Source organism: Nocardia sp. NBC_00565 (genome assembly GCF_036345915.1).
Taxonomy (GTDB): domain Bacteria; phylum Actinomycetota; class Actinomycetes; order Mycobacteriales; family Mycobacteriaceae; genus Nocardia.
On record NZ_CP107785.1, the window covers coordinates 3031960 to 3088436 of the forward strand.

General features: G+C 66.6%; 60 protein-coding genes and 1 pseudogene (2 of these 61 only partly in view). 38 read left to right on the forward strand and 23 right to left on the reverse strand.

Annotation, left to right across the window (positions count from 1 at the left end; all coding sequences use genetic code 11):
* From OG874_RS14545 to OG874_RS14555, 3 genes are all read right to left on the reverse strand, one after another.
* Positions 1-206, reverse strand: the 5' portion of a protein-coding gene (locus tag OG874_RS14545; protein WP_330255665.1) for a PaaI family thioesterase. 562 nt of this gene lie to the left of the window's left edge; 206 of the gene's 768 nt are visible here — the first part of the coding sequence; the start codon lies at positions 204-206; its stop codon lies off the left edge, out of view.
* An 84-nt stretch (positions 207-290) separates the two neighbouring features.
* Positions 291-1187 (reverse strand): SDR family NAD(P)-dependent oxidoreductase, encoded by an 897-nt coding sequence (locus tag OG874_RS14550; RefSeq protein WP_330255666.1) that lies wholly within the window; start codon positions 1185-1187, stop codon positions 291-293.
* A 19-nt stretch (positions 1188-1206) separates the two neighbouring features.
* On the reverse strand, positions 1207-1854 hold the full coding sequence (locus OG874_RS14555; protein ID WP_330255667.1) for a TetR/AcrR family transcriptional regulator: 648 nt from the start codon (positions 1852-1854) through the stop codon (positions 1207-1209).
* Between OG874_RS14555 and OG874_RS14560 the strand changes: the two genes are divergently transcribed.
* Entirely contained in the window at positions 1783-3324 is a 1542-nt protein-coding gene (locus tag OG874_RS14560; protein WP_330255668.1) for a hypothetical protein, read from the forward strand. The two genes, OG874_RS14555 and OG874_RS14560, sit on opposite strands and share 72 nt — an antisense overlap.
* Positions 3321-4724 carry an acyl-CoA reductase gene (locus OG874_RS14565; protein ID WP_330255669.1) on the forward strand — a complete coding sequence of 468 codons (1404 nt, stop codon included), beginning with the start codon at positions 3321-3323 and terminating at the stop codon, positions 4722-4724. The genes OG874_RS14560 and OG874_RS14565 overlap by 4 nt, the downstream gene beginning before the upstream one ends.
* A 24-nt stretch (positions 4725-4748) precedes the next feature.
* Here OG874_RS14565 and meaB read toward each other — a convergent pair whose 3' ends face one another.
* Complete coding sequence (gene meaB, locus OG874_RS14570) at positions 4749-5651, reverse strand: methylmalonyl Co-A mutase-associated GTPase MeaB (RefSeq protein WP_330255670.1); 903 nt, start codon at positions 5649-5651, stop codon at positions 4749-4751.
* A 92-nt stretch (positions 5652-5743) separates the two neighbouring features.
* Here meaB and OG874_RS14575 point away from each other — a divergent pair, with 92 nt between their 5' ends.
* Positions 5744-6493, forward strand: coding sequence for an SDR family NAD(P)-dependent oxidoreductase (locus OG874_RS14575; RefSeq protein WP_330255671.1), 750 nt, complete (start codon positions 5744-5746; stop codon positions 6491-6493).
* A gap of 114 nt (positions 6494-6607) precedes the next feature.
* On the opposite strand, the gene OG874_RS14580 is transcribed toward OG874_RS14575, so the two are convergent.
* The 4 genes from OG874_RS14580 to OG874_RS14595 are packed head-to-tail and all read right to left on the reverse strand — an operon-like array spanning position 6608 to position 10738.
* On the reverse strand, positions 6608-7375 hold the full coding sequence (locus OG874_RS14580; RefSeq protein ID WP_330255672.1) for an enoyl-CoA hydratase/isomerase family protein: 768 nt from the start codon (positions 7373-7375) through the stop codon (positions 6608-6610).
* 1 nt (position 7376) lies between these two features.
* Positions 7377-8465: an acyl-CoA dehydrogenase family protein gene (locus OG874_RS14585; RefSeq protein WP_330255673.1), complete on the reverse strand. Its 1089-nt coding sequence runs from the start codon at positions 8463-8465 to the stop codon at positions 7377-7379.
* A complete protein-coding gene (locus OG874_RS14590; protein ID WP_330255674.1) occupies positions 8452-9357 on the reverse strand; it encodes an acyl-CoA dehydrogenase family protein in 906 nt (301 codons plus the stop codon). Before OG874_RS14590 ends, OG874_RS14585 begins: the two co-directional genes overlap by 14 nt.
* A complete protein-coding gene (locus tag OG874_RS14595; RefSeq protein WP_330255675.1) occupies positions 9335-10738 on the reverse strand; it encodes a class I adenylate-forming enzyme family protein in 1404 nt (467 codons plus the stop codon). Before OG874_RS14595 ends, OG874_RS14590 begins: the two co-directional genes overlap by 23 nt.
* A gap of 140 nt (positions 10739-10878) precedes the next feature.
* Here OG874_RS14595 and OG874_RS14600 point away from each other — a divergent pair, with 140 nt between their 5' ends.
* Complete coding sequence (locus tag OG874_RS14600; RefSeq protein ID WP_330255676.1) at positions 10879-11919, forward strand: ferredoxin--NADP reductase; 1041 nt, start codon at positions 10879-10881, stop codon at positions 11917-11919.
* A 22-nt stretch (positions 11920-11941) separates the two neighbouring features.
* The gene (locus OG874_RS14605) at positions 11942-12808 is read left to right on the forward strand and encodes an alpha/beta fold hydrolase (protein WP_330255677.1); all 867 of its coding nucleotides are present in this window, start codon (positions 11942-11944) and stop codon (positions 12806-12808) included.
* A gap of 56 nt (positions 12809-12864) precedes the next feature.
* Here the strand turns inward: OG874_RS14605 and OG874_RS14610 are convergent, their stop codons facing one another.
* The 4 genes from OG874_RS14610 to OG874_RS14625 all read right to left on the reverse strand — a co-directional run bounded on the left by OG874_RS14610 (position 12865) and on the right by OG874_RS14625 (position 16975).
* Entirely contained in the window at positions 12865-13887 is a 1023-nt protein-coding gene (locus OG874_RS14610) for a CaiB/BaiF CoA transferase family protein (protein ID WP_330257294.1), read from the reverse strand.
* An 89-nt stretch (positions 13888-13976) separates the two neighbouring features.
* Positions 13977-14933, reverse strand: a complete 957-nt coding sequence (locus tag OG874_RS14615) for an LLM class F420-dependent oxidoreductase (protein ID WP_330255678.1) — start codon at positions 14931-14933, stop codon at positions 13977-13979.
* Positions 14934-14999: 66 nt separating this feature from the next.
* Positions 15000-15398, reverse strand: a complete 399-nt coding sequence (locus tag OG874_RS14620) for a cobalamin B12-binding domain-containing protein (RefSeq protein ID WP_330255679.1) — start codon at positions 15396-15398, stop codon at positions 15000-15002.
* On the reverse strand, positions 15398-16975 hold the full coding sequence (locus OG874_RS14625; RefSeq protein ID WP_330255680.1) for a methylmalonyl-CoA mutase family protein: 1578 nt from the start codon (positions 16973-16975) through the stop codon (positions 15398-15400). Before OG874_RS14625 ends, OG874_RS14620 begins: the two co-directional genes overlap by 1 nt.
* 132 nt (positions 16976-17107) lie before the next feature.
* Here OG874_RS14625 and OG874_RS14630 point away from each other — a divergent pair, with 132 nt between their 5' ends.
* The 8 genes from OG874_RS14630 to OG874_RS14665 all read left to right on the forward strand — a co-directional run bounded on the left by OG874_RS14630 (position 17108) and on the right by OG874_RS14665 (position 23790).
* Positions 17108-17938 carry an SDR family oxidoreductase gene (locus OG874_RS14630; RefSeq protein WP_330255681.1) on the forward strand — a complete coding sequence of 277 codons (831 nt, stop codon included), beginning with the start codon at positions 17108-17110 and terminating at the stop codon, positions 17936-17938.
* Between the two features lie 24 nt (positions 17939-17962).
* Entirely contained in the window at positions 17963-18394 is a 432-nt protein-coding gene (locus OG874_RS14635) for a carboxymuconolactone decarboxylase family protein (protein WP_330255682.1), read from the forward strand.
* The gene (locus tag OG874_RS14640; protein WP_330255683.1) at positions 18391-19314 is read left to right on the forward strand and encodes an NAD(P)-dependent oxidoreductase; all 924 of its coding nucleotides are present in this window, start codon (positions 18391-18393) and stop codon (positions 19312-19314) included. The genes OG874_RS14635 and OG874_RS14640 overlap by 4 nt, the downstream gene beginning before the upstream one ends.
* 23 nt (positions 19315-19337) lie before the next feature.
* On the forward strand, positions 19338-19550 hold the full coding sequence (locus tag OG874_RS14645; protein WP_330255684.1) for a hypothetical protein: 213 nt from the start codon (positions 19338-19340) through the stop codon (positions 19548-19550).
* Between the two features lie 91 nt (positions 19551-19641).
* On the forward strand, positions 19642-20952 hold the full coding sequence (locus OG874_RS14650) for a TetR/AcrR family transcriptional regulator (RefSeq protein WP_330255685.1): 1311 nt from the start codon (positions 19642-19644) through the stop codon (positions 20950-20952).
* Positions 20953-21114: 162 nt separating this feature from the next.
* The gene (locus tag OG874_RS14655) at positions 21115-22206 is read left to right on the forward strand and encodes an amidohydrolase family protein (protein WP_330255686.1); all 1092 of its coding nucleotides are present in this window, start codon (positions 21115-21117) and stop codon (positions 22204-22206) included.
* A 23-nt stretch (positions 22207-22229) separates the two neighbouring features.
* Positions 22230-23381, forward strand: a complete 1152-nt coding sequence (locus tag OG874_RS14660) for an amidohydrolase family protein (RefSeq protein ID WP_330255687.1) — start codon at positions 22230-22232, stop codon at positions 23379-23381.
* Between the two features lies 1 nt (position 23382).
* On the forward strand, positions 23383-23790 hold the full coding sequence (locus OG874_RS14665) for a Rieske (2Fe-2S) protein (protein ID WP_330255688.1): 408 nt from the start codon (positions 23383-23385) through the stop codon (positions 23788-23790).
* 35 nt (positions 23791-23825) lie between these two features.
* On the opposite strand, the gene OG874_RS14670 is transcribed toward OG874_RS14665, so the two are convergent.
* Positions 23826-24299 carry a hypothetical protein gene (locus OG874_RS14670; protein ID WP_330255689.1) on the reverse strand — a complete coding sequence of 158 codons (474 nt, stop codon included), beginning with the start codon at positions 24297-24299 and terminating at the stop codon, positions 23826-23828.
* A gap of 59 nt (positions 24300-24358) precedes the next feature.
* On the opposite strand from OG874_RS14670, the pseudogene OG874_RS14675 reads away from it, so the two are divergent.
* From OG874_RS14675 to OG874_RS14685, 4 genes and pseudogenes are all read left to right on the forward strand, one after another.
* Positions 24359-25645, forward strand: a pseudogene (locus OG874_RS14675) (NADH-ubiquinone oxidoreductase-F iron-sulfur binding region domain-containing protein); the annotation flags it as partial.
* Positions 25646-25654: 9 nt separating this feature from the next.
* Positions 25655-25861 (forward strand): ferredoxin, encoded by a 207-nt coding sequence (locus OG874_RS44710; protein ID WP_442943403.1) that lies wholly within the window; start codon positions 25655-25657, stop codon positions 25859-25861.
* A 27-nt stretch (positions 25862-25888) separates the two neighbouring features.
* Complete coding sequence (locus tag OG874_RS14680) at positions 25889-26794, forward strand: acyl-CoA thioesterase (protein WP_330255691.1); 906 nt, start codon at positions 25889-25891, stop codon at positions 26792-26794.
* A gap of 26 nt (positions 26795-26820) precedes the next feature.
* Positions 26821-27237, forward strand: coding sequence for a DUF427 domain-containing protein (locus OG874_RS14685; protein WP_330255692.1), 417 nt, complete (start codon positions 26821-26823; stop codon positions 27235-27237).
* 13 nt (positions 27238-27250) lie between these two features.
* On the opposite strand, the gene OG874_RS14690 is transcribed toward OG874_RS14685, so the two are convergent.
* Positions 27251-28786 carry an AMP-binding protein gene (locus OG874_RS14690; RefSeq protein ID WP_330255693.1) on the reverse strand — a complete coding sequence of 512 codons (1536 nt, stop codon included), beginning with the start codon at positions 28784-28786 and terminating at the stop codon, positions 27251-27253.
* A gap of 143 nt (positions 28787-28929) precedes the next feature.
* On the opposite strand from OG874_RS14690, the gene OG874_RS14695 reads away from it, so the two are divergent.
* The 8 genes from OG874_RS14695 to OG874_RS14730 all read left to right on the forward strand — a co-directional run bounded on the left by OG874_RS14695 (position 28930) and on the right by OG874_RS14730 (position 36917).
* The gene (locus OG874_RS14695; RefSeq protein ID WP_330255694.1) at positions 28930-29646 is read left to right on the forward strand and encodes an enoyl-CoA hydratase/isomerase family protein; all 717 of its coding nucleotides are present in this window, start codon (positions 28930-28932) and stop codon (positions 29644-29646) included.
* Positions 29647-29734: 88 nt separating this feature from the next.
* Complete coding sequence (locus tag OG874_RS14700) at positions 29735-30928, forward strand: amidohydrolase family protein (RefSeq protein ID WP_330255695.1); 1194 nt, start codon at positions 29735-29737, stop codon at positions 30926-30928.
* Complete coding sequence (locus OG874_RS14705; RefSeq protein WP_330255696.1) at positions 30925-32352, forward strand: FadD3 family acyl-CoA ligase; 1428 nt, start codon at positions 30925-30927, stop codon at positions 32350-32352. Before OG874_RS14700 ends, OG874_RS14705 begins: the two co-directional genes overlap by 4 nt.
* A gap of 97 nt (positions 32353-32449) precedes the next feature.
* A complete protein-coding gene (locus OG874_RS14710; RefSeq protein ID WP_330255697.1) occupies positions 32450-32620 on the forward strand; it encodes a hypothetical protein in 171 nt (56 codons plus the stop codon).
* Between the two features lie 163 nt (positions 32621-32783).
* Positions 32784-34040 carry an amidohydrolase family protein gene (locus OG874_RS14715; RefSeq protein ID WP_330255698.1) on the forward strand — a complete coding sequence of 419 codons (1257 nt, stop codon included), beginning with the start codon at positions 32784-32786 and terminating at the stop codon, positions 34038-34040.
* A gap of 26 nt (positions 34041-34066) precedes the next feature.
* On the forward strand, positions 34067-34369 hold the full coding sequence (locus OG874_RS14720) for a hypothetical protein (protein WP_330255699.1): 303 nt from the start codon (positions 34067-34069) through the stop codon (positions 34367-34369).
* Between the two features lie 167 nt (positions 34370-34536).
* The gene (locus OG874_RS14725) at positions 34537-35670 is read left to right on the forward strand and encodes an acyl-CoA dehydrogenase family protein (protein ID WP_330255700.1); all 1134 of its coding nucleotides are present in this window, start codon (positions 34537-34539) and stop codon (positions 35668-35670) included.
* A complete protein-coding gene (locus OG874_RS14730) occupies positions 35667-36917 on the forward strand; it encodes an acyl-CoA dehydrogenase family protein (protein WP_330255701.1) in 1251 nt (416 codons plus the stop codon). The genes OG874_RS14725 and OG874_RS14730 overlap by 4 nt, the downstream gene beginning before the upstream one ends.
* A gap of 55 nt (positions 36918-36972) precedes the next feature.
* Here the strand turns inward: OG874_RS14730 and OG874_RS14735 are convergent, their stop codons facing one another.
* Entirely contained in the window at positions 36973-38178 is a 1206-nt protein-coding gene (locus tag OG874_RS14735) for a CaiB/BaiF CoA transferase family protein (RefSeq protein WP_330255702.1), read from the reverse strand.
* Positions 38175-39665, reverse strand: coding sequence for an aldehyde dehydrogenase family protein (locus OG874_RS14740; RefSeq protein ID WP_330255703.1), 1491 nt, complete (start codon positions 39663-39665; stop codon positions 38175-38177). The genes OG874_RS14735 and OG874_RS14740 overlap by 4 nt, the downstream gene beginning before the upstream one ends.
* Positions 39666-39898: 233 nt before the next feature.
* Here OG874_RS14740 and OG874_RS14745 point away from each other — a divergent pair, with 233 nt between their 5' ends.
* From OG874_RS14745 to OG874_RS14780, 8 genes are all read left to right on the forward strand, one after another.
* Positions 39899-40603: an SDR family NAD(P)-dependent oxidoreductase gene (locus OG874_RS14745; protein WP_330255704.1), complete on the forward strand. Its 705-nt coding sequence runs from the start codon at positions 39899-39901 to the stop codon at positions 40601-40603.
* 56 nt (positions 40604-40659) lie between these two features.
* Positions 40660-41520, forward strand: coding sequence for a mycofactocin-coupled SDR family oxidoreductase (locus tag OG874_RS14750; protein WP_330255705.1), 861 nt, complete (start codon positions 40660-40662; stop codon positions 41518-41520).
* Between the two features lie 14 nt (positions 41521-41534).
* The gene (locus OG874_RS14755; protein ID WP_330255706.1) at positions 41535-41726 is read left to right on the forward strand and encodes a ferredoxin; all 192 of its coding nucleotides are present in this window, start codon (positions 41535-41537) and stop codon (positions 41724-41726) included.
* Positions 41727-41740: 14 nt separating this feature from the next.
* Positions 41741-43105, forward strand: coding sequence for a cytochrome P450 (locus OG874_RS14760; protein WP_330255707.1), 1365 nt, complete (start codon positions 41741-41743; stop codon positions 43103-43105).
* 123 nt (positions 43106-43228) lie between these two features.
* The gene (locus OG874_RS14765) at positions 43229-44887 is read left to right on the forward strand and encodes a thiolase C-terminal domain-containing protein (protein WP_330255708.1); all 1659 of its coding nucleotides are present in this window, start codon (positions 43229-43231) and stop codon (positions 44885-44887) included.
* Between the two features lie 12 nt (positions 44888-44899).
* The gene (locus tag OG874_RS14770) at positions 44900-45403 is read left to right on the forward strand and encodes a DoxX family protein (RefSeq protein WP_330255709.1); all 504 of its coding nucleotides are present in this window, start codon (positions 44900-44902) and stop codon (positions 45401-45403) included.
* Positions 45404-45431: 28 nt separating this feature from the next.
* The gene (locus OG874_RS14775; RefSeq protein ID WP_330255710.1) at positions 45432-46244 is read left to right on the forward strand and encodes an NAD(P)-dependent oxidoreductase; all 813 of its coding nucleotides are present in this window, start codon (positions 45432-45434) and stop codon (positions 46242-46244) included.
* A 5-nt stretch (positions 46245-46249) separates the two neighbouring features.
* Positions 46250-47050 carry an NAD(P)-dependent oxidoreductase gene (locus OG874_RS14780; protein WP_330255711.1) on the forward strand — a complete coding sequence of 267 codons (801 nt, stop codon included), beginning with the start codon at positions 46250-46252 and terminating at the stop codon, positions 47048-47050.
* Positions 47051-47340: 290 nt separating this feature from the next.
* On the opposite strand, the gene OG874_RS14785 is transcribed toward OG874_RS14780, so the two are convergent.
* Entirely contained in the window at positions 47341-47955 is a 615-nt protein-coding gene (locus tag OG874_RS14785) for a TetR/AcrR family transcriptional regulator (RefSeq protein ID WP_330255712.1), read from the reverse strand.
* A gap of 137 nt (positions 47956-48092) precedes the next feature.
* On the opposite strand from OG874_RS14785, the gene OG874_RS14790 reads away from it, so the two are divergent.
* A complete protein-coding gene (locus OG874_RS14790; protein WP_330255713.1) occupies positions 48093-49130 on the forward strand; it encodes a tyrosine-protein phosphatase in 1038 nt (345 codons plus the stop codon).
* A 5-nt stretch (positions 49131-49135) separates the two neighbouring features.
* Here the strand turns inward: OG874_RS14790 and OG874_RS14795 are convergent, their stop codons facing one another.
* Both OG874_RS14795 and OG874_RS14800 read right to left on the reverse strand, forming a co-directional pair.
* Positions 49136-49957 (reverse strand): SDR family oxidoreductase, encoded by an 822-nt coding sequence (locus tag OG874_RS14795; RefSeq protein WP_330255714.1) that lies wholly within the window; start codon positions 49955-49957, stop codon positions 49136-49138.
* A 24-nt stretch (positions 49958-49981) separates the two neighbouring features.
* On the reverse strand, positions 49982-50443 hold the full coding sequence (locus tag OG874_RS14800) for a VOC family protein (RefSeq protein WP_330255715.1): 462 nt from the start codon (positions 50441-50443) through the stop codon (positions 49982-49984).
* A 91-nt stretch (positions 50444-50534) separates the two neighbouring features.
* Between OG874_RS14800 and OG874_RS14805 the strand changes: the two genes are divergently transcribed.
* From OG874_RS14805 to OG874_RS14820, 4 genes are read left to right on the forward strand one after another with little or no spacing between them, the layout of a single operon-like run.
* Positions 50535-51836, forward strand: coding sequence for an acyl-CoA dehydrogenase family protein (locus OG874_RS14805; RefSeq protein ID WP_330255716.1), 1302 nt, complete (start codon positions 50535-50537; stop codon positions 51834-51836).
* Positions 51833-52855 carry a phosphotransferase family protein gene (locus OG874_RS14810; protein WP_330255717.1) on the forward strand — a complete coding sequence of 341 codons (1023 nt, stop codon included), beginning with the start codon at positions 51833-51835 and terminating at the stop codon, positions 52853-52855. The genes OG874_RS14805 and OG874_RS14810 overlap by 4 nt, the downstream gene beginning before the upstream one ends.
* Complete coding sequence (locus tag OG874_RS14815; RefSeq protein ID WP_330255718.1) at positions 52852-53631, forward strand: enoyl-CoA hydratase-related protein; 780 nt, start codon at positions 52852-52854, stop codon at positions 53629-53631. The genes OG874_RS14810 and OG874_RS14815 overlap by 4 nt, the downstream gene beginning before the upstream one ends.
* 6 nt (positions 53632-53637) lie before the next feature.
* Positions 53638-54612: an NADPH:quinone oxidoreductase family protein gene (locus OG874_RS14820; protein ID WP_330255719.1), complete on the forward strand. Its 975-nt coding sequence runs from the start codon at positions 53638-53640 to the stop codon at positions 54610-54612.
* A 53-nt stretch (positions 54613-54665) separates the two neighbouring features.
* Here OG874_RS14820 and OG874_RS14825 read toward each other — a convergent pair whose 3' ends face one another.
* From OG874_RS14825 to OG874_RS14840, 4 genes are all read right to left on the reverse strand, one after another.
* Positions 54666-55172: a hypothetical protein gene (locus tag OG874_RS14825; RefSeq protein ID WP_330257295.1), complete on the reverse strand. Its 507-nt coding sequence runs from the start codon at positions 55170-55172 to the stop codon at positions 54666-54668.
* Positions 55169-55789, reverse strand: coding sequence for a TetR/AcrR family transcriptional regulator (locus OG874_RS14830; protein ID WP_330255720.1), 621 nt, complete (start codon positions 55787-55789; stop codon positions 55169-55171). The genes OG874_RS14825 and OG874_RS14830 overlap by 4 nt, the downstream gene beginning before the upstream one ends.
* A gap of 107 nt (positions 55790-55896) precedes the next feature.
* On the reverse strand, positions 55897-56271 hold the full coding sequence (locus OG874_RS14835) for a hypothetical protein (protein WP_330255721.1): 375 nt from the start codon (positions 56269-56271) through the stop codon (positions 55897-55899).
* On the reverse strand, positions 56271-56477 hold the end of the coding sequence (locus OG874_RS14840) for an ABC transporter ATP-binding protein (RefSeq protein ID WP_330255722.1). 498 nt of this gene lie beyond the right edge of the window; 207 of the gene's 705 nt are visible here — the last part of the coding sequence; its start codon lies beyond the right edge, outside the window; its stop codon occupies positions 56271-56273. Before OG874_RS14840 ends, OG874_RS14835 begins: the two co-directional genes overlap by 1 nt.

The window sequence follows — 56477 nt, forward strand, 5'->3', positions numbered from 1 at the left end:
GGCCCCATGACCTGCGAGGCCAGCAGACCCGCCAGCGTGTCGGCCCAGGTGGCCAGAATGGAGGTCCGCAGGTGGGCGGTGCCGGGAACGTGCATCTCCGGCGTGATCACGGCGCAGGCGTGCAGCTCGTCGCCGATCTTCCTGGTCGTCAATCCCAGCTCGAGCAGGATGTGCCGACGTTCCTCCGGCTTGTTCTCGACCTGCACCGCGGCATCTCCTCTGCTCGGCGGAACTCGGGCGAGGGCCCGGACGGCCTCGACCCCCGCCAACCGAGATTATCATTCTCGCATTTAGCGATTGTAATTCTCGTCGACGAGGTGCGCCGGATAACCGATCTCGGTCAGCAATGTTTCGCTCGCGGCCCACAGGCGGGCGGCGGCCGCATCGTCCTGTGCGGCGGGGGCGGGCGCCTCTTCAGCCTTCCGATGGAAGTAGCGCCCACCGTCGCGGCCGCCTTCGGCTTCAGTGGCCAGCCAGACCAGCGTTTCGGCCGGTTCGTCCGGCGAAACGGTATCCGCGGCGGCCATATGCGCCCGCATCGCCGCATTGCCGTGTGACGCGAAATTGCTGGCCACTACACCTGGATGCATGACCTGGGCGACTATCCCGTCCCGACCCGCACGGCGCGCCAACTCGCGAGTGAACAGGATATTGGCGAGCTTCGCCTGGCCGTAGGCGACGACGGAATCGAAATCGCGCAGGCTCTGCAGATCGTCCCAGTCGAATCCGCGGCTGATGCGATGGGCGCTGGAGGACACCGCGATCACCCGAGCGGATCCGGTCGAACTCGCCGCGAGCAGCGGCGTCAGCTCCCGCGTCAGCAGAAAGGGGGCGAGATGGTTGGCGGCGAAGGTCGCCTCCGTCCCTTCGGCGGTGACGATCCGCCGATCCCGCACGCCACCGGCGTTGTTGATGAGGACATCGATATGAGCGGTGCGGGTCCCGATCTCCGCGACGACCCGCTCGACCTCCGACATCAGCGTGAAGTCACCACGCACCATCGTGAAGCCGCCACCATCGCGCACCGCTGCCGCGATCCGCGTCGCCGCCTGGGCACTGCGTTCCGGATCGCGGCCGACGCCGATTACCCGCCAGCCGAGTTCCACCAGCTTGCGCGCGGTCGACTCGCCGATTCCGGCACTGGCTCCCGTGACGACCGCGACCGGCCGTTTCGCATCGAATCGCAAGACATTCTCTCCTCGTCGTTCAGCGTGGCCGCAGGCCATCGAGCAGCAGGTGCACGGTGAAGTGCACCTTCTGGTCCAGCTCAGCCGCCGTGGGCGTGCTGCCGCTCACTATCGCGCGCACCGTGCCGCCCACCACCATGCTCATGAAGGCCGAGGCGGCGAGGTCGACATCGGTCGGCGCGATCGCCTCTGCTGCGATCGCCCGATCGAGCAGGCCCGCGACGAATTCGATCACCGGTTTTGCGCTCTGCTCGTAGTTGGCGGTGAATATTGTTGGGAAGCGGTAGCTTTCGGTATTGATGATGCGCTGCAGACGCAGGCCGTTGGGCGTCATCACCTGGCCGATGCGCAGCCGCGCGATCGCTTCCAGCGTTTCGGCCAACTCGCCCCGGTCCAACTCTTCGAGCACGTGCCGGGGCACGATCTGCCGCTCGATGGCGCGCTGCACCGCGGCCAGAAACAGCGAGGACTTGTCTGCATAGCGCGCATAGACCGTGCGCTTGGTCATGCCGACGCGGTTGGCGATCATCTCGATAGTCGCCACCTCGAAGCCGTGCGCCAGGAACAGGTCGAGCGCGGTATCGAGCAGTTCACTGTGCCGCGCTTCGGCCTGCTCACGGGTGGGCCGCCCGGCCCCGCGGCGGGTAGATGCGATCGCGTCCGTCAAGTCGGCCTCCACCAAAATTCCCTCTTGCCTGGCACCGGAACCTTCAATCATTATGATGATGACAAATTAATGAAACGCATCAGTTGCTATTTTAGCAGCAGCATATCGATGGGACGCCCCGTGAACTCAGCCACCGCACAACTGACCAGGCTGGTCGACGCCGAGGACCGCTTCCGCCACTCCCCCGCCGAACTGCGCGAAACGCAGGTGGCGGCACTGAACGAGCGGTTCCACGAGCGCAAGGACCGCATCAAGCTCTTGGGCCATCGCGCACGCGAGGCCGGCATCACCGAGGTCCGCGATCGCGCGGATATGGTGCCGCTGCTGTTCCCGCACACCGCCTACAAGAGCTATCCCGAGAGCTTTCTGACCGAGCGGCGCTGGGACCGGCTCGGCAAATGGCTGGGCACCATCTCGCCCTATCCGATCAGCCCGATCGAGACATCGGACATCGCCGATATCGACGATTGGATCGCACGGCTACAAGCCGAGGGGCACTACGTTTCCTGCTCCAGCGGGACCACCGGCAAGTCGGCGATGTTGCTCGCCTCGTCGCAGGATATGGACTGGTCGCGCAAGGACACGGTCAATGTCTTCTCCTGGGGTTCGGGCGTGCGACCCACCCGGGACCGGCGAATGTTGGGGCTCGCGCCGATCGCCGCCGTTCCGAAGAACATGATCATCGCGCAAGCGCAGCTGGCGGCATTCGGCGATCCGGCCAAAGAGCGCTTCCGCCTGCCGATCCCGCCGATCACGGTCGGCTCACTGACCAAGATGGTCGTGCTGCGCAAGAAGATCGCCGAGGGCACCGCACGGCCGGAGGAATTGGCCGATTTCGAGCGAACCTCCGCCGAGCGGCAGGAAACCCTCGACAAGGCGATGATCGCGGGCGCCGAGGAGCTCATCCGATACCGCGGCGAGAAGCTCTACATCTCGGGCCTGTGGAACGCGCTGTACCAAGTCGCCAGGATCGTGCGCGATATGGGCTATTCCGCGAAGGACTTCCATCCCGACAACTGCATCTATGTCGGCGGTGGGCTCAAGCGTGCCCAGTTGCCCCCGGATTACCAGGACTTCGTGCACCAGACGTTCAATATCCCGGCCAACCGGGACTTCCAGAACTACTCCATGCAGGAGCTGAATTCCGGTATGCCCAAATGTCAAGGGGGCGATCGCTATCACGTGCCGCCCTGGATCGTGCCCTTCATCCTCGACGAGGCGGGCGAGACCCTGCTGCCCCAGGAAACCGGCGAGATCGAGGGCCGCGCGGCGTTTTTCGATCTCTCGCTCGATGGGCGCTGGGGCGGTGTCATCACCGGCGACAAGATCTCGCTCGATTTCAGTCCCTGCGCCTGTGGCGGCGCGGGGGCTTCGGTACGCAACAACATCGTCCGCTACGCCGATCTGGCGGGCGATGACAAGATCGGTTGCGCCGGCACAGTCGACGCGTACGTGCGGGGTCTGTCATGACCATGACCGAACCCGTCGTTTCCGCACCGTTCTTCCTGCGCGGCGAATTGGTGCAAGACCAGTCCGTCACGCACCGCTCGCGCGATCTGGGCGTCACCTTCGCAACGCCGCCGATCGACCTGGACCGCGCGGTGCATCCCCGCGCCGACGTGCCGCCGCTGCTCAACGTTGCGCTCGCGGAGATCATCGATTTCCTCGTCGAGACCGGCGAGCGGATCCGCGATCCGAAGAACGCCGTAGTGCAAGAATGCATCGAGCGCATGGCCGCAACCCATGTACTGCCGCGTGCGGTGCTGGCGGCGCAGGTCGAGGGCGCGGCCGCCTATCTCGACAAACGGCTGCTGTGGACCGTGGTCGAGCAGAACTTCCCGGATCCGCGGGCGCTGGACGAATGGGTGCCCAAGCAGGATTTCACCGGCCGCAAGAGCTTCGTGCGCGCATTCGCGCCGCGACTGGTCCACGTACTGCCCGGCAACTCCCCGGGTGTCGCGGTGAAGTCCATCGCCCAGGGCGCGCTGGTGAAGGCGGTCAATCTGTTCAAGATGTCGTCGAGCGATCCCTTCACCACGGTCGCGATCCTGCGGACCATGGCCGATATCGACCCCGACCATGCCATCGTGCGGTCGATGTCGGCGGTCTACTGGCGCGGCGGCGACGATGCCGTCGAGCGGGTGCTGTATCGGCCGCAGTATTTCGACAAGATCGTCGCGTGGGGCGGCGGCGACGCGATCGACAATGTCGTCAAATACCTCGGTCCCGGTTTCCAACTGGTGTCGTTCGACCCCAAGACCTCGATCTCGATGGTCGGCCGCGAAGCGTTCACCACCGGCGAGACACTCGACATCGCCGCCGACCGTGCCGCCGACGATGTCATGGTGCTCAATCAAGAAGCCTGTGTCGCAAGCCGTTTCATCTATGTCGAGGCCGATCACGAGAACGCGGACCGCTTCTGCGAGCGGCTGCACGCGCGGATCGTCGCGAAGGCGGCCGCCTCGGGCGACACCCGGCCGTTCGATCTCGATCTGCGTGAGCAGATCGACATGCTGCGGATGCTCGACGACGAGTTCCGGATCTGGGGCAAGACCGACGGAAAGGGGCTGGTAATCCGATCCGACGAACCGGTGGACTTCCACCCGATCAACAAGACCGCCAACGTCGTTCGGGTGGACGCACTCGACGACGCGGTGCAGTTCGTCGATGTGGCGACACAGACGGTCGGCTTCTATCCCGCCGAGCGGATGCCCGACTATCGTGACCGGCTCGCCAGCGGCGGCGCCCAGCGCATCGTCCGGCTGGGCGAGGCGGGGCCGAGCACGATCGGCAACCCACACGACGCCATGTACCCGCTGCATCGCTTCGTGCACTGGATGGCACACGAAGACGGGGTCGCGCCGCAATAGTCGCCTCCCGCAGCGTGCGACACCTCAGCCGGCGTCGCGGGCCGGGGCCTCGGCCTCGGCCACCGCGGCGGGACGCAGCAGGAGATCCGCCGCGGTGTACGGATCATGGTGGCCGGCCGCCACCGCGGCGGCGAGGTCGTCCAGGTCGGGGTGGGTACGCAGGCGGGTCTGCGCCAGAGACAGGATCTGCGCTCGCGCGCGGGCGGCCCGGCGAGCGGAGGTGTCGGCGCGGTGGTGCGCTTCGATCGCCTCGATCAGTTCGGCCACGCCGGTACCGCGCGCCGCCACCAGGGACAGGATCGCCAGCCCGGTTTCGATATGCAATTCGCGCACCGTTCGCTCGGCGCCGTCCCGATCGGCCTTGTTGACGACCAGAATGTCAGCGACCTCGAGCAAACCGGCCTTGGCGGCCTGAATCGCATCTCCCGCACCGGGATTCAGGATGACGACGGTGGGATCGGCGACCGCCGCGATCTCGATCTCGGACTGGCCGACGCCCACGGTCTCCAGCATGATCAGGTCATAGCCCAGGACCGCGAGCAGCCGAATGGCGGCGGGCACCGCGGCGGCGAGCCCACCGAGATGTCCGCGGGTGGCCACCGATCGGATCAGCACATCCGGATCGTCGATATGGGCGGCCATCCGGATTCGGTCGCCGAGCAGCGCGCCGCCGCTGTAGGGCGAGGACGGGTCCACCGCGAGCACGGCGACTCGCAGACCGCGCGCGCGATAGCCGCCGACCAGCGCCGCGATGGTGGTCGACTTGCCGGCGCCGGGCGGCCCGGTCACCCCGACGACCCGTACCGGCGCCCACTCGAGCGTCGCGAGCACTTCCTCGCGGCGCGGGCTCTCGACCAGGCTCAGCAGTCGTCCTGCCGCCCGTGCCGAACCGTGCTGCGCCGCGGCGATCAGTTCCGGAATATTCATCGGCCATCAGCTATTCTGTAAGGTAACCCTAATTGACTTGAGAATGCTATTCTCACAATAAGAGAGTGATAGTAGCAAGAAGGGCAGCCGACATGTTGACCGGCACACTTACCGGAAAGGTAGCGTTCGTCGCCGGTGCCAGCCGCGGCGTCGGCGCGGCGGTCGCCATGGCGCTCGCACAGCAGGGCGCGGCGGTCGCGGTCGCGGACCGTTCCGAATGCCACGGCCGGATGCCGGACACCATCCATTCGGTCGCCGACCGGATCGCCGACGAGGGTGGGCAGGCACTGGCGGTATCCTGCGACATCACCGATGAGACCTCGGTGGAAACCGCCGTGGCCACGACGGTGGCGCAATTCGGCGGGATCGATATCCTCATCGCCGATACCGGGGCGCTCTGGCTCGGATCGATCGAGTCCACACCGCTGTGGCGCTGGCAGCAATGTCTCGATACCAACCTCACCGGGGTCTTCCTCGTGACCAAGGCCGTCATTCCGCACGTCAGAGCCCGCGGTGGCGGTGCACTGGTCGCCATGACCACCAGTGGCGGCTCGACCGTACGCGGCGCGAACGCCTTCCGGGTGTCCAAGGCGGCCACCGAGCATCTCTATCTCGGGCTGGCGGCCGAATTGAAGGCCGACAATATCGCCGTGAACTGCCTGGGTCCGTCGCGGCTGGTACTCACCGAGAGCTGGCTCACCGATAACGGCGAATCCGATCTCTCCCGCAGCATGATCGGCACGCTCGCGGCGGCCGCCACATTCCTGGCCGGCCAGGACGGCACCGGTATCACCGGGACCATCCAGCGCCCGGAAGCCCTTGCGGCGCGCCGCGCGGGCTGACGCCGATCGACGAGGCCCTGGAAGCGTTGCGCCTCCAGGGCCTCTATCTTGTTGCGGCGCAACCGAAAAGACTGAGCACCGGACTTCCGGCGCACCGCAACGGCTGGTGATCGCCTACTTCTTGCCCGCGGTGAGCCGGGCGATGGTGGCGTGGAAATCGGCGGTCTGGAACGACAGGTCCTCGGCCGTGGTCGCGAAGTCGAGGGTGGCGAGCACGTTGCGCTCCAGATGCAGATTCAGCAGCCGCTTGGTGCTCTCCACCGCCTGCCTCGGCAACTCCAGCATCCGCTTCGCGCAGGCCAGCGCCTCGGCCAGCGGATCGGCCACGACATGATTGGCCAGCCCCAGCTCACGGGCCCGCTCGGCCGGAATCCGCGCACCGGTGAGGGCGTACTCCTTCGCGAACAGCAGGCTGGTGTGCAGCGGCCAGGTGAGCGGGCCGCCGTCGGCCGCCACCAGCCCGACCTGCACATGCGGATCGGCGAGGTAGGCCGTTTCGGCGATGTAGACGATATCGCTGAGCGAGACCAGACTGCAGCCGAGTCCGACGGCAGGCCCGTTGACCGCCGCGATCACCGGGATCCGGCAGCGCGCCATACCGAGCACGATGTCGCGGCCGTGCGCGATCGTCTTGGCGCGCAGGTCCGCATCCTGGCTCAGCTCCGCGAGGTAGGCGAAGTCACCGCCCGCCGAGAACGCCTTACCGCCGCCGGTGAGCACGGCGACGCGGGCGTCGCGGTCCTCGTTCAATTTCGGCCACAGATGCGCCAGCCCCGTGTGCAGCGCGTCATTGACCGCGTTGAGGGCATCGGGCCGGTTCAAGGTGATGATCCGCAGCGGCCCGTCCGCTCGGACGTCGATTTCCTCCGGCAAGTCGTACATATCAAGCTCCCAATCCGAGAATTCGCCCGGCAATGATGTTCTTCTGAATCTGCGAGGTACCGCCCATCACGCTCTGCGCGCGGCTGTAGAGATAGGCACTCAGCAGTTCGGGGTCGCGGGTGCCGCCCACGGCCAGCGCCGCATGCCCGACCGCTTGGTCCACCCAGGTCATGAGCAGCTTGTCGAGCGAGCCGTCCGGACCATGCGATACCCCGTCGAGCTGTTCGGACAGCCGTCTGCGCACATGCAGCCGCAGCATCTCGGTCTCTACCGCCGCCCAGGCCAGCTCCTCCGGCAACTTGCCCTCGGTCCGGGCGGCCAGCTGCCGGACGAGTTTGCCGTACCTGGCCGCATAGCCGAGGGTCGAGGGTTCGCGTTCGTGTCCGACAACCGTCATGGCCAACGCCCAGCCCTCGCCGGGCGCACCGACCATCTGCTCGGCGGGTACCCGCGCGCCGTCGAAGAGCACCTGGCCGAATTCGGTGGTGATACCGCTCATCATCCGCAGCGGCCGCTGTTCCACGCCGGGCTGTTTCATAGCGATCACGAAGGCCGAAATGCCTTTGTGCCGTGGTGCGTCCGGATCGGTGCGGGCCAGCAGCAGACACCAGTCGGCGACATCGGAGTAGCTCGTCCAGATCTTGTGGCCGTGGATGACATAGGAATCGCCGTCGCGGGTCGCGGTGGTCCGCAGCGAGGCGAGATCCGAGCCGGCATCGGGTTCGCTGAATCCCTGGCACCAGCGCTCGGATCCGTCGATCATGCCCGGCAGGAACCGGCGTTGCAGTTCCCGGCTGCCGTGACGGCCGAGACCTTGCAGCAGATAGCCGAGGCTGGGTCGCGGCGGCGCACCGGCCCGGGCCAGCTCCTCGTCGAGGATGACGTCGTAGACCGGCGGCAGCTCGTGGCCGCCGTACTCCTGCGGCCAGGACAGTCCGAAGAACCCCGCCGCGTGCAGTGCCCGGTGCCAGTCACCCTGCTTCGCCCAGTATTCGTCTCCCGAGGTCGGGAACCGCCCGGCCTGCTCGACCAGCCAGGCACGCAACCGGTCCCGGAACGCGGCCTCCTCCGGCGAATCACGAAAGTCCAAGGTCGATCTCCTCCAAACGCACGGGGAACAGTTCGGTCGAGGTCAGCACTCGCCGCAGATAGACATGGGCCAGGCACTCCCAGGTATTGCCGATACCGCCGTGCACCTGCACGGACGTCTCGCAGACGGTCCGGGCCGCCCTGGCGCAGTAGAGCTTGGCGATCACCGCGGCGCGCACCGCTTCGGCCGGTGTCAGCTCGTCGACGGCCCACGCGGCGTGCCGCAGCACGCTCACCGAACCCTCGATCAACGCCAGCGCTTCGGCCAGCAGATGGGCCACGGCCTGATACGACCCGATCGTCTTCCCGTACTGCGCACGCACTTTCGCGTAGTCGACAGCGAGCGCGAGGGCACCGCGGGCCGCGCCGACCAGATCGGCACAGGTGGCGACCAGCGCCAGCGCGCGCCACTGGTGCGCCTGCGCCTCGGACAGTTCACCGACGGGTTCGGGGGTACCGACCAGTTCGGCTTCGGCTCTGGTCGGATCCGCTCCCGCGCGCGCGGTCCCGATCCCGCTCGCCAGAATCCAATCGCCGGTGATCATCAGCGCGCGTTGACATCCCATGGCGTCGACGGCCCGGCCGTCCACCGCGATCGTCCACCGCTGGGTGTCGTCGGCCAGTTGCCCGCGCAGATCGTCAGCGAGTACCGGGCCGAGGAACGGCACATCGACCAGCCCACGCCCGAATTCCTCGGCGACGATGGCGATTTCGACCCCGGAGGCTCCGTCGGAGCGCAGCGCGCGCCAGCCGGTGCTCGCGAGCGTCTTCGCCAGCCGCTCGATCCGGCCGACATCGGCCAGCTCCTGGACCGAGCCCGGACCGAGGTCGTCGGCCAGTTTGGCGGCCGCGTCGCGCAATTGCCGCTGTTCACTCGTCAGACGTACGTCCATGACGCTCCTTGACTACTCGGCGCAGCACCTTGCCGGAGGGCAGGCGCGGAATCTCGGGCACGAACACCACTTGGCGCGGCCGCTTATAGGAGGCGAGCCGGTCCCCGACCAGGTCGATAAGTTCTTGGGATGCAACCGAATCCGTCACGGTCACGGCCGCGACGATCGCTTCGCCGTCGGCCGGATCGGGGATTCCGTACACCGCGCAGTCGGATACGGCCGGATGACCGTGCAACACCGCCTCCACCTCGGCGGGGGCCACTGGGAACCCGCGCACCTTGATCATTTCCTTGAGCCGGTCGGTGAGCCGCAGCCAACCGTCGGCGTCGAGATGGCCGACGTCACCGGTGCGGTACCAGCCGTCGTCGAACGCGTCGGCCGTCGCGTCATCCGGCAGGTAGCCGGCCATCAGCGACTCCGAGCGCACCTGGATCTCACCGGTCGCACCGGGCTCGACTTCGGCTCCGGTCTCCAGCGACACCACGCGCACACGCACACCGGGCACTGGGCGTCCGACGCTGTCCAGGCGGGCGCCGTCGATCGGGTTGCAGGCGATGACGGGCAGCTCGCTGGCCCCGTACGCCGGCACCCAGCCGACTCCGGTCCGCCGCGTGACGATCTCGGCCACACTCGGTGTCACCGGCGTCGCACCCCACATGATGTAGCGCAGCGACGACAGGTCATAGGACTCGAGTTCCGGATGCGAGGCGATGGCCAGCGCGATGGGCGCGACCGCCATCTCCACCGTGATCCGATCGGCCTCGATGTTGTGCAGCATCCGGTCCAGATCGAATCGGCGGTGCAACCGCACCCAGGCGCCGGTCTCCAGTGCCAGCACGATATTGAGCAGGCCGAGGATGTGCGAGGGCGGCGTGACGACCTGGATCCGATCACGTGCGGTGAGCCCGAGCGCGGCGCGCCAGTGCCCGACGGCGGCGGCCAGGGACGCGTGCGTATGCCGCACTGCCTTCGGCAATCCCGTTGTACCCGAGCTGAATACGAGTACCGCATCGGCTTCCGGAGCGGGTGGCGGGAAGGTCGCGGACTCGACCGCGATCGGGTCGTCCAGTGCCAGCATCGGCATCAGCTCCGCCAGCACCGGATGGTCGCCCACGGCATGCGCCGGTCGGGTGGTCGCCAACGCGTGCTCGACATCGGCCCGCTTCCAGGCCGGGCTGATCAACACGACCGCGGCGCCGAGTCGCCAGGTGGCCCGCACTGCGATCACGAATTCCGGCCGGTTCGACGACATCAGCGCCACCCGGTCCCCTGCGCGCACACCACGTCGCGCCAGTGTCGCCGCCAGGCCGTTGGCCAGTCCGTCGAGCTCCGCCAGCGTGTACTCGCGCTCCTCGAAGCAGAGCGCGACCGTGTCGTTCATATCTCGACCTCATCAGGGAGCGGCCGCGCGGCACCCGACTCGGGAGACCGGCTGCACGACAACATTGAGAAGATCCTAACTTGTAGGGGAGAATAGTATTCTCCGTACATCAGAATCTTCATACCAGAAGGAGGCGGTCCATGGCGAGACCTCCCTTGTTCCAGCGCGCGACGGTGACTCGGATCGTCAAGGAAACCGCTGACGCCCGTACCTTCGTGCTCGCTCCGCACGAGGGACCGCTCGCCTACCGGGCCGGGCAGTTCTGCACGTTCCGGGTGCGAGTGGACGGCGCGGAGCTGTTCCGCTCCTACTCGATGTCGAGTGCGCCCGAGACCGACGGCGAACTCATGACCACCGTCAAGCGGGTGCCCGGCGGCAAGGTATCGAACTGGATGAACGACAACCTCGTCGAAGGCGACGAGATCGAGATGACCCGCCCGGCGGGCCGATTCTGCCTGCGCGACACTGATGTTCCGCTGCTGGCCTTCAGCGGCGGCAGCGGCATCACGCCGATCCTGTCCCTGGCCAAGAGCGCCCTCGCGAGCACCGAGCGCCGAGTGCGGCTGCTGTGCGCGGACCGGGACCAGGCGTCGGTGATCTTCGAGGCGGTGCTGTCCGACCTGGTCGAGCGGTTCCCGACCCGGCTCGAGGTGGTGCGCCACCTCGACGCCGAGCGCGGGTTGCTCGATCCCGCCACGGTGCGGGCGTTCGCGGGCGGCGACGGTCATGCGGACGCCTACATCTGCGGCCCCGAGGCCTTCATGGCAATGGTGGAAACCGCGCTACCCGGCCCCGGCCTGATCTACAGCGAACGATTCGGCGCACCGGCGCCGGTCACCGATGAGACCACCGCGGCCACCGAAACGCCCGCCGCCGCGCCACCCGCGGCCGGCACACCCGCCCAGGCCAAGGCAACGGTGACGATCATCCTCGGCCGGAAGAAAGTGTCGGTACCCCGCACCGACGGCGAGACATTGCTGGAGAGCGCGCGCCGCGGCGGTCTCACCCCACCGTTCTCCTGCGAATCCGGCAACTGTGCGACCTGCATGGCCAAACTCACCGCGGGTTCGGCGACCATGCGGGTCAACGACGCCCTGACCGACGACGAGGTCGCCGACGGCTACGTGCTCACCTGCCAGGCGGTTCCCGATACCGACTCGATCACCGTCCAATACGAATGACAATGCAGAATCGAGGATCTGAATGACCACAGCGACAGTGCACGGCCGCACGGTCGGCTATGAAGTAATCGGCGCGGGACGTCCCTGGGTGATCACACCGGGCGGCCGGTTCGACCGGCACTCGCCCGGCGTCCGCGAACTCGCCACCGCACTCGCCGAACGCGGCAACCAGGTGCTCATCTGGGACCGCCCGAATACCGGCGAGTCGGATGTGTGCTTCACCGGACCATCCGAATCGGCGATGCAGGCCGACATCCTGGCGGGCCTGCTGAAACAGCTCGATATGTCGCCCGCGGTCATCGTCGGCGGTTCCGGCGGGGCCCGCGTGTCCTTGCTCGCGGCCGAACGACATCCGGACGTCTGCGCCGCACTCGCGGTGCTGTGGATCTCCGGCGGGGTCTACGGCTTGATCTCCATCGGCAACTTCTACTACTCCGGATCGATCGAGGCGGCATGGACCGGCGGAATGGAGGCGGTGGCGGCACTACCGGAGTGGTCCGAGATCATCGCACGCAATCCGGCCAACCGACAGCGCTTCCTCGACCAGGACCCGAAGCAGTTCATCGCCACGATGGAGCAGTGGCTGGCGGCATTCTGTCTGGGCCCGGGCGAGGTCGTGCCCGGGCTGTCGACCGTGGACGCCGGCGCCATCGGACTCCCCACCCTGGTTTTCCGCAGCGGTGCCAGCGATATCCACCACCGCCGTGAGACATCGGAAGAAGTGGCCCGGCTACTGCCGAAGGCGCAACTGGTCGAGCCGCCGTGGGGTGACCGCGAATGGCAAGAACGGCAGGCGGCACGGAACAACGGCACGGCGGCCGGCCTGTTCGTCCGCTGGCCGCTACTGGCCCCGATCCTGCACGAATGGGCAAACGACGTCCTGCCCTGAACACGCAGCCGACGTGCGGGCCGCACTAGTGGCCCGCACGCTCCGGCGGTCGCTGTTCAGTGGCCGTGCTCGCCCAAATGTGGCGGCGGTCGGTAATCGGGCTCGAATCCAGCGATCCGGATCGGGCTGCCGACCAGCCGATAGTCGCCCGCGGTCACCACGGCGTGCGGGGTGTCGTCGAGAGCCTCGGGCAGGGTGCGGACGGCGGCCGCCGGGATGCCGAGCGGCCGCAGGCGCGCTTCCCAGCCGGCCGCGGTGTCGGCGGCCAGGGCCGCGGTGACCGCGGCGAGCACTTCGTCGCGGTGCGCCGACCGCTCGGCCATCGTCGCGAACCCGGCCACCCCCGCTTCCCCGGCGAAGGTCTTCCAGAACCCGTCGTGCGTGATGAACAGCGCCAGATGGCCGTCGGCGGTCGGAAAGATCTGCGCCGGAACGTAATACGCGTGCGCGCCGAACGGGCGCCGGTGCGGCCGCTTGCCCTCGTTGAGGTAGGCCGAGGCATGATAGTTCAGCTGCGAGAACATGACATCGCGTAACGACACCTCCACCTGCCCACCGCGCCCGGACACGATCTGGGCGAGCAGGCCGAGCGCGGCGGTCAGTCCGGTGGAGTTGTCGGCCGAGGAGTAGCCGGGCAGCGTCGGCGGGCCGGCCGGATCGCCGGTCAACGCCGCGACTCCGGTGGCCGCCTGGATGACGTAGTCGAACGCCGGATCGTCACCGCCGTCCAGGCCGAAACCCGTGATCGCCACACAGACGATCCGTTCGTTCCACTGCCGCAGCGCCGGGTAGGTGAGGCCGAGCCTGCGGATCGCCGAGGGCTTCAGATTCACCAGCAGCGCATGGGATTTCGCGACCAGCGCACCGAGCTGGGCCTGCCCCTCGGCGGAGGTCAGATCGAGACGGATGCTGCGCTTGCCGCGATTGAGACTGGCGAAGTAGCTGTCGCCGACCTGCCGCGAGATCTCACCGTCCGGTGGTTCCAGCTTGGTGACCTCGGCGCCCAGATCGGCGAGCATCATGGTGGCGTACGGACCGGCCAGCATGGTGCCGACCTCGAGGATGCGGATGCCGGCCAACGGCGCGGGGTCAGCGTCGGACTCCGCTGGGTCGGCGTGCTCGCCCGAGCGTCCGCGGCGAGCCTTGGCGCTTTCGCCGCGAGCGCCGATCACCGCAGATCCTTGGCGAGTTCGGCGATCATGTCCCGGGTCCGGCGCTTGGAGGCGACCAGTTCGTCGCGGTTGTCGCCGATCGGCAGCAACCGCACCGATAGATCGGTGGCCCCGGCGTCGCCGAATCGGCGCAACCCGGCGGCGATGGTCTGTTCGTCACCGGCGATGCAGATATCACCGATGTCCTTGGCATCGCCGGTTTCCAGCAGCCGCTGATAGTTGGGCGAGACCTCGGCCTCCCCCAGAATGCGATTCGCCCGCGCCTTCGCCTCGTCGACCTCGGACGGCCGGCACAGGCATACCGGCAGACCCGCCACCACCCGCGGCGCCGGACGTCCGGCATCCGAGGCGGCCTTCGTGATACGCGGGACGATATGCTCACCGACCGCGCGCTCATCGGCCATCCAGAGAATGGTGCCGTCGGTATGTTCACCCGCGATGCGCAGCATGACCGGGCCGAGCGCGGCGATCAGCACCGGCACCGGTGCGACCGGTCCGAGGTCGAGCGGATTGTGCACGGTGAAGGTCGCATTCTCGACATCGACCTGGCCGGGCCCGCCCAGCGCTACGTTGAGCACGTCCAGATAGTCCCGGGTATATCCGGCGGGCTTGTCATACGGCAGCCCGAGCATATCCCGCACGATCCAGTGATGCGACGGACCGACGCCGAGCGCCAACCGCCCGCCCGCCGCGGCCTGCGCCGAAAGCGCCTGCCGCGCAAGGGCGATCGGATGCTGCGCCTGCAGCGGCACCACCGCGGTCCCGAGCTCGATCCGCGATGTGCGCATACCCATCAGCGCGATGGTGATCAGCGCGTCGAAATCGGTGGGAATCTGCGGAATCCACGCGGTGTCCAAACCCGCTGACTCGGCCCACTCGATATCGGCCAACATCCGGGTCAGCTTGCGTGCCGCGTCCCCCTTCTCCGGCCCGATCATCACTCCGATACGCACGAATTCCTCCATTTTCCAATGCTTTTCGCGCATCCACCGCGGCGCTTCACCGCAGTCGAGACACGCTCAGGTCGGCGACGTTCCGGTGAGCGCCCTGATCTGGGTGACCAATACCTCCAGCGATGTGCCGGTCGGAAATACCGCGGCCGCACCGACTTCCAACAGCCGCGCCACATCCGCCTGCGGAATGGTGCCGCCCACGATCACGGCGATATCGCCCGCGTCCGCGGCCCGCAGCGCCTCGACGGTGCGCATGGTCAGGGCGATATGCGCACCGGAGAGGATGCTCAAACCGACGACGGCGACGTCTTCCTGTAGCGCGATCGTCACGATGTCCTCGATGCGCTGGCGTATGCCGGTGTAGACGACCTCGAAACCGGCGTCACGCAGGGCGCGCGCGACGATCTTCGCACCGCGATCGTGGCCGTCCAAGCCGGGCTTGGCGACCAGCACTCGTGCCGTCATCAGAACACCACCGGCTGCTGGAACTCGCCCCAGACCTGCTTCAGCGCGGTGGTCATCTCGCCCACCGTGCAGTAGGCATTGGCGCAATCGATCAGATAGTGCATCAGGTTCTCATCTCCTTCCGCGGCGCGGGTCAGGGCGGCGAGCCCGTCCCGAACCGCCGCGGGATCGCGTTCGGCCTTGACTCTGGCGAGGCGCTTCAGCTGTAGATCGCGACCCTCGGCATCCAATTCGTAGGTCGCGATTTCCGGGGCGGGCTCATCGGAGACGAACCGATTCACACCGACGACCGGGCGCGTACCCGCCTCGACATCCTGATGCAGCTGATATGCCTCATCGGCGATGAGACCCTGCAGATAGCCGTCCTCGATCGCGCGGACCATGCCGCCGTGACGCTCGAGATCGTCCATGATCTCGATGATGCGGGCCTCGGTGGCATCGGTCAGCGCCTCGACGAAGTAGGAGCCGCCCAGCGGATCCGCGACCCGGGTGACACCGGTCTCGTAGGCGAGGATCTGCTGGGTTCGCAGCGCCAGTGTCGCCGACTCCTCGCTGGGCAGGGCGAAGGGCTCGTCCCACGCCGCGGTGAACATCGACTGCACCCCGCCGAGCACCGAGGCCAGCGCCTCGTAGGCGACGCGAACCAGATTGTTCTGTGCCTGCGGTGCATAGAGGGAAGCGCCACCGGCCACGCACCCGAAACGGAACATCGATGCCTTATCGGTGGTCGCACCGTAGCGCTCGCGCACGATCGTCGCCCAGCGCCTGCGCCCGGCCCGGTATTTCGCGATCTCCTCGAAGAAATCGCCGTGGGTGTAGAAGAAGAACGAGATCTGCGGCGCGAACTGGTCGATCGTCATCCGGCCCCGCGCCACCACGGTGTCGCAATAGGTGACCCCGTCGGCGAGGGTGAACGACATCTCCTGTACCGCATTGGCCCCGGCATCCCGGAAATGCGCACCGGCGACGGAGATCGCGTTGAATCGCGGCACCTCGGCCGCGCAGAACTCGATGGTATCGGCGATCAGCCGCAGCGAAGGCTCCGGCGGCCAGATCCAGGTGCCCCGGGAGGCGTACTCCTTGAGGATGTCGTTCTGGATTGTGCCCGTGAGCTGTTCGCGCGGCACACCCTTCTTCTCGGCGGCCGCCACATAGAACGCCAACAGGATCGCGGCCGTGCCGTTGATCGTGAAGCTGGTGCTGATCTTGTCCAGCGGTATGGCATCGAAGAGGATCTCCGCGTCAGCCAGCGTGTCCACCGCTACGCCGACCCGGCCGACCTCCTCGGTCACCTCCGGATCATCGGAGTCGTAACCGCACTGCGTGGGCAGATCGAGCGCGACCGACAGCCCCGTACCGCCCTGCTCCAGCAGATAGCGGTACCGGCGATTGGACTCCTCCGCCGTGCCGAATCCGGAGTACTGCCGAAACGTCCACAGCCGCCCGCGGTAACCGGTCGCGAAGTTGCCGCGTGTGAAGGGAAAGCCGCCCGGCGCGGGCGGCTCGACATCGCGGTCCGCCGGTCCGTAGACCGGCTCGAGCGGGATGCCGGACGAGGTCTGAGCTTGGTCGTTCATCGATGAATACGGTACTTGCAAAAAATGAGAATGCCAATACCATCAAGAACGGACATCATTAGTCCGATATGGAATCGGCTGCGCCAGCAGGCCGCCGACGAGCCACGCATGCCGCCACTACCGAGGAGAACGATGCCGAGCCAGCAACACGCCCTTGCCGAGCGCACCCTGGTCATATCCGGTGGCAGCCGCGGTATCGGCTTGGCGATCGCGCTGGGCGCGGCCAGGCTCGGGGCGAATGTGGTTCTCTTGGCCAAGACGGCCGAACCGCACCCCCGGCTGCCCGGCACCGTGCACACCGCTGTCGCCGAACTGGAAGCCGCGGGCGGCAAGGCAGCCGCCGTGGTCGGCGATGTGCGTAATGAGCAGGACGTGCAACGCGCCGTGGACACCGCGCTCGAGCGGTTCGGCGGTATCGACTTCTGCGTCAACAACGCCAGTGCCATCGGCCTGGATGGCACGGAAACGTTGTCCGCCAAGAAGTTCGACCTCATGCAGCAGATCAATCTGCGCGGCACCTTCCTGCTCACCAAGGCCTGTCTGCCACATCTGCGCGCCGCGGCGAATCCGCATGTGCTCACCCTGTCGCCGCCGATGAATATGAACCCGCGCTGGCTCGGCGCGCACCCCGCCTACACGCTGTCGAAGTACGGGATGACCCTGCTGTCGCTGGGGTGGGCGGCCGAATTCGCCGACGCGGGCATCGCGGTGAACTGCCTGTGGCCCCAGACCTATATCGCCACCGCCGCCGTGGCGAATATGGCCGACGGCGAACGCCTGCTCGACTTGGCGCGCAGCCCCGAGATCATGGCCGATGCCGCGGTCGAGATTCTGTCTCGCCCGGCGCGGGAGACCAGCGGGAACTGCTACATCGACGCGGAGGTGCTCATCGCGTCCGGCGTCGAGGACCTGTCCCGATACGGCGGCGGCGCACACCCCACGCTCGACCTGTTTCTCGACTGATCCGATACCCGAGGGATGCCGCCCATGACCGACAACACCACCCGCCAGGAGCTCTACGCAGCCGGACTGCGGGTCCGCACCGAAGTCGTCGGCCAGGAGTATGTGGCGCGGGCGATTGCCGATATGAGCGAATTCGCCCGCCCCATGCAGGAATTGGTCACCGAATACTGCTGGGGTGCGGTCTGGACCCGGCCGGGCCTGGACCGGCGGACCCGGTCCATGATCAATCTGGCCATGCTGACCGCGCTCAACCGGCCAACCGAATTCGGCACGCACGTCCGCGGCGCGCTGACCAATGGGGTGACACCGGACGAGATCCAGGAGGTGCTGCTGCAAACGGCCATCTACGCCGGTGTGCCCGCGGCGCTGGAATCCTTCCGGATCGCCGAGCGGATCCTCGCGGAGCACTCCGATGGCCGCTCCGATGACCCCTCCGATGACGGAGCAGTCCGATGACCGACGCCAAGACAGGACAGGTCGCGTTCCTCGGACTGGGCAATATGGGCGCGCGGATGTCGAAGCGACTCCTCGACGCCGGATATGCCGTGCTGGGATTCGATCCCGATGCGGATGCCCGCCGGTCACTGACCGCCGCCGGCGGTACCGCGGCCCCGGACGCCGCGACGGCCGTGGCAGGCGCGTCGTTCGTCATCTTGATGCTCCCGAACTCCGCGGTCGTCGAGGCGACACTCGGCGATGCCGCCGTCCTCGACGCCCTGCGACCGGGTTCGATCGTGGTCGACATGAGTTCATCCGAACCGCTGTCGACCCAGCGGCTGTCCTACGCGCTGGCCAAACGGCGGATCACCCTCATCGACGCGCCGGTATCCGGCGGGATCAGCGGCGCCGAGTCGGGCACGCTCACGATCATGGCCGGCGGCACCGAAACCGCCGTGGCCAGAATCGCCGCGCTGCTCGAGCCGCTGGGCAAGCTGCACCGGGTCGGCAACACCGGTGCCGGACACGCGCTCAAGGCCATCAACAACCTGCTCGCCGCCGTACATCTGCTCGCCGGCGCGGAGGGTTTCGCGGCCGGTCGACGTTTCGGTCTCGACCCCGAGCTGATGGTGTCGATGATCAACATCTCGAGCGGTCGCAGCGCCTCGACCGAACTCAAATTTCCGCGCTTCATCCTGCCGCAGACCTACGATTCCGGATTCGGTCTGGCCCTGATGCTCAAGGACATGCGCATCGCGACCGGTCTGGCCGACGCGCTCGGCGTCGGCTCGCCGCTCGGCCAGCGCGCCGTCGAACTGTGGGCCGAGGCCGACGCCGCGCTGGGGCCCGGGGCCGACCAGACCGAGATCGCGCGCTGGGTGCTGCGACAACCGAACGCCAAACCGGCCGACACCGCCGGTTCCGACCACCATCAGTAGCGGCCACCCGCTCGGAGGAATTCGTGGAACCCCCCATCCAGTTCACCGTCCGCCAAATTCTGGACTACTACGGCAAGTGCCCGCGCTGCGGATATCCCGCGGGCGCGGCGCAGACGCTACGGTCGTTCGCCGACGACCGGGTCGAAGTCACCGTGGTGGCGACATGCGAATTACCTTGCGGCTGGCATGGTCCGGTAACCCCGACCACGATGACGGCAGGCAGCGCCGTGTCGTAACCGCCGCCGGCCTGCTCCGACAGCGCGGAACAATATTTTGGTTGCGCCGTTATGCTCTGCCTATGGGCGATGCGACTCCGAGGTGCGGTGGGTGACGGCGGGATCCGGGCAAACCGAACGGGTGCGACGACCGCGGGCCGCCGCCGATGGCCGTGCCGACAGCCGGCGTCGCACCCAGATCCTGCACGCCGCGGCCGAATTGTTCGCCTCGTCGGGCTATGCCAGGGCGCTGCTCAAGGATGTCGCCGACGCGTGCGGAATCCTGCCGGGCAGCCTGTACCACCACTTCGATTCCAAGGAATCGATCGCGGTCGAACTGCTCGAACGCTATCGTGACGCGCTCGACGCGGTGGCCGCAGCGGCGCCGCGCGGCGCCGATATCACCGCCGCCGACACCGCGTTCGAACCGATTTCGCGGTTCGCCACCGCGATTGCCGGCTGCGCGCTCGATCATCGTGCCGCACTGCAACTTTCGATCTACGAACCACATGCCGGCGCGGGCGCGGAACTCGTGCGGCTGGCCCGGCAGCGCCCGGTCGCGATCGAGAACGCGCTGCGCGAACTCTTGGACGCGGTACGGTCGGTCGGCTACCTCGGGGCCGAGATCGATCGGTCGATCCTGACCGAGCAGATGTGCGAGACAATGCTGCACACCGGATTGTCGGTCCTGCATCGCGAGTCCGCGGCCGATCAGGTCGCCACGGTGCTGTGCCGCTTGCTGTTCGAAGGTATCGCGGCGAAGCCGCCCACCGACCGCGACCTCGACCGCTCCCCCGCCATGCGGACCGCGCGGCGGATCGTGGACACCTGGGCCGAGCCCGCGGCGTATGCCGAGGACGACAGGTTGACGATGATCCGATCGGTGGCCAGGGCCGAATTCGCCCGACGCGGCTACGAGGCGACGACCATGCGCGATATCGCCGCGGCCGCCGAACTGGGTGCGGGCAGCGTGTATCGCACCGTCGAATCGAAAAAGGCGCTACTCGACTCGATCATGGGTTCATTTCACGCCGAGCTCTCCGGCGCGTATCAGGCGGTGGTCGGCACCGATTCGACATCGGTCGCCAAGCTGGATGCGCTCACCTGGATCAATCTGAGCGCGATCGAGCGGTTCGACGAGGAGTTCGCCATCCAGCGGGCCTGGTTCCGTTCGTCACCGCCCGATACGAGGGGTCTATTGTACGCGTTGCGGCAGCGGGCGCGCCAGATCCGCACGGTGATCGAGATCGGACAGCGGGCCGGGGAGATACGCCTCGATGGTGTGGCGATCAGCCGGTTGTCGGCCTGCGTCCGTGACCTGATCTGGATGCCGCCTGGGCTGGTGGCAAAGGTCGGCACGCATACGGCCCTTGCGCATTCGCGCGCCACACTGCTGCGCGGCGCCGCTCGCGCGCACCACTGACACCCCTTGTGTGGTGCCGATACACTGACGTACAGTCGCGGAACAAATATTTGGTTTTCGACCAGAATCCCTGCCTGCCGACACCACACAACGGAGCAGTCGAATGAGAACAACTTTTTGGTTTCGTGTGGCGAGGAACGCCCGCCCGGTGGCGGTTGCGCGATGATCGAGCACAGTGACGGAACCGCGACGCCGCTCATCGACGCCAGCGTCCACATCTACTTCAAGTCCAATCCCGAACTGCGGCAGTTCCTGCACGAGCCCTACCGCAGCCGCGGCATCCCCGATATCGAAATGGACTGGTACGGCGCCCCGGGCGGGGAGTTCGCACCCGGTACCGAGGGGCCCGAGGGTGTGTATCCGGGCTCGGATCCGGACGCCGTCGGCCGCCACCTGTTCGACGCCGAGGGCGTCGATATCGCGATCCTGCACGCCATGACCCGGGGCACGCTGCCCGACCGGCACCTGACCTCGGCGATCCTGGCCGCGCACAACGAGATGCTGGTGTCGCGCTGGTTGGACGCCGGCGCCTACGCCGACCGGTACCGCGGCACGATCCGGGTGAACCCGGAGGATATCGCCGGCGCCGTGCGCGAGATCGAGCGCTGGCGCGAGCATCCGCGGGTGGTGCAGATCGGCATCCCCCTGCAATCGCGCGAACTCTACGGCAAACCGCAGTTCTGGCCGCTGTGGGAAGCGGCGGCCGCGGCGAATCTGCCGGTGGCCGTGCATATCGAAACTGGTTCCGGCGTCGGCTTTCCGCCCACCCCGTCGGGCCACACCCGGACCTACGAGCAGTACCTCGGCTTCATGGCCCTGAACTACCTCTACCACCTGATGAACATGATCGCCGAGGGCGTGTTCGAGCGTTTCCCGAATGTGCGGTTCGTCTGGGCCGACGGTGCGGCGGATCTGCTCACCCCGATGATGTGGCGAATGGATACCTTCGGGCGTCCGCATCTCGAACAGACCCCGTGGGCGCCGCGGATGCCGAGTGACTATCTGCCCGAACACATCTTCTTCGTCCAGGGCAGCTTGGACGGCCCCGGCGATACGGAATTCGCCGGCGAATGGCTGGGCTTCACCGGCAAGGACCGCATGATCATGTTCGGTTCCAGCTATCCGGACTGGCAACTCAACGATCACCGCCGGCTGCCCGCCGCGCTGAGCCAGGAGCAGCGCGACCGATTCCTGTGGCGCAATGCGGCGGATCTCTACGGCATCGACATCAACACCACCGCGGCCGCGCGGTAGTCGCAGGCAGAACGGAGAAACCAATGACTCGAGCACAATTCGACATCCGTGAGCGGGTACCGAGCCCTGAACGGGTGGCGGTCCGGGTGGTCGATTCCGACGTCCACCCGGTACCCCGGCCGGGCCGACTGGCCGAGCTGTTCCCCGAGCCGTACCGCAGCAAGTACTTCCTGTCGCACCATATCGGCGACACCATCGTGTACGACGCGCCGGATTACGCGCACGCCTACGCGATGCGGGTCGACGCGTTCCTGCCCGACGGCGGGTTCCCCGGTAGTGATCCCGATATGGCGTTCCGCCAGTGCATCATCGGAGCCGGATCGGATATCGCCATCCTCGAGCCCGGTTTGCGCATGGCCCGACTGCCCGAAATCACCTCGGCGGCCGCCGCGGCGACCAATATCTGGCTCGCCGAGGACTGGCTCGACGACGACAACAACTGGCATCAGCGCTGGCGCGGTTCGATTTCCGCCGCCGCCGAGGATCCCGCCGGGGCAGGCCGGGAGATCGAGAAGTGGGCAGGCCACCCGTATATGGCGCAGATCCTGATCCGCGCCGAACCGCGTCCGTCCTGGGGTGACCCGATGTACGACCCGGTCTGGGCCGCGGCGGTAAAACACAACTTGCCGGTCGCCTGCCACCTCAGCCGCGGCAACTTCGAGACGATGCCGATGCCGCCGGTGGGCTATCCCAGCTACAACCACGACTTCATGGTCACGTATTCGCTGCTAGCGATGAACCAGGTGATGAGCCTGGTCTTCGACGGTGTCTTCGACCGGTTCCCGGCGCTGCGAATTGTGTTGGTGGAGCACGCCTTCAGCTGGATTCTGCCGCTGATGTGGCGGATGGACGCGATCTACGAGGCGCGCAAGTCCGCTATGGATATCAAGCGCAAGCCGTCGGAGTACGTGAAGGAGCACATCAAGTTCACCACGCAGCCGCTGGATTATCCGGAGGACAAGACGGAGCTGAGCCGGGCACTGGAGTGGATGGAGGCCGACAAGATTCTGCTGTTCTCCTCCGACTATCCGCACTGGACCTTCGATGAGCCCCGGTGGCTGGTCAAGCATTTGCCCGAGCATATGCGCGAGGCGGTGATGTGCCGCAACGGCATCGAGACCTACCACCTGCCCGAAACGGTTCCGGTGCTGCCCGGTCAGGTGCGGGTGTTCTGAGTTGACCACGGAATCGAACCCGGAATCGTCGAGTACACCGCGGCTGCCGCAAGGGCGCGAGCATGTCGTGGCCACCCTCGACGAAATTCCGCCGGGCGGCTTCAAACTCGTCCCCATCGGCCGGCACGGTGTGGGGGTCTACAACGTCAACGGCACATTCTACGCGATCGCGAACTACTGCCCGCACGAGGGTGGGCCGCTGTGTGTCGGCCGCACCCGCGGGCGCACCGTGGTGGATGAGAACGCGCCGGGCGACGCCGTGATGGAACGTGACAACGAGTACATCTACTGCCCGTGGCACCAATGGGGTTTCGAACTCGCCACCGGCACGACGGCGGTCAAACCGGAGTGGAGCATTCGCACCTATCCCGTCCGGGTGATCGGAAACGAAGTACTCGTCACGGCCTGAGGAAATAGGGGATGCACGAATACGGGCCGGTGCCCTCAAGTGGTGACGATACGGATCTCGCAGTTCGTTGCCGCCTCCAACGCGGTCTGGATCCGGCTTTCCGGAACCCGCGCGAGGTCGCTGCTCGCCAGGCGCACGGTAATGATGTCGAACCCCTCGTCACCGGTGATGCGCGAAACGTCGCCGGTGATCCCGAATCCGCTCAGGATTCCGTTCGCGTCGTCGTCGGTGCCGCGACTGATATAGGTCACGGCACCGGCCGTGGGGGCGGTGCCGAAGATTTCCGCGCACAGTTGTTCGGCATCGCGGCGCAGCATCGCGCCATCCGCACCGGTCATATGGAGTTGGATTTCCCGGCGATGCGCCGGCATCGTACCGACGCGCGAATCGGCGACGGCTATTCCGGCGCTGTTCGCACGCGTCACGAGCAATTCCATGCGCGCGCCGAGTTCCGGGCCCGAGAGCTCACCGGCCGGATCGATATTGATGCGGATTACTGCTGTTCGCATGAGAGCCATTGTATGCACAGGGATTTCACTCAATTGACAGAATATCGAAGGAAAAGATCATGGACGCGATCGCGAAGCTGACCGTCGGCGCGCCGCCCGGATTTTCACCGAGATTGATCGACGGCGGGTCGGTCGTCGAAGAATTGCGGGCGTATCGAGACTCCGGTGGATATGCCGCGCTCACCGATCCCGCCGGGCTCCTGACCGCGGTCACCGAATCCGGATTGCGCGGCCGCGGTGGCGCCGCCTTTCCGCTCGGCGTCAAACTCCACGCGGTGCGCGACCATTGCGGTCCGGGCGTCCGGCCGGTCGTGGTCGGCAACGGTGAAGAGGGTGAGCCCGCATCGGCCAAAGACCGCTGGCTGCTGCGTTATCGGCCGCACCGGGTGCTGGACGGCTTACGGTTGGCCGCGGCCATGGTCGACGCGGACCGGGCCTTCCTCTACCTCTCGGATCCGGCCGCCGCCGATGCGGTCGACAGTGCGCTCGCGGAACTGGACGGGACCGAATCGGTCGGGGTGCCGATTGAGGTCGTGACCGTCGAGCCCGGATATGTGGCGGGTGAGGAGAGTGCCGCCGTCCGTGCCATCAATGGCGGCCCCGCCAAGCCGACCGATAAGCCACCGCGAGTGTTCCAGGTGGGGGTCGATCGTCGGCCGACGCTGGTCAGCAATGTCGAGACCCTGGCCAACCTGCCTTTCATTCTCCGGCATGGCGCCGATGCCTATCGTGCGGTGGGCACGACGGAATCACCCGGCACCTTCCTCGCGACCGTCAGCGGCGGCGGTCGCGAGCCCATGCTCTACGAGCTGCCGCACGGCATTTCCTTCGCCGATCTGCTCGCCCTGCATCGGATCTCCCCGGACGACGTCACGGGCGCATTGCTCGGTGGCTACTTCAGCGGCCTGATCAATCGACGCGTGCTGAACGCGCGATTGGATCACGAAACGCTGCGGGCTTTGGGATCGGGACTCGGTTGCGGCGCGATCGGTCTGCTGACCCACGACGAATGCCCGGTCGCGGTGGCGGCATCGGTGCTGGACTATTTCGATCGGGAAAACGCGGGCCAGTGCGGATCGTGCTTCAACGGGACGGCGGCGATGAGCGCGGCCGTCGACGCATTACGCGACGACGTCGCCGACGATTCCGATATGGCCCGGCTGCGCCGGTGGTCGATCGTGCTACGAGGTCGCGGCGCATGCGGAACGCTCGATGCCGCGACGAATATGGCGCGCACCCTGCTCGACGAATTCCCCGCGGCGGTATCGCTGCATCGTGGCATGGGATGCGAGGTCTGCACCGCGACACCGTATTTCGCGGAACGTCCCTTCGAAGTGGAAGCGGTGAGTTTTGGTATGAGGGTCCGATTGGACCGCACCATGTGCGATGGTTTCGGAATCTGCGCCAAGCACGCGCCGGAGCATTTCTCACTCGACGACTGGGGCTATGCCTCCATGGAGGGCGACGGCTCGGTATCGGCGGAACAGCGCGACGGGGTGCACCGAGCACTGCTCGACTGTCCGGTGCACGCGATCATCGAAATGGGTTCCGAGCGCGGATAAGCACACACCTACCGATCGGAGGCCACAATGGACCGTCCGCTGGTGGCGCCGGATACCGCCGCCCCGCCATGGACTCAGGCCGAACTGCTGCGACTGATGGACGTACAACCCTGCGGCCCAGGCCGATACCTCGCCCCGGCACACGGCCCGACGGTCCGCAATGTCGCCGAAGCCGGACAGCTACTCGGCGCCGCGGTGGTGGCGGCCGCGAAGGAAGTACCCGGCCAGCGAGTCGTATCGGCGTCGATGATCTTCTCGCGAGCGGCGACGCACGACGCACCGCTGGCCATCGATGTCGACGTGTTGCGCTCGGGCCGTACCTTCAGCACCGCGCAAGTCCACATCCGACAACACGATGCACTGCGCTGCGCGGGAATCGTGTTGCTGGACACCGGCGCCCCCGATCTGATCCGCTCGGCCGCGCCCATGCCGCGGGTCGATCCGCCGCATCTGCTGCGATCGCTCGACACACCGGGATCGGTGGTGGACGGCCGGGACATGCGTGTGGTCGGCGACGCCTATGATCCGGATCCCGACGCGGTCGGCCCACCAGAACTGTTCGCCTGGACGCGGTTTCGGGACACGCCCGATCACGACTATCTGCATGCGGCGCTGCTGACCCAGTCGACGGGGCACTGGACCGTCGCCGCCGCACTGCGCCCGCATCCGGGTTTCGATCAGTCGATGGCACATTCGACGATCTCGACCGGAATCACCATGATCACCATCACCTTTCACGACGCGGCCGATGTGACGCAGTGGCTGCTGTACGCCACTCGGGTCACCTATGCCGGACGCGGCCATGCCCAGAGCGAGGGTCAGGTGTACGCGATCGACGGGAACCTTGTCGCCTCCTACAGCGTGCACGCGATGGTGCGGGGATTCCCGGCATCCGATACCGCCAGTGTCGGGCCCGCCGACACGCTGCTCTGAACACCGCCCTGATACCGGAGGACAGTATGGAACCATCGGGCTATCCGGCATGGCCGGACTACCGCGTCGACGTGCGGCGCGTCCGCAACCTGGTCCGGGTCACGCATGCGGACCGCATCCTCGGCGAGACGACCTCGGCACTGCTCGTCGCCGAACAAGATCACGGGATTGCCTTCTATCTCCCCGCCACCGACGTGCGCTTCGACCTGCTCGCACCGGACCGGTACACCTCCCGCTGCCCGTTCAAGGGCACGGCACGGTACTGGCGGTTGGCCGACGGGCCCGACCTGGTCGCCTGGGAGTACCACGAGCCCTACCTCGAGGTCGCGCTGCTGTGCGACCACGTCGGCTTCTACCAGGACCGGGTCCGGGTCGAGGTCGGCGTGGCCGATCCATCGGTCAGCGGTCAGCCGTATCCGACGGGATCGGCCGACGCCAACTGATCGAACCCCCGCCCTACTGCCCGGCCGCGACATCCTGTCGGACCCGGTACTTCTGAATCTTGCCGCTGGCGGTCCGTGGGAAATCTTCCACCACGTGCAACTCCTCCGGCCACTTCTGCTTGGCCAGACCGGCTTCGGCGAAGTGCGCGCGCAGGTCGTCCAACGTCGGCGCGGCACACCCCGGCTTCATCCGCACGACCGCGGCCACATGTTCACCGAGCCTGGCATCGGGCGCGGACACCGCCGCCACCTCCGCGATGCCCGGCAGTGCCAGCAGCACCTCCTCGACCTCGACCGCACTGATGTTCTCCCCGCCCCGAATGATCAGATCCGAGGTGCGATCGGTAATGGTGAGGTAGCCGTCGGCGTCCAGCACACCGACGTCGCCGGTGTGATACCAGCCATTGGCATCGAATGCCGCCGCGGTGAGAGCGTCATCGGTATAGCCGAGGCACAGATCCGGGCCGCGCGTGAGGATCTCCCCCGCGTCGGTGAACCGGATCTCCACCCCCGGCAACGCCTCACCGTCGGTGCAGACCCGCTTGATCTCCGGGGCGGTATGGCGCGAGGCCGTGACCGAGGGATGTTCGGTGCTGCCATAGGCGCGAAATACCGTGATGCCCAGATCGGTCATCCGCCGGGTGACCGCCACCGGGACCGACGACCCGCCCATACCCGCGTATTTCATATGCGGCAGGTGCTGTGGTCCGAAATCGGGGTGATCGAGCAGGCTGGTCATGAAATAGGTCGCGCCGCCACCGACGGTGAGCCCGTCCTCGGTCATCAGCTCGAGCACCTTGCCCGGATTCCAGACGTCGATGAGGTGCACCGCGCTGCCGTCCAGAATCGGAATCAGCAGTGCGTTCAACATGCCGATGAAATGCCCGACCGGCGCGCCGGTGAGCTGCACACCACGATCGGCCGGATAGCGGGCGGCCAGCTGACGGGTTTCGAATCCGAGCGTGCGATGGCTGTGGATCACGCCCTTCGGATCGCGGGTGGTGCCGGAGGTGAAAGCGATCAGTGCCGGCCCGGCCGGATCGGTCCCCAGCACCCCCGCCATGGGCTGCTCGGCGAGCAGATCATCGAAATCCCGACCCACCACACCCACGATCGGCACATCCACACACAGATCCGCCTGGAATTCCAGCGCGCCGAAGCGCTCGGCGGTCACGAACACCCGCGGCCGCACCGACTCGAGGATGTAGCCGAGCTCCTTACGTCCGTAGAAGTGCACGATCGGCACCACGACCGCACCGAGGAATGCCGAGGCCCAGAACGTGGCGGCAGCCTCCATCCAATTCGGCAACTGGAAGGCGACCACATCGCCGGGCCCGACCCCGCGCGCCCGCAACCCTGCCGCCAACCGGCGCGCCACCGTCTCCACTTCGCGCAATGTCCCCGACCACGGACGCACCTGCGAATGCACCTGAAATCTGGCGTCCGGGGCCGAGGCCAGACCACCGGCCAACGCGTCGCCGATCGTCTCCGATGTCCACCACCCCTCAGCCTCATACCGTTCGACCAAATGCTGAGGGATCTTTCGCATGGTGAGAGCTCCAATGCCCGACGCGGACGGCGGTCGCAGGGCTGTGCACCCGCCGCATGGCTGGATCGGATCGACAAGTCCGCTATGGCGGAGATGATATTCTCCGCAACCAAGAATATAAATATCATGTTTGGAGAATGTGGATGGTGGATCTCGAGCTGAACGATGGCGTCGCGGTCATAACGATCAATCGCCCGCAGGCCCGCAACGCCATCGCACCGGCCACGATGGACCAACTCGACAAGGCCATCGACTCCGCTGCAGGGGCGCGCACCCTGGTCATCCGCGGCGCCGGCGATCGCGCATTCGTCTCCGGCGGCGACCTCAAAGAGCTGAGCGCACTGCGGACCCTCGACGCGGCATCGGAGATGGCCTGGCGGATGCGACTGATCTGCGATCGCCTCGCGGCGTTCCCGGCTCCGGTCATCGCGGCATTGAACGGCCACGCCTTCGGCGGCGGCGCGGAGGTCGCGGTGGCCGCCGACATCCGGATCGCCGCCGACGACATCAAGATCGGCTTCAACCAGGCCGCACTGGCCATCATGCCGGCCTGGGGCGGCGCCGAACGGCTCGCGGCGCTGGTCGGTCGGGGCCGAGCGCTGATGCTGGCGGGATCCGCGACCATCCTCCCCGCGGCCGAGGCACTGCGACTCGGACTCGTTGACCAGGTATTGCCGCGGGCATCGTTCGACGCGGGATGGCGAGCACTGGCCGCGTCACTGGCCAACCCGTCAGCGGGCGAGATCAAGCGGGTCCTGGCCGGAGCCTCCCCCGAAGAAGCGGTGAACGCCTTCGCACACCTCTGGGTTTCGGACGCGCACTGGGCCGCGGCGGACAAGGCACTGAACGGCAAGAAGTGACCGAAACCGACCCTGGCGCGAACACGGGGAATATTGCTACCTTCAAAATATGAGAATATGATTCTCGTAACTAACGAAGGAGGATCTCATGACGAAGCTCGAGTTGCCGTATCAGCTGTTCGACGCGGACAACCACATGTACGAAACCAAAGAGGCCCTGACCAAGTTCCTCCCGAAGGAATACGAGGGGGCCATCCAGTACGTGGAGATCAACGGTCGCACCAAGATCGCGGTACTCGGCCAGATCAGCGAATACATCCCCAACCCCACCTTCGAGGTGGTCGCGCGCCCCGGCGCAATGGAGGATTACTTCAAGAACGGCAACCCCGAGGGCAAGAGCCGCCGGGAGATCTTCGGCAAAGCGATGCCCTCGATTCCCGCCTTCCGCGAGCCCGCACCGCGCCTGGAACTCATGGACGAACTGCAGCTGAACCGATCGCTGATGTTCCCCACCCTGGCCAGCCTCGTCGAAGAGCGCATGCGCCACCACCCGGATCTGATCCACGCCGTGATCCACGCACTGAACCAGTGGATGCTCGAAACCTGGGGCAACAACGAAAGTTTCGTCTACAAGGACCGCATCTTCAACGTTCCCGTCATCACCCTGCCGATCGTCGAGAAGGCGATACAGGAACTGGACTGGGTGGTCGAGAACGGCGCCAAGGCGATCCTGGTGCGTCCGGCTCCGGTGCCCGGCCTGCGCGGTATGCGCTCGTTCGCGCTGCCGGAGTTCGACCCGTTCTGGAAGCGGGTCGTCGAGCACGACATCCTGGTCACCATGCACTCCTCCGACAGCGGCTATTCGCGATACAACGCCGAGTGGGAGGGCAGCAATCTGGAGATGCTGCCGTTCAAGACCAACACCTTCCGGATGACCACCGAGTGGCGGCCGATCCAGGACGCGGTGGCCTCGTGGGTCTGCCATGGCGCGCTGTTCCGGCACCCCGAACTGAAGATCGCGGTCATCGAGAACGGCGCCGCGTGGATGGCGCCGTTGCTGCAGAACCTGGCCGACACCTACAAGAAGGCCCCGGAAGGCTTCGGCTTCCAGGACCCGGTCGAGGCAGTCAAGCGCAATATCCACGTCAGCCCGTTCTGGGAAGAGGATCTGCAGGAGCTGTCGAATCTGATCGGCGTCGAGCGGGTGCTCTTCGGCTCGGACTACCCGCATCCGGAGGGTCTGGCCGAGCCCGCGCGCTACATCCACGAACTCAAGGACATGGCACTCGAGGACCAGAGCAAGATCATGGGCGGCAACCTCGCGAGGTTGCTGAAGGCATGAGATGGGAGACCATCCCACAAATGGTCCTCAGCTCGGCCGACCGCTTCGGTGATGCCGAAGCGGTCGTCGATGGGCCGCTGCGGCTGAGTTTCGTCGAACTGGTGGACCGGGTGCGCAGGGCCGCGGGCGCCTTTTCGGCGGCGGGGATCGAAAAGGGCGACCGCGCCGCGATCTGGGCGCCCAACTCGGCCGAGTGGATCATCGCGGCGTTCGGTCTGCTGACCGCGGGCGGCGTGCTGGTCCCGGTCAACACCCGGTTCAAGGCGGAGGAGGCTGCCGATGTCGTCCGCCGCAGCGGAGCCGAGTTGCTCTTGGTGCAACAGGGGTTCCTCGGTGTGGAGTACACCGGCCCCGGCGCCGTGCCGGTGATCGATCTGAAGTCGGAATTCCTTTCCAGCGGTTCACCTTTCGAACGCGAGGTGAGCGGCGACGAGATCGCCGACATCATCTATACGTCGGGCACGACGGGCCGCTCGAAGGGCGTGATGATGAATCATCGGCAGACGCTGCGGTTGTATTCGGAATGGTGCGATCTGGCCGATCTGCGCGAAGGCGATCGCTATCTGCTCGTCAATCCGTTCTTCCACACCTTCGGCTACAAGGCCGGTCTGGTGACCTCACTGATCCGCGGCGCCACCATGCTGCCGGTGCCGGTCTTCGAGGTCGAGCGGGTGCTCGAACTGGTCGAGCGGGAGAAGGTGACGATGTTGCCGGGCCCGCCGACGCTGTACCACACACTGCTGGACGGGCAGGGCAAATACGATCTGTCCTCCCTGCGGTCGGCGGTCACCGGTGCCGCGGACATACCGGTCGAGCTCATCCGGCGGGTGCACACCGAACTACCGTTCCAGTCGATCATGACCGGATACGGGTTGACCGAGGCGGGCACCGCCACCGCATCGCGCCCCGGTGACACCTTCGAGCAGATCGCGACGACCGTCGGCACCCCGTGTGACGGTATCGAGGTGCGCATCGCCGACGACGGCGAGGTGCTGGTGCGCGGCTACAGCGTCATGCAGGGCTATCTCGACGATCCCACCGCCACCGCCGAGGCCATCGATGCCGATGGCTGGCTGCACACCGGCGACCTCGGCAGCCTCGACGCGGAGGGCAGGCTGCGGATCATCGGACGTAAGAAGGACATGTTCATCGTCGGCGGCTTCAATGCCTATCCGGCGGAGATCGAGGATTTCCTACTCGAGCACCCGGCCGTGGCCCAGGTCGCGGTGGTCGGGGTGCCCGATGACCGACTCGGGCAGGTCGGCAAGGCCTTCGTCGTCGCGAAAAGCCCGGTCTCGGAAGAAGAACTGATCAGCTGGAGCCGGAGCCGAATGGCCGGATACAAGGCGCCGCGGTCTGTGCGGTTCCTGAATGAGCTCCCGCTCAACGCTACCGGGAAGGTGATGAAAGACCAGCTGCGATAAAGGCCTGGTTCGGAGGCAACATCGTCGCGGGGCGGCGCAACAGCGCAACCCCACCGGCCCGCGGCGACCGGCATTCCACAGGTGCTGCTCGTCGGCAGTGTGGTGGCCGACCTCGCCGATGTGCTGCTGCAACGTATCTGCGCCCGATCTGGACCCGCGTATCCCGGTGGTGCTGTGCGACGCGCGCGATCGCGCCTCCTGCAAGACGGTGCTGATGACGCTGCTGGAACACCTGATCGAGCAGTCCGTGTCCCGCACCGCGCGGTAATCGGATCGCGCACCGAACCCCACCCGTCCGCTATCGCAGCCGTGGCCGATGGGTGTATCGTCGCAGCGGATGAGAGTAACATTCTCTATATAGGAGATCGAGCATCTCACCCAGTGGTCGGGGCCGCTTACCCCGCATGGTCCCCATGACAGCGAGGAATCACATGAATATCGATGACATGATCCTGGTCAGTATTGATGACCATGTGGTCGAACCCGCCGATATGTTCGACCGGCACACACCGAAGAAATATGCCGAGCACATCCCCCAGCTGATCACCAACGACCAAGGCATCGATCAGTGGGTCTACCGGGGCAAGCCGGTCGGAGTGACCGGTCTGAACGCGGTGGTGGGCTGGCCGAAGGAAGAGTGGGACAAGAACCCGGCCCAATACGCCGAGATGCGTCCCGGGGTCTACGACATCCACGACCGGGTCGCGGATATGAACGCCAACGGCATTCTGTCCTCGATGTGTTTCCCGACATTCGCCGGATTCAGCGCGGGACATCTGAGCCAGTTCAAGGATGAAATCACCGTCGCGGTGATCTCGGCCTACAACGACTGGCATATCGATGAGTGGTGCGCGACCTATCCGGGCCGGTTCATTCCGAACGCGATCCTGCCGCTGTGGGATCCCGCATTGGCCGTCGCCGAGATCAACCGGGTCGCTGCCAAGGGCTGTCGCGGGGTCACCATGCCCGAACTTCCGCATATCGACGGCCTGCCCTCCTACCACGACGGCGAGTACTGGGCCCCGGTGTTCACCGCGCTCTCCGATACCGGACTGGTGATGAACCTGCATATCGGGCAGGGTTTCGGCGCACTCAAACTGGCGCCGAACGCACCGATCGACAACCTCATGTGCCTGGCACCGACGGTGTCCCAGGTCGCCATTCAGGACTTGCTGTGGGGACCGGCGCTGCGCACCTATCCCGGACTGAAGGTCGCCCTGTCCGAGGGCGGGATCGGCTGGATCCCGTTCTACCTCGACCGCTCCGACCGCCACTACACCAACCAGAAATGGCTGCGCCGCGACTTCGGCGGCCGCCTGCCGAGCGATGTGTTCCGCGAGCATGTCATGGCCTGCTACGTCACCGATAAGACCTCGCTGAAAATGCGCCATGAAATCGGAATCGACATCATCGCCTGGGAATGCGACTACCCGCACTCGGACTCACTGTTCCCCGACGCACCGGAATTCGTCCTCGACGAACTGAACAGCGCAGGCGCCGACGACGCCGATATCGACAAGATCACCTGGCAGAACGCCAGCCGCTTCCTCAACTGGGATCCCTTCGCCCATACCCCGCGCGAAGAGGGCACCGTCGGCGCGCTGCGCGCCAAGGCCAAGGACGTCGACCTCACCATTCGCCCCCGCAAGGAATGGGCCGAACGCTACGCCGCGGCACGGGCCAGCTGAGCACGCCGACCGCATAAGGGAATCCCATGCAGATGATGGTCTTCTCCACCCCGCGCGCGGGTATGGAAGAGGAATACAACAAATGGTACGAAGAGGTCCATATTCCCGATCTGCTATCGATACCGGGGATGAAATCCTGCACCCGATTCCGCGGACAATCGGTCGCGGGACAACCCGCGGAGTTCGCTTATTGCGCCGTCTATGAGATCGACGGAGATTTCGACGCGATCATGCGCGAGATGCAGGCACGAGCCGCCGACGGACGCAGCCAACTCAGCCCGGCGATCGACCCGGCCGCCACGAAAGTGACTGTCTGGGAACCGTTCTGACGGCAACGGCGGCCGCGCGGCGCGGCGCCGTTTCTCGATCTGGCCCGCCGACAGTACGTTTCGCCCACCCCCGTCGCTGTCGGCGGTGCCACTGCCTCCCGCGGATCACCCCGCTGATCCGCGGGAGGCCCCTAACCATGTCCCCAGCTGCGAAGGACCGGTCCCCGGTGAACCTCGACCCAACTGCCGACCAACGGCTCTTCCAATCGACCACCCGCGAATTCCTCGCGAAATCCGTTCCGGTCGAGGCCGTGCGCGCACTCGCCGAAGCCGGTCGTGGATTCGATCGCGCATGGTGGCGCAAGGGTGCCGAACTCGGTTGGACCGCGCCGCTGGTCCCGGAACGATTCGGCGGCGGATCGGTATCGGAGGCGCCGATGGCCGATCTGGCACTGGTCGCCGTGGAATTCGGCCGCGCGTGCGCGCCCGGCCCGCTGACCACCACCAGTGCCGTGATCTCCGGGCTGGTCCTGGAGCAGGACCGCTTCGCCGACCTGCTCGCCGAGATCGTCGGCGGCGAAACCGTCGCCGTCTGGGCGCATTACGAGCCGGGACGCGGGTTAGAACCGCGCGACGCGGACACGACGGCGGTACCCGACGGCGACGGTTTCCGGATATCCGGTATCAAGGACCGCGTCGAGTCCGGCGACCAAGCCGATATCTTCCTGGTGGACGCCCACGGCCCCGACGGACCGGTACAGGTACTCATCCGGGCCGACGCACCCGGGGTGAGCGTCGCACCGACGTGGACCCTCGATGTGGTCCGGCGTACCGCACAGGTTTCCTGCACCGACGTCGCGGTCGGCGCGGACGCGGTGGTCCAGCGCGACCCGGCCGAAGCCACCGCGGCGATGCGCACGCAGTTGCGGGTCGCCGCCGCGTTGACCGCGGCGGAGATGACCGGCGCGACCGACCGGGCCTTCGAAATGACCATGCGGTGGATGTTCGACCGCTACACCTTCGGCCGCCAACTGGCCTCCTTCCAGGCGCTCAAGCACCGGGTGGCCGACTACAAGACCTGGCTGGAAGCGTGCCACGCCACCGCGTGGGCGGCGGCCAATGCCTTCGCCGACGATCCGACGGCAGCCGCCGAAGCCGTCAGCGTCGCCAAGTCCTATATCGGCGCCACGGCTCCCGGCATCGTCCAGGAGTGCGTGCAACTGCACGGCGGCATCGGCGTGACCTGGGAACACGATATGCACCTCTACCTGCGGCGAGTCACCCTCGGGCGGGCTCTGTACGGAACGCCGGGAGAACACCGGCGCCTGCTCACCGATCTCATGGAGAGGAACGCCGCATGACCGACGGCACCGCAGCCAACGACGTCGAATCCGTCGACAGCTTCCGCGACCGGGCCCGGCGCTGGCTCGAAGACAACCTGCCGCCCGCGCCGCCGAATCAGCTCGGCGAAACGAGCAAATCCGCGGCGGCCTGGACGCGGGCCAAGGAATTGCAGCGCATTCTGTACGACGGCGGCTTCGCCGGTATCTGTTTTCCGAAGGAGTACGGCGGCCTCGGCTTGACCCCCACCCACCAGCGGGCATTCAGCGAGGAATCCCGCGATTACGAAATGCCGCTGGCACTGAATATCCCGACGCTCACCATCTGCGCGGCGACCATCCTGGACATGGGCAGCGAGGAGCAGAAGCGCACCCATATCTCGGCGGTGCTGCGCGGCGAGGAACTGCTGGTGCAGTTCCTGTCCGAACCGAGGGGCGGTTCGGATCTGGCCGGGTTGACCACCCGCGCCGACCGAAAGGGCGATAGCTGGGTGCTCAACGGCGCCAAGATCTGGAGCTCGGGGGCCTATGCCGCCGACTACGCGCTGTGCCTGGCGCGCACGGATTGGGATGTGCCCAAACACGCTGGGCTGACCATGTTCTTGGTGCCGGTGCGCACGCCGGGCGTCACCGTGCAGCAGATCACCCAGGTCGACGGCTCCCGTGAGTTCTGCCAGGAATTCTTCGACGATGTCGTGCTGCCCGCCGACGCCGTCGTCGGCCAGGTCAACGGTGGCTGGGAAACCGCGAACCGGCAGTTGTTCCATGAGCGCAGTGCCGTCGGCGGCGCGTCACCGTATTCCAGTGGCATCCAATCCCATAGCGGCCGTGATGTTTCCGGCCTCGTCGACTTGGCGCGGCGCACCGGTCAGCTCGCCGACCCGCGAGTCCGTGAGGACATCGGCGAGGCCCGAGCCCTCAATATGGTGCACGACCAGCTGATCGCCCGGATCACCCACGGCATCGGATCCGGCGCTCTGCCGCCGGCCGCCGGATCGATCGTCCGCCTGTTCAGCGCCCAGAATTCCTGGCTGCAAGCCGATATGGCCGTCCGGATCGCCGGGGCCTCGGCCGCCACCGGTACCACCGCCGACGACGCGGGATTCGGCCAGGCCGGCCAGGACTACCTGATGCGGCAGGCATGGAGCCTGGCCGGCGGCAGTACCGAAATGGCCCGCAATATCATCAGCGAACGCGTACTCGGCATGCCCCGCGAATTCGCCGCCGACCGCGACATTCCGTTCAACCAGGTGGAACACGGCCACTAGATAACGATGGCAGCCGCCCCGCGCACGGACCGGCCGCCACCAGGAATACTTCGAACTAGGTGATCGCGCCCGCTGTCTTGAGCGCGATGACGCGGTCCCAGTCCATACCGAGTTCGAGCAGGACCTCTTCGGTCTGCGCCGCGAACTCCGGCCCCGGTCCCGTTTCGGGCGCGGTGACGTCGAATTGCACCGGGCTGGAGACCAATTCGAGGGTGCCGGCCTGGACCAGATATTCGTTGGCCCGGATCTGCGGGTCGGCGGTCACCTGCAGGCTGTCCTGCACCGGCGCCCACGGCCCGGACATCGTGCCCAGCCGTTCGGTCCACTCGGCGAGAGTCCGGGTCGCGAACACCTCGCGCAGGATCTTCACCGCCTCAGCGGTATTCGCGGCGATCAGCTCGGCGGTCGCGAAACGCGGATCGTCGGCCAGTTCCGGACGGTCGATATGGCGGCACACATCGGCCCAGAATTTGGTCGGCTGCAACATCACCAGCGATATGTACCTGCCGTCCGCGGTGAGGTAGAGACCCGACAACGGATTGGTCGGCGCACCGTGCGCGCCCGGCGCGGGCGCCACCATCGCCTCGCCCATATACGCCGACAGCGCGATCGTATGTCCCATCGCCCACAGACCGCTGCCGAGCAACGAGACGTCGACCACCGACGGTTCACCGGTTCGCTCACGTTTGAGCAGGGCCGCCGCGATACCACCGGCCAGATTCGTGCCGGAGATGGTGTCCCCGAACGCCGGTCCCGGTGGTGGAATCATGCCCTCGATCCCGGGCGGGGTGATGGTGGCGGCGACCGAGCCGCGGCACCAGAACGCGGTCATATCGAATCCCCCCTTATCGGCCTCCGGGCCGCGTGGGCCGAGCGCACTGCCGCGGGCGTAGATGATGTCGGGCCGCACCGCACGGATATCGGCCACGTCGATATGGAATTTCTGGCGTGTCTGCGGCAGGAAACTGGTCAGGAACACATCGGCGCCGCGGGCCAGTTCGTAGATGACCTCCTGCCCTTCCGGCACCGACATATCGACGCCGATGCTGCGCTTACCGCGATTGGCGTGTTCGACATTCGGATTCGGGTCACCCTCGACCTTGAACTTGCCGATCTGGCGCAGCCCGCGCTGCGGATCGCCGGATACGGCATGCTCCACCTTGATGACATCGGCCCCCCACTCGGCGAGCACCGCGCCCGCCGAGGGAACGAAGCCGTACATCGCGACCTCGAGGACCCGAATTCCTTCCAGCGGCCTCATGCGATCACCGCCGCATAGGTCTTGCTCTCGAGGAACTCCTCCAGCCCGGCGACACCGCTCTCCCGGCCGATACCCGACTGTTTGTAGCCGCCGAACGGGGCGTCGGGACCGAAGTAGTTGCCGCCGTTGATGCTGAAGGTGCCGCTGCGGATCCGCCGAGCGAGCGCGAGCGCACGGTCGGCGTCCGCGCTGAACACCGCGCCGGACAGACCATAGATGGAGTTGTTGGCGATCCGCACGGCATCGTCCTCGTCGTCGAAGGGGATGACGACGAGTACCGGTCCGAAGACCTCTTCCTGCGCGATTTCGCTGTCCGGGTCCACACCGGCGAGCAGAGTCGGGGCGTAGAAGAAGCCCGGATCGACCTTCGTTCCGCCGGCTACCAGCTTCGCCCCGGCCGCGACCGCGCGCTCGACCAGGCCGTGCACCTTGTCTCGCTGGCGCGCGCTGATCAACGGGCCCATATACGTTTTCGGGTTACCGGGATCGCCGTAGCTGACCCGCGCGAAATTGGCCGCGACCAACTCGACGATCTCGTCATGATGCTGCCGCGGCACCAACAGCCGCGAGGTGAGCGCACAGCCCTGCCCGGCGTGACTGCAGATGGTGAAGGCCGCGAACTGGGCCGCGGACTTGAATTCGGCATCGTCGAGCAGCACCATCGCGGACTTGCCGCCGAGCTCCAGGAAGACGCGCTTGAGCGATTCGCTCGCCGCCGCCATGATCTGGCGGCCAACCGGGGTCGAGCCGGTGAAGGTGATCAGATCCACGTCCGGATGGGTGGTCATCAGTTTGCCGGTCGCCACATCGGTGGAGGACAACACGTTCACCACGCCGGGCGGAATATCGGTGTGTTCGGCGATCAGCTCGCCCAGAGCGAGCGTGGCCAACGGGGTGTCCGGGGCGGCCTTGAGCACGACCGTGCAGCCTGCGGCCAGGGCGGGCATCAACTTGGCCAGCGCCAGCTGATGCGGATAGTTGTAGGCCACGATCGCGGAAACGACTCCGGCGGCTTCCTTTTCGACCCACCGGCGGTGCCGCAGGCCACGGGATTCGATCTCACCGAGGTCCTCGGTCAGCTGATACTCCGGCAGCAGATCGGCGTAGTAGCGGGCGATCTCGATCGGAACTTCGAGCTGATTGGCGTGGGTGAGCATGCGAGTGGCCCCGACCTCCGCGATGGTCAACTCGCGCAGATCCTCCACGTTCTCGCGCAACACCCGATGCAGCTGGTCGAGGCAGCGGGCGCGGAACTCGACATCCGTCGACCAGGTGGTGGTGTCGAAGGCCCGGCGCGCGGCGGCGATCGCCGCCTCGGTGTGCGCGAGCGTCGCGTCCGGCGCGTAGCCGTATACCTCGCCCGTGGCGGGATTGAGCGATTCGAACGTCTGCTCGGTCGCGATGAGCTGCCCATCGATGAGAAGCCGTTTGGTGACTGCCGTGGTCGCCGCTTGGTCGCCTACCGGCTCGGTGTCCTGGGATGGCATCCCGTCTCCTCGCTGAGTATGGAAATTTGATTCTCAAATTGAGAGAATAATGTATCCGACGAACGCGAACAGTAGCAATGGAACACCGGCCCGGATAGCCCCCTCGACGCCACCGGCGGACACGCCATGCCCGACGCAGCCTCCGGGCCTTGCGGACGGATACTGGACGAGAGTACGGTTCTCCAAACTGGAAGGGAGATTCTTGTGATCGACGCTACAGCGGAGGCCAAGCCATGAAAACCGCAGTAGTCACCGGAGGCGGATCCGGAATCGGCCTGGCCATCGCGCACCGGCTGCGCGCCGATGGCTATCACGTCGCCACCCTCGACCTGCGGCCGACCGAAACAGAATTCGCGCACACCGCCGACGTCTCCGACCGTACCCAGGTGCAGGCCGCGCTCGAGGCGATCCGCGCACAACTCGGCCCGGTCACGGTCCTGGTCAACGCGGCGGGCCTGGACGGCGTCAAGCGCTTCGGCAAGCTCACCTTCGAAGAGTGGCACCGGGTGATCGATGTCAACCTCAACGGCGTTTTCCATTGCATCCAGGCTGTGCTGCCCGATATGCGGGAGGCCGGCTGGGGGCGCATCGTGAATATCTCGTCCTCCAGCGCGCATTCGGGCCAGCCGTTCATGTCGCACTATGTCTCGGCCAAATCGGCGGTCAACGGGCTGACCAAATCGCTGGCACTCGAGCTCGGGCCGTGGGGCATCACCGTCAACGCGGTACCGCCCGGATTCGTCGACACCCCCATGCTGCGCAAGGCCGAAGCCGCCAACCTCCTCGGCGGAACGATCGAAGAACACATTCAGCGCACCCCGGTGCGGCGCGTCGGACGTCCCGAAGATATCGCCGCCGCCTGTTCGTTCCTGATCTCCGAGGAGGCCGGCTACATCACCGGTCAGATCCTCGGCGTCAACGGCGGCCGCAACACCTAGAAACACGCCCGCCGGTTCCGGTGGGCCGCACGACAAATATCTGAAAGGACCCACCAGTGGGACGTGTAGAGGGCAAGGTCGCCTTTATCACCGGCGCCGCCCGTGGCCAGGGCCGCAGCCATGCGGTGAAGCTGGCGTCGGAGGGCGCCGACATCATCGCCGTCGACATCTGCCGCGATATCGAAACGATCCAATATCCGTTGTCGCGCCCGGAGGACCTGGAAGAGACCGCGCGGCTGGTCGAAAAATCCGGCCGGCGCATCGTCACGGTCGAGGCGGATGTGCGCGACGGCGCGCAACTGCGCGACGCCCTCGCACGCGGTGTCGAGGAACTGGGCCAGCTCGACATCGTGGTGGCGCAGGCCGGCATTGCCGGTATGAAGGGCCAGCCGCAGTGGCAGGCGTGGACCGACGTGATCGACACCAACCTGGTCGGCGTCATCAACACCATCCATGCCGCGCTGCCGTATCTGGACGAGGGCGCCTCCATCATCGCCACCGGCTCGACCGCGGCGCTGATGGATGTGTCCAAGGTCGATCAGCCGGGCAAGGATCCCGGCGGCGTCGCCTACATGGTCGCCAAGCGCGCACTGTCGATGTTCGTCCACGAGATCGCCACCCACCTCGCGGCGCGGAACATCCGCGCGAACGTGGTGCATCCGACGAATGTCAATACCCCGATGCTGCAGAGCGAGCCGATGTATCGGTCGTTCCGCCCGGATCTGGAACACCCGACCCGCGCGGATGCCGAGCCCGCCTTCTTCGTGCAGCAGGCCATGCCGATCCCTTATCTCGAGCCGGAGGAGATCAGCAACGCGGTGTTGTTCCTGGCCTCCGACGAGTCCCGATACATCACCGGTACGCAGCTGCGCGTGGACGCCGGCGGATATCTGAAGTGGTACGACTACCACATCTGAAGGGAAGAAATACCGTGAAGGTTCAAGTCGATCCGGATCGCTGCCAAGGTCACACATTGTGCGCTATGGCCGCACCCCATTCATTCGTGCTGAGTGACATCGATGGTCATTCGTCGCCGGTCAGTGCGGATGTTCCGCCCGACCAAGAGGAACAGGTGCGCGAAGCCGCCCACTCGTGCCCGGAACGGGCGATCTCCCTTTTATGAGAGAGGACACCGCCATGAGCGTCGATAACGTGGCGACCGACGACGAACGCAAACAGCCCCGCTATTCTTTCGACCGATTCGCCTCGGAATATCGTGGCCGGTTCCTGGAAATCACCGAGGAAATGCAGGAGAAGTGCCCGGTCGCCTGGTCGGACACGCACGACGGGCATTGGGTCGCCGCGGGCAACCGCGAGGTCTTCGAACTCGCCCGCTGCCCGCACATGTCCAACGACAATGATCCTGCCGGTGAGCGTCGCGGCTACAAAGGCATCTCCATTCCCACGCCGCCCAGGGCGCGGGGTGTGCGCGGCGGAATTCTGGAAATGGACGAGCCCGAGCACCGCGAGGTCCGCGCGGCGCTCAACCCGTACCTGTCGCCGGCCGCGGTCAATCGCTGGATCCCGTTCATCGACGAGGTGGTGCGGGCCGCGCTCGATGAGAAGATCGAGTCCGGTCAAATCGATTTCGTCGATGATCTGGCCAATGTGGTGCCCGCGGTGCTGACGCTGGCGATGCTGGGCATTCCGATCGCCAAATGGACGGTCTACAACGAGCCGGTGCACGCATCGGTGTACACACCACCGGACTCGCCCGACTATCCGCGTATCGCGCAGATGCATCAGGAGATGGGCAAAGATCTGCTGCTCAATCTGTTCGAGATCAAGCAGAATCCGCGCCCCGGCTTGATCAATGCGGTCGCCAACGCCACGATGAACGGTGAACCGCTGCCCGATATGGAGGGGCTCGGCATGCTGGGCCTGCTCATCGGCGGCGGTTTCGACACCACGACCGCGCTCACCGCGCACGCGTTGGAATGGCTATCGGACAATCCCCAGGACCGCGAAATCCTCAGCCGCGATCGGGAGGAACTCCTGGATTCGGCCACCGAGGAATTCCTGCGCTTCTATTGCCCGGCTCCGGGTGACGGTCGCACGATCGCCGAGGATTGCGAGGTGATCGGCACCGACTACCGGGAAGGTGACCGGGTGTGGCTCTCCTGGGCGATGGCGAACCGGGATCCGGAGGTCTTCGAGGATCCGAACAAGGTCATCCTGGATCGGCGGCGCAACCGGCACTACGCCTTCGGGCTCGGCATCCACCGGTGCATCGGTTCGAATCTGGCCCGCACGGTGTTCAAGCGGATGCTGCTCGCCGTGCTCGACCGGATGCCGGACTACCGATGCGATCCGGAGGGCACGGTGCACTACAACACCATCGCCATCATCCAGGGCATGCGCCATCTCCCGGCGACGTTCACCCCCGGACCGCGGCTGGGCGCCGGACTCGAAGAGACCCTGGCGCATCTGCAACGCATCTGCGATGAACAGGGACTCGCGGCACCGGTGACAGCTCGGGCTCAGGCGGCCGAAATCGACTGACCTGCCGCGGTCATCGCAACGTCCGGGGCCTGCGTCATCCCCCGGATCAACCGGCCGCGCGTGGCCGTCCTCAGCCCGGACCGGCCACGCGCGGCCGTCGACACAGCGAAGTTAGGAGGCGATGTGGCCGAACCGTCGGGACGTCCCCTGCCGTTGCTCACCCAGGACAACGAGTTCTTCTGGACCTCGGGCGCCGATGGCCGCCTGCGCATCCAGGAGTGCCGATCCTGCGCGGCACTGATTCACCCGCCACAGCCGGTGTGCCGGTACTGCCGCGACCGGCGCATGGGGGCGCGCATCGTCTCCGGCTTCGCCACGCTCATCGGCTTCACCGTCAACCATCGTTTCGCATCGCCCGGGCTCGAGACTCCCTATGTGGTGGCACAGGTTGCCATCGAGGAGGATCCGCGGGTCCGCCTCACCACCAACGCGGTCGAATGCGATCCGGCCGATCTTGTCCTCGGCATGCGGATGCAGGTCGTCTTCCAACCGGACGGCGACGTGTGGCTACCGCTGTTCCGGCCCACCGCCGAACAGCCCGAACCCGCGCCCCTGCCCACCGATGATATTGCGCCACAAGAGTTCTCGCGCCATGTTCGGCCGATGGTCAGCCAGGATAAGTTCGAGGACAAGGTCGCCATCACCGGCATCGGCATGTCGGAGATCGGGCGCCGCCTCATGGTTGCCCCGCTATCGCTGACGATTCAGTCGTGCGAGCGCGCGGTGGCCGACGCCGGTCTCACCATGGCCGATATCGACGGACTGTCGACCTATCCCGGTGGCGGCAATGTCGGCGGCTTCGGCGAGGGCGGGGTCACCGCGCTCGAGGCTGCCTTGGGAATCCGGCCCACCTGGTACAACGGCGGCTTCGAAACCTTCGGGCCCGGCGGATCGGTGATCGCGGCCATGCTGGCGGTCGCGGGTGGCCTGGCCCGGCATGTGCTCTGCTTCCGTACCGTCTGGGAGGCCACCTATAACGAGCTGATCCGGACGGGCAAGATCACCCCGCCCGGCGGCCGCACCCCGAGCTGGATGGTGCCGTTCGGCGGCATCTCGGCCGCACACACCCTGGCCCAGAACGCGCAACGGCATTTCCACCGGTACGGCACCACGCGGGAGACGCTGGGCTGGATCGCGCTGAACCAGCGGGCCAATGCCGAACTGAATCCCACCGCCGTCTATCGCGACCCGCTGACGATGGAGGACTACCTCGGGGCCCGATCCGTCACGACGCCGTTCGGGCTCTACGACTGCGATGTGCCCTGCGACGCCTCGGTCGCCGTGGTGGTCTCGGCGGCCGACACCGTGCCCGATCTGGCCAAGCCGGCGATCCGAGTCGAGGCGGTCGGCACCCAGATCCTCGAGCGCATCGAATGGGATCAGAGCACACTGACCCACGAACCGCAGGTGCTCGGCCAGTCCGCGCATATGTGGTCGCGCACGTCGCTGCGCCCGGCCGATGTAGACGTGGCCGAACTCTACGACGGATTCACCTTCAACTGCCTGTCCTGGATCGAGGCCCTCGGCTTCTGCGGTATCGGCGAGGCCAAGGACTTCCTGGAGGGCGGCAAGAACATCGCCCGCGACGGCGTGCTACCGCTCAACACCCATGGCGGTCAGCTCTCGCATGGACGCACCCATGGCATGGGCCTACTGTACGAAGCCGTCACACAGTTGCGCGGCGAGGCCGGAGACCGGCAGATTCCGGACGCCCGGGTGGCGGTCACCAGCAGCGGCGGCCTGACGCCCAGCGGCGTCCTGCTCCTGACAAACGACGTATAAGGAAGTGCACGTATGGATGTCGCCGATCTCGCCCTGGCACTGATCCGACTCGTCATAGGCGCGACCATGATCGCCCACGGCACCAACCACTGGCTCGGCGGCGGCCGCATCCCCGGCACCGCCCGCTGGTTCACCGGCCTCGGACTACGCAACGGCACACTCCACGCCTGGCTCAGCGTCATCACCGAAATCAGCGCAGGCACACTACTGATCCTCGGACTCCTCACCCCACTGGCCTGCGCAGCCGTCATCTCCGTCATGCTCGTCGCCGGACTACTCGCCCACCGCCCCAACGGATTCTTCGTCTTCAAAGAAGGCTACGAATACGTCCTCGTCCTCGCCGCCACCACACTCGCCCTCGCCGCCCTCGGACCCGGACGACTCTCCCTCGACCACGCCACCGACATCACCATCCACGGCTGGACCGGCGCCGCAATCGCCCTCGGCGTCGCCGCCGTATCAACCACCGGACTGCTCGCACTCTACTGGCGACCACAGCCCGAAGAAGCCGCGTAACAAGCATATTCGAACTGGAGGTGCGCTGATGCGCGTCGGATTCATTGGATTGGGTAGCCAGGGCGGGCCGATGGCACGCCGGATCGTCGAGGCCGGATTCGAGACGACCCTGTGGGCGCGTCGTCGCGCCTCGCTCGAGCCGTACGCCGATACCGCCGCCCGAGTCGCGGATTCGCCACAGGAGTTGGCTCAGGCGAGCGACCTGGTCTGTCTGTGCGTCGGCAATGACGCCGACGTCCGCGACGTGCTCACCGGCGAACAGGGTGTGCTCGCGGGTTTGTCGGCGGGCGGAATCGTCGTCGTGCACAGCACAATTCATCCGGACACTGTCCGTCAGCTCGCCGATATCGCCGCGGCGCAGGATGTTTCGCTGATCGACGCGGCGGTGAGCGGCGGCGCACCCGCGGTCGCCGAGGGTCGCCTGCTGGTCATGGTCGGTGGTCCGGCCGATATCGTGCAACGCTGCCGTCCAGTTTTCCAGACCTACGCCGATCCGATTGTGCACCTGGGCGATATCGGCGCGGGCCAGGTCACCAAGCTGCTCAACAACCTGCTGTTCACCGCGAATCTCGCGACCGCCGCGAGCACTTTGACGTTGGGGCAGGAGTTGGGCATCGACCAGGCCCGCCTCGGCGAGGTGATCGGGCACGGCTCCGCGAACAGTTACGCGCTCGGGCGCATCCTCAATAGCACGCTGGCGACGATCGGCCAGCGCGCGGGCCACATACTGCGCAAAGATATCCAGCTGGTGGCCGATCTGGCGAAGAACACCAATGCGGCAACCGGCGTGGCGCTCACCGCGGCCGATGCCACGCTGACCCTCATGGGCCACGAGCGGTGACCGCGATGCGGATCGGATTCATCGGAGCCGGGCGCATGGGCACACCGATGGTGCGACGACTCGTCGCGGCGGGACACGATGTGCACGTGCTCGGCCGATCGAGTGAAGCACGCAGGGCCATCAAGGAATTGGGTGCGCAGCCGGTCTCGTTCGCGGCCGCCGTCGGCACCGACGCTGCAGTGGTGGTGATCTGCGTGTTCACCGACGAGCAGGTCCGCGAGATCTGTCTGGACAGCCCGCTGCTCACCACCATGCCGCCCGGGTCGACTCTCGTCATCCACACCACCGGAAGCCCGGAAACGGCCGAAGCCGTTGCCGCCCAGGCTGTTTCGCACGATATAACGGTACTCGACGCGCCGGTGAGCGGCGGTCCACACGATATCGAGGCAGGTCGGATCACGCTGTTCGTCGGCGGCGACGAGGACACCGTCGCCCGCATCGAACCCGTCCTGCGCGGCTACGGCGATCCGGTTCTGCACGTGGGGCCGATGGGTAGCGGACAGCGGGTGAAGCTCGTCAACAACGCGCTGTTCACAGCCCAGATCGGACTGGTCGCGCAAGCCGTGCGGCTGGCCGGGCAACTCGGCATCGACGAGGCGACGCTGCTGTCGGCACTCCCCCACGCCAGCTCCGCCGGTCGTGCCGTCACCAGTGTGGCGGCCAAGGGTTCGGTCGCCGCGTTCAGCGCGTCGGTCGGCGAATTCCTCCGCAAGGATGTGGCCGTCGTGCGCGCCCTGGCCGCCGAACTCGGCGCCGATATGGGCGCGCTCGACAACGCCATCGCCGCATCCACCGACGACAGCTGAACGCACTCCCGAGCCCGGGTGCCACGATGTCGCACCCGGGCTCCGGACCGGATCACACCGCGGCCACCTGATCCTGCTCGCCGACCTCGGCCCGCGCGGGCTCGGCGGGCTTTTCCGGCTCCCGGTACAGGTAGTCGTCACGTCCACCCGCAGCCGCCTGCGGTTGCTTCGAATACCACCGCTGTCCGGCGCGTCACCACTGGCAGATTTCACTGCGGCTCCTTCTCATAGGAGCGCAACCCACGACCAATATAGTTGCTTAGCAGAAACAAAATAAAGAGGTAACCCGGTCAGGCGGGCGCGGCGGTACGCAGACAGAACAGCGTCATGCGCTGCACGTCGGCAGGGGCCGGTTGCACCCGACGCTGCAGATAGTCCCCGAGTTTGCCCACGATGGCGTGTGCGACGAGCGCGGCATCGAATTCCGGGTCGGCACTGCCGAGTTCGGTGAACGGCTGATACAGCAGCGAGGCCAGCAGGACATCGGCCGACCGGAAACCGGTGGCGCAATCCTCGGCCAGGGTGCCCGCGTTCCACAGCACCGCGCGGGTGGTCGCCGCGGTGTCATCGGCGCCCTGGGCCAGAATGCCCTCGACCCAACGGCGAATCTTGCCCTGCGCGGTGACTTCCTTGTCCATCTGATGGGCCAGATAACTCAGCAGCCGCTCGGCGCCGTCCTCGATGAGGGCGGCCACCAGCGCGTCCTTGGACGGAAAATGCCGGTAGAACGCGTCGTTCGACAGTCCGGCGGCGGCCACGATATCCGCGACCCGCGGCCGTGACCCGGTACCGCGCTCGCGCATCACCGCCAGCGCGGCATCGAGCAACCGACGCACCTCATCGGCATAGTTGGCGCCCCGCCGGGCCAGTGCCCGTTGGGCGATGCGGGTCACGATATCCGTCACCGGAAGCGAAACATCATTCTCACCTATAAGAATAGTATTCTTGGGAGCGCGGGCCGACGCAACCGGTCCGGATGCGGGACCCCGCCCCCGTTGCGCCGAGGCACTCGGCCGCCCACGACTCCACAGGGAGGAGCCCGATGACATCCGCGCTGACTCGCGTGCAGGTAGCCGGCGACGAACAGGGCAATCTCCGAGTCTCCTGGCGACTCAGCGGCGACGGCCCGGTAGAACTCGCGATCGGGCCGAGTCCCGACGCCATCGATCGCGACCACCCCATCGCCCGCGTCGAGAATCGCACGCAGGTCGTGCTGCCCGCCCCCGGCCCGGGACGCCACTACGTAAGCCTCACCCCCAGCGGCGGTTCGCCGGTCGTCGCCGCCGAGCGGCTGCTCCGCCTCGACGGCGCACGCAACTTCCGCGATCTCGGCGGCTATCCCACCGCAGACGGCGGAACGACGCGCTGGGGCATGGTCTTTCGATCGGACGCACCGCATCGGTTGAGCCCGGCCGACCTCGCGGTGCTCGCCGGAGCCGACCTGCGCGTCGGCTACGATCTGCGCGCCGACGAGGAACGCGATCGGGCTCCGGCCAACTTGTCGCAGTCGGTTCGGCGCGCGCCGCTCACCATCCGCGGCCTGGCCGCGTGGACCAAGGAGAATTCCCGGCGCTTCGCCGGCGACCGAAACGATCCCGTGCCCAACGACTTCCACGCACGGATGTACCAGGCCATGATCGAAACCGATGCCGACACCTTCGGCCGACTCGTAACCGACCTCGCCGAATCCGGCAGCCTGCCTGCGCTGATCCATTGCACCGCGGGCAAGGATCGCACCGGCGTCGCGGTCGCCCTGCTGCTCTCGGCGCTGGGCGTCGGCGCCGCGACCATCCTGGACGACTATGAACTCAGTGCCGCGTACTTCACCGAGCCCCTGCTGCGCCGACTGCGCGCACGTTCGGCCGATGCGGACTTCGACGTCGAACGCCACCGCGCCCTCTACGGCGCGCCGCGCTATGCGATGGCGGCCATGCTGACCGTGCTGTGCGCTCGGTACGGTAGCGTCGCGAACTATCTGACCGAACGCGCCGGCGTCGCGCCCGAGGCGCTCACAGAGCTGCGCGTCCGCCTGGTGCAGCCGCCGATCACCGCGCGGGAACCGGCGGCCCGGCACCGATAGGACGGTTATCGACCGGCGCGCAGGGCGGCGCAGACGCCGCCGTCGACGAGCAGGTCGATGCCATTGAGGAAACCCGCCCGATCCGAGAGCGCGAAGCCGACCACGGCCGCGACATCCTCGGCACGGCCCCTGCGCCGCAAGGGAGTTCGCTGCACGAGCACGTCCATTGTCGGATGCGCCTCGGCTTCCTGTCGCCCCTGCGGCGTGTCGATGATGCCGGGCGAGACCGAGCAGATCCGGCCGCCCGCGGGCCCGAGCCGCACCGCCTCCTGCCACACGAATCGCTGCACACCGCGTTTGGCCCACGAATAGGCCAGGCCTGGATTCTCGATATCGGGTCCGAGTACCTGGTGCATGCGATCGAGGAACTGGTCGTGCAGCGGATCGTCCAGAACAGCCAGTGCGTCCGGATCCGGGGCGGCGGGGTCGAGCATCGGCGCCATCGATGCGAACACCACCAGCGCCGTCCCCTCGGTCGCCAGCGGCCGCAGCGTCTCGGCGAGGCGCGCGGTGGCCACCAGATCGACCGTGAAGATCTGGCGCCAGTCGGCCATCGTCGGCGAAATACCGGCGGCATGCGCCACCGACCGCAGCGTGCCCAGTTCCGCGACCCGTTTCGTCAACCGGGCCAGCCCGTCCGCATCGGTGATATCGAGTACGAAGGGCTCGGCGGCGCCACCGCGCGCCGATAACTCCGCCGCCGCCGCGGTCACGGTATCCGGATCACGGTCCACCATCAGCACCGTATCGACCTGCCCGACCAGCTCGCGCGCGCAGGCCAGACCCATCCCGCGACCGGCGCCCGTCACCACTGCGACCGTTGTCATCGCCACTCTCCTTCTCGCTGAAATCTACTGTTGCCCAATGGTTTCCGGATCCGCCCAGCACCGCGCCAGCCCCTCCTGCGCGGCCCGGGTGACCAGTTCGATCCGGACTCCCGACTTGCCCGTCAAGAAGGCGAAGAAGGGCGTGCCCGACACCGCGCGAGCGGCCTCCACCACATATCCGTATCGCTCCAGCTGGGCCGTATCGGCGGCCACATCATCGGACCAGAAGCCCAGGTGATGGACGCCGGAACCGGCGACCGGCTCCCACAGCGTGTCCGGAATGCTGCGCACGATCTCCATCCGCGGCTCCGTCGTGGAGAAGACGCATCGCAGGTTCAGGACGGCCTCGCCGGTGGGCAGCGTCACGGCGATGGGCCCGCCCGCCTCCGGACCCCACTGGTATCCGAACACCGACGACAGCATGGCCATCGTCGCCTCGAAGTCGGCGGTGACGACACCGATGTGGAACTGATCCTCGGCTCTCATCCCCGACCTCCTGGCGTAACAGCGTTCACTGGAATAAGAATGATATTCTTAACCATGAGAAGCATGTTTCCATCATCTGAGAGGAGGCGCAATGGCGTGGGATTTCACGACCGAGCCCGAGTTCCAGGCGAAACTGGACTGGGCCGATGCGTTCGTCCGCGACGAGGTCGAACCGCTCGACCTGATCTGGCCACATCAGCAGTTCGTGCCACCGGACGAAACCCGGCGCAAGGTGATCGATCCGCTCAAGGAGCAGGTCAGGCAGCAGGGGCTGTGGGCAACCCATCTCGGGCCCGACTTGGGCGGACAGGGATACGGCCAGCTGAAACTGGCGCTGCTCAACGAGATCCTCGGCCGCTCGTCGTGGGCGCCGGTCATCTTCGGCTGCCAAGCGCCCGACACCGGCAACGCCGAGATCATCGCGCATTTCGGCACCGAGGAGCAGAAGCAGCGCTACCTGCGTCCGCTGCTGGAGGGCGAGCTGTTCTCCAGCTATTCGATGACCGAACCGCACGCCGGCGCCGATCCGACCCAGTTCACCACCCGCGCGGTCCGCGACGGTGCCGACTGGATCATCAACGGCTGGAAGTACTTCTCCTCCAACGCCAGAACCGCGTCGTTCCTGATCGTGATGGTGGTGACGAACCCGGATATCAGCGCCTACCAGGGCATGTCGATGTTCCTGGTGCCGACCGATACGCCGGGGGTCGAGATCGAGCGCAATGTCGGCTTGTACGGGGAACCGTTGAACGACGGCTCGCACGCCCTCATCCACTACAACAACGTGCGGGTACCCCACACCGCCCTGCTCGGCGGCGAAGGTCAGGCCTTCGCCGCGGCCCAGGTCCGGCTCGGCGGCGGCCGGATCCACCATGCCATGCGCACCATCGGCCTGGCGCAGAAGGCGCTGGACATGACGTGCGAGCGCGCCCTCAGCCGGCGGACCGCGGGCAGCCTGCTGTCGGAAAAGCAATTCGTGCAGGGCTATATCGCCGACTCCTACGCCCAGCTGCTCCAGTTCCGCCTGATGGTGCTGTACACCGCGTGGGAGATCGATAAATACAACGACTACAGGAAGGTCCGCAAGGACATCGCCGCGGTGAAGGTCGTCATGCCCACCGTGCTGCACGACATCGCCTGGCGCGCAATGCAAGTGCACGGCGCGCTCGGTACGACCAACGAGATGCCGTTCTTCATGATGATCCATGGCGCCGGCGTGATGGGCCTGGCCGACGGGCCGACCGAGGTGCACAAGATGACCGTGGCCAAACAGGTGCTGCGCGACTACAGCGCCAGCGGCGATCAGTGGCCCACCGAATGGGTCCCGCGCAAGCTCGCGGCCGCGCAGGCCAAATACGCCGAATATCTCGAACACGAAGTAGGTAACCAGTGATAGACACCGCCCGCCTGGCCGATTGGATGGACGCGGCCGGGCTCCCCGGTAAGGGCGAGCCGCTCGAGGCGCGATTTCTGTCCGGCGGCACCCAGAACGAGATCTACCTGCTCACCCGCGGCGAGGAGCAGAGCGTCATCCGGCTGCCACCGGAGAACGCGCCCGCCGACCGCGATAAGGGCATTCTGCGCGAGTGGCGCATCACCGCGGCGCTCGACGGCACCGATGTGCCGCATACGCCGGCGATCGCGGTGTGCACCGACCATTCGGTGATCGGTCGCACCTTCTATCTCATGGGATATGTCGACGGCTGGTCGCCGATGGGGGCACGCAATGGCTGGCCGGCGCCCTTCGATACCGACGCCGAGGCTCGCAACGGCCTGGCCTACCAGCTGGCCGAGGGCATCGCCCTGCTGTCGAAGGTGGACTGGCGGGCGAAGGGGCTGCACGATCTGGGCCGGCCCGACGGTTTCCACGACCGCCAGGTCGCCCGCTGGACCAGCTTCTTCGAGCACAACAAGGGCCGCGAGCTGGACGGTATGGACGTGGCGACGAACTGGCTGCGCGAGAACAAGCCGCTCGACTTCATCCCCGGCCTGATGCACGGCGACTACCAGTTCGCCAATGTGATGTTCAAGCACGGCAAACCGGCACAGCTGGCCGCGCTCATCGACTGGGAGATGGGCACCGTCGGCGATCCGAAGCTCGACCTCGCCTGGATGGTGCAGGGCTGGCCCGAAGATATGCACTCCCCCGCAGCCGCCAACACCAGCTATGTGAACCTGACCGGCATGCCGACGCGCGAGCAGTTGGTAGCCCACTACGCCGAGGTCTCCGGCCGGCAGGTGGACGACCTGGACTACTACCTGGTCCTGGCCAAATGGAAGCTGGCGATCGTGTTGGAGCGTGGCTTCCAGCGGGCCGGCGACGACATCAAGCTGCAGTCGTTCGGTCCGATCGTGCCCAAGCTCATGCGCGAGGCCGCCGAACTCGCCGAGAGTACGGAGTACAAGTCGTGACCGATATCGAGAACGCCGAATTCCTCCTCGACCGGCACGGCCCGGTCATGATCATCCGACTGAACCGGCCGCAGGCGCGAAATGCGCTGACCCGCACCATGATGCAGGGGATCGGCGCGGCCGTCATCGCGGCCGAGACCGATCCCTCGGTCCGGGCGGTACTGCTCACCGGCACCGGCGACCGGGCCTTCGGCTCCGGTATGGACCTGCGCGCCTTCGCCGGTGGCACCGATTTCGGCGGTGGCCAGGAGACCGACGCCTATGGCCGACTTGCCAAGGGGCAGACCAGCATTCCGGTGATCGGCGCTGCCAATGGTACGGCCATCGGCGGCGGCCTCGAACTGCTACTCGGCAGCGATGTCATCGTCGCCTCCGCCGCGGCAAAGTTCGGCTTCCCCGAGGCCAAGCGCGGACTGTTCGCCGCGGGCGGCGGCACCTCGATCGGCACCAGGATTCCGTTGGGCATCGCCTTGGAATTGCTGCTCACCGGCGAGTTCATCGACGCCGATCGGGCGTACCAGATCGGGTTGGTCAATGCCGTCGCGGCGCCGGATCAAGTGTTCGACACCGCGCTGGCCCTGGCCGAGAAGATCGCCGCCAACGCACCGCTGGGTCTGGCGGCCACCAAGGAATTGACCCGCCTCGCGGTCACCGATAGCGACCTGGCCGAACAACGCCTCAGCAAATGGCAATCCATCGTGTTCTCCAGCGCGGACGCCAAAGAAGGCGCGATGGCGTTCGTGGAGAAGCGGTCGCCGAACTGGCAGGGCCGGTGATCGCGGATGCGTGCTGCGGTCTGCCCGGCGTACGGGCCGCCCGAGGTCGTCCGGATCGAGGAGCGCCCGTCGCCGGAGCCGGCGGCGGGCCAGGTGCGGATCCGGGTCGGCGCTGCGGCCGTCAACTTTCCGGATGTGCTGCTGCTGGCGAACAAGTACCAGATCAGCGTGCCGCCGCCGTTCGTACCCGGCAGCGAATTCGCCGGTGAGATCGTCGAATCCGGCGCTGGCAGTGCGGATTTCGCCGTCGGCGACCGGGTCACCGGCACCGGGCTCTACGGCGCCTTCGCCGAAGAGGTGGTGGTGTCCGCGGCCGGGCTCACCCGGATCCCGGACGGTGTCGACGATCGCACCGCCGCCGCGTTCGGGGTCGCGTATCGCACCGCGTACCACGCACTTCGATCCGTCGCGCGGGTACATGCGGGCGCCGAGTTGATCGTGCTCGGCGCCGGCGGCGGTGTCGGGTTGGCCGCGGTCCAGCTGGGCGTTGCGCTCGGTTTGTCGGTGACCGCGGTCGCCTCCAGCACCGACAAGCTGGATATCTCGGCGTCCTACGGTGCCCGACATCTCATCAACCATCGATCCGATGACCTGCGAAAGGCACTGCGTGCGGCGATTCCGGATGGCGCCGACGCCGTCCTCGACCCGGTCGGGGGCGAGCTCGCCGAACCGGCACTGCGCGCCCTCGGTCGGGGTGGACGATTCGTCACCATCGGCTACGCCTCGGGTGTCGTCCCGCGCATTCCGCTCAATCTGGTGCTGGTCAAAGGTCTGCATGTGCTCGGGTTCCAGTTCCAGGACCTGGTACCGGAAGAATTCCGCCGCAATGAGGACGAGTTGCGGGAGCTGCTCGTCACGAAGCAGGTGCTCCCCCATATCGGTGCCAGCTTCACCCTCGCCGAAACCGCGGCCGCGCTGCGCGTCGTCGCCGAGGGCCGAGCGATCGGGAAGGTTCTCATCGAGCCGGCCGGTACCAACTAGAGCGGCCACTCGGCCCGATGCCGACCAAAAACATCGGGCCGAGCACCGTTCGCTCAGACAGGTATGAGGTCGACGGCCGCCGAAAGACGAGTCGAGGGCAGACCGCTGCGGAAGGTCTCGACGGTGTCGATCGAATCGACCGGGACCGCGGCCGCGGCGAGAGCCTGCGCCTTGAACGCCCGCGCGGCCACGCTCAGCGGATGCTGTACCGAACCGACGCGGCGGTGCAACTCGCTCGGACAGGATTCACCGAGCACTGTGACCTCGATGATTCCGCGCTCCAGCGACTCCAATACACCGCACCGAACACGGTGATCGGATTCGAACAGTTCACCGGCCACTGCGACCGCGTGCGGCTGCGTGGGGTGCGTCGGCGACGACAGGGAAACCTCCAGATCGAGCACCGTCGCGCCCAGGATCCGCAAGGGCAGCGCATTCGCCGGATCCGCGACGATCACGGTCACTTCCCAGCCGGCGAGGACCCGGTCGAATAGCCAGCCGCCGGCGCACCGCACCACCTCGGCCACGCTCGGCGACACGACGCCGAGCCGGTACCTCAGCACGTGTCGGGGCGCGTCAGATCGCGTGCGAGTGATAGAGCGTACTGCTGGAACACTCGGGTCAGTGGAATCGAAGGGTCGAGCAGCCATGAAGTTTCCATTCCATTGAGAAAAGCGACTATCTCCACTGCCTTGACGGCAGGGTCCAGATCCGTGCGGTACCGTCCGGCCCGCTGACCGCTGCTGATCCGCTCGGCGAGCGTGTCGACAGCGGCGCGGTAACGGCCAAGCAGGCGATCGTGCAAGGGGGCGTCGGGATCGAGATTCTCGATCAACAGCACGACGAACATGCCGATCAGATCGGGTGAACGCCGGAATCTATCGGCGACATGCTCGACCGACTCGACCAGGTCGCCGGTGAAATCCGCATGCTGTTCGTCGTCGGAGTCCCTGGCCTCCAGCACGGCGTGCAGCAGTTGCTCCTTGGACGCGAAATGGTGCAGCAGTCCGGCCGGACTCACCCCGGCCTCCCGTGCGATCTGCGCCAGGGTGATCGACCGCCACCCGTTGCGGGCCAGCAGCCGCTTGGCGACCGCGAGAATTCGCTGCTTGCGCTCCTCGCCCTTGACGAGCAACGCATCGTAGGGACGCGCGGCATTCGACCGTGGTTCGGACACCGAACTCCTTTGCTGCGGCTGTAGCGATTGCTTCCAGGTCGCTGGAAAGGATCAGCAACCTACTGAACACACAGTAGGTTGCTGAGCGTAGTGTGACAAGCACCACTTTATCGGGAGATAGCGGCGATTTCGTCGGGGTGGATCTCCTTGGTCGCCACCAATCGCTCCCCGAGCTGGGCGAGATCGTAGGACTGCCGGGCCATCCAGAACCGCAGCACACCGGTCAGCGAATAACGCAGGAACAGTGCCGCGCCGACGACACTGGCCGCGACGCCGATCAGTCCGATAGCCAACGCATCACGCTGTGCCAGTGGATCGGAGGTGCCGTGCGCCATGAAGTAGGCCACGACGGCCAGCACCGGGCCCAGCACCAGCAGCGCGACGCCCACGCGCAGCCACAGTGCGCCCCGGCCGGCGGCCGGGTCCGGAATCTTCAATTCGGCCAATTCGCGTTCGAAGCGTTCAGTACGTGTTTCGGTCATCAGGAGCTTCCTAAATAGAGTGCGGCCAATTCGCGGCGGAGTCCGCCGTCCGGTTGACCTTGGTGTTCGATTCGGCCACGGACCAATACGGCCGCGTGGTCGGCAATATCGAGGACGGCGGAGGCGAACTGCTCGACCACCAGGACCGCCACCCCCTGTCGGGCTATCTCGGCGACCTGGTCGTAGAGTCGCTCAACCACCAGCGG

Bases quoted from the DNA above. Each gene is read 5' to 3' on its own strand.
- OG874_RS14565 (WP_330255669.1), top strand. From the start codon at position 3,321: ATGACCATGACCGAACCCGTCGTTTCCGCACCGTTCTTCCTGCGCGGC.
- meaB (WP_330255670.1), bottom strand. From the start codon at position 5,651: ATGAATATTCCGGAACTGATCGCCGCGGCGCAGCACGGTTCGGCACGG.
- OG874_RS14575 (WP_330255671.1), top strand. From the start codon at position 5,744: ATGTTGACCGGCACACTTACCGGAAAGGTAGCGTTCGTCGCCGGTGCC.
- OG874_RS14580 (WP_330255672.1), bottom strand. From the start codon at position 7,375: ATGTACGACTTGCCGGAGGAAATCGACGTCCGAGCGGACGGGCCGCTG.
- OG874_RS14590 (WP_330255674.1), bottom strand. From the start codon at position 9,357: ATGGACGTACGTCTGACGAGTGAACAGCGGCAATTGCGCGACGCGGCC.
- OG874_RS14595 (WP_330255675.1), bottom strand. From the start codon at position 10,738: ATGAACGACACGGTCGCGCTCTGCTTCGAGGAGCGCGAGTACACGCTG.
- OG874_RS14600 (WP_330255676.1), top strand. From the start codon at position 10,879: ATGGCGAGACCTCCCTTGTTCCAGCGCGCGACGGTGACTCGGATCGTC.
- OG874_RS14605 (WP_330255677.1), top strand. From the start codon at position 11,942: ATGACCACAGCGACAGTGCACGGCCGCACGGTCGGCTATGAAGTAATC.
- OG874_RS14620 (WP_330255679.1), bottom strand. From the start codon at position 15,398: ATGACGGCACGAGTGCTGGTCGCCAAGCCCGGCTTGGACGGCCACGAT.
- OG874_RS14625 (WP_330255680.1), bottom strand. From the start codon at position 16,975: ATGAACGACCAAGCTCAGACCTCGTCCGGCATCCCGCTCGAGCCGGTC.
- OG874_RS14630 (WP_330255681.1), top strand. From the start codon at position 17,108: ATGCCGAGCCAGCAACACGCCCTTGCCGAGCGCACCCTGGTCATATCC.
- OG874_RS14635 (WP_330255682.1), top strand. From the start codon at position 17,963: ATGACCGACAACACCACCCGCCAGGAGCTCTACGCAGCCGGACTGCGG.
- OG874_RS14640 (WP_330255683.1), top strand. From the start codon at position 18,391: ATGACCGACGCCAAGACAGGACAGGTCGCGTTCCTCGGACTGGGCAAT.
- OG874_RS14655 (WP_330255686.1), top strand. From the start codon at position 21,115: ATGATCGAGCACAGTGACGGAACCGCGACGCCGCTCATCGACGCCAGC.
- OG874_RS14660 (WP_330255687.1), top strand. From the start codon at position 22,230: ATGACTCGAGCACAATTCGACATCCGTGAGCGGGTACCGAGCCCTGAA.
- OG874_RS14670 (WP_330255689.1), bottom strand. From the start codon at position 24,299: ATGCGAACAGCAGTAATCCGCATCAATATCGATCCGGCCGGTGAGCTC.
- OG874_RS44710 (WP_442943403.1), top strand. From the start codon at position 25,655: ATGAGGGTCCGATTGGACCGCACCATGTGCGATGGTTTCGGAATCTGC.
- OG874_RS14680 (WP_330255691.1), top strand. From the start codon at position 25,889: ATGGACCGTCCGCTGGTGGCGCCGGATACCGCCGCCCCGCCATGGACT.
- OG874_RS14685 (WP_330255692.1), top strand. From the start codon at position 26,821: ATGGAACCATCGGGCTATCCGGCATGGCCGGACTACCGCGTCGACGTG.
- OG874_RS14690 (WP_330255693.1), bottom strand. From the start codon at position 28,786: ATGCGAAAGATCCCTCAGCATTTGGTCGAACGGTATGAGGCTGAGGGG.
- OG874_RS14695 (WP_330255694.1), top strand. From the start codon at position 28,930: ATGGTGGATCTCGAGCTGAACGATGGCGTCGCGGTCATAACGATCAAT.
- OG874_RS14700 (WP_330255695.1), top strand. From the start codon at position 29,735: ATGACGAAGCTCGAGTTGCCGTATCAGCTGTTCGACGCGGACAACCAC.
- OG874_RS14705 (WP_330255696.1), top strand. From the start codon at position 30,925: ATGAGATGGGAGACCATCCCACAAATGGTCCTCAGCTCGGCCGACCGC.
- OG874_RS14715 (WP_330255698.1), top strand. From the start codon at position 32,784: ATGAATATCGATGACATGATCCTGGTCAGTATTGATGACCATGTGGTC.
- OG874_RS14720 (WP_330255699.1), top strand. From the start codon at position 34,067: ATGCAGATGATGGTCTTCTCCACCCCGCGCGCGGGTATGGAAGAGGAA.
- OG874_RS14730 (WP_330255701.1), top strand. From the start codon at position 35,667: ATGACCGACGGCACCGCAGCCAACGACGTCGAATCCGTCGACAGCTTC.
- OG874_RS14735 (WP_330255702.1), bottom strand. From the start codon at position 38,178: ATGAGGCCGCTGGAAGGAATTCGGGTCCTCGAGGTCGCGATGTACGGC.
- OG874_RS14740 (WP_330255703.1), bottom strand. From the start codon at position 39,665: ATGCCATCCCAGGACACCGAGCCGGTAGGCGACCAAGCGGCGACCACG.
- OG874_RS14745 (WP_330255704.1), top strand. From the start codon at position 39,899: ATGAAAACCGCAGTAGTCACCGGAGGCGGATCCGGAATCGGCCTGGCC.
- OG874_RS14760 (WP_330255707.1), top strand. From the start codon at position 41,741: ATGAGCGTCGATAACGTGGCGACCGACGACGAACGCAAACAGCCCCGC.
- OG874_RS14770 (WP_330255709.1), top strand. From the start codon at position 44,900: ATGGATGTCGCCGATCTCGCCCTGGCACTGATCCGACTCGTCATAGGC.
- OG874_RS14775 (WP_330255710.1), top strand. From the start codon at position 45,432: ATGCGCGTCGGATTCATTGGATTGGGTAGCCAGGGCGGGCCGATGGCA.
- OG874_RS14780 (WP_330255711.1), top strand. From the start codon at position 46,250: ATGCGGATCGGATTCATCGGAGCCGGGCGCATGGGCACACCGATGGTG.
- OG874_RS14790 (WP_330255713.1), top strand. From the start codon at position 48,093: ATGACATCCGCGCTGACTCGCGTGCAGGTAGCCGGCGACGAACAGGGC.
- OG874_RS14795 (WP_330255714.1), bottom strand. From the start codon at position 49,957: ATGACAACGGTCGCAGTGGTGACGGGCGCCGGTCGCGGGATGGGTCTG.
- OG874_RS14800 (WP_330255715.1), bottom strand. From the start codon at position 50,443: ATGAGAGCCGAGGATCAGTTCCACATCGGTGTCGTCACCGCCGACTTC.
- OG874_RS14805 (WP_330255716.1), top strand. From the start codon at position 50,535: ATGGCGTGGGATTTCACGACCGAGCCCGAGTTCCAGGCGAAACTGGAC.
- OG874_RS14820 (WP_330255719.1), top strand. From the start codon at position 53,638: ATGCGTGCTGCGGTCTGCCCGGCGTACGGGCCGCCCGAGGTCGTCCGG.
- OG874_RS14835 (WP_330255721.1), bottom strand. From the start codon at position 56,271: ATGACCGAAACACGTACTGAACGCTTCGAACGCGAATTGGCCGAATTG.